Here is a 47,488-nt window from a genome sequence, read left to right as displayed (position 1 = left end):
TGACCTCCTCGGTTGCCATAAATTATGGCTCGAAGATGTCTACGAAAGGCTGGCCGGTCCAGCAACGGATGAAAAAACACCCCCTCAAGGAGGGGGTGATATAGCTTCTTGGTCTGTTGTAGCGGTTCAGCCCCAAACTATGCATGCAAGATTGGGGGTAAGACCTCGCGGCTGGCTTTTTTACATCCACGACAGGCATCGCCGCGCCGAGGTGGGCAGAGGTGCGCCGAAATGCGCCGACGCTCTGACGTCAGATCGTCAGCACAGGACCACCGTCGCCGTTGGCCGAGCGAAGCTGCTTGACCCACCGCTTGGCCGGCAGGCCCGTGGCGGCTTCCACCACCTTCGCGCGGGCTTCCACATCCTTCCACTCCACCGAGAGCAGCGGACCGTTGAAGGCCAGCACGATCACGTTGCCGTCGTGCACTTCAGGGAATTCGATCACGCGATTATCGAAAGCTTGACGCAGGCGACGGATGTTCTTCGGATAGCTGTCGTGATCGCCGAACAGATTCGTCGTCAGCATGCCGGGTGCGCTCAGCGTGGCGCGGCAGGCCTTGTAGAACGCGGGCGTGTCATGCACCGGGCCACGTGCGGTCGCGTCGTAGAGATCGACTTGCAACACGTCGACCGTGCCATGCCTCGCCGGGTCGGTGACGAAATCCCAGGCATCCGCTTCCAGCACCTTCAATCGGCGCGAGTCATCCGGCAGGCTGAACATGGTGCGCGCCGCCACGACCACGGCCGGGTTCAACTCCACGGCGGTGACCTGTGTACGCGGGAACTGGCGATGCGAGAACTTGGTGAGCGACCCAGTGCCGAGACCCAGTTGCACCACGTGCTTGGGCGCACGCATGAACAGCAGCCACGCCATCATCTGTTGCGCGTATTCCAGCTCGATCCGGTCAGGCTTGGACAGACGCATTGCCCCTTGCACCCACGGGGTGCCAAAGTGCAGGTAACGCACGCCCCCCATTTCGGAAAACGTCACCGGCGCGAAACGCGGCTTGTACGCGGGACGGGAGGAACGGACGGTGCGCTCGTCGCTGACGAATGCTTCGGCTTCGATGGATTTGCGTTTGATGAGGGTCATGTGTCCTTCAATGAAACTCGGGAGATTCCGATGGGAACGCATTGTACCGGGTTCGCTTCCCGCCCCGTCGAGACGCCGCAACGCACGCGTCGCGATGACGCATCCGGCACAAGATCAGTGCCCCGGGCAGGATCCGCCGCACCATTTCGCTGCGCCCCGACGCCCAGGGCCGCTGCAATGAGCGATGGCATGGATATTGCAAAAGACACGCACAGGCCAACGGCGGCCTGAAAACAAACTGGCAAGTCGCGATGACATGCTCCGAAAAGGAGCGTCCCGGGCAATGGCGCCCCGAAGCGAGATGACCACGCACCGGGCAACCGGTTCGCAGGCATCTCGCTTCGGGGCGCTTTTGCTTTGCCGCTCAGCACGGCGCGCCTCTGCGTCGACACTCTCTGTAAGGCATGGCATGAACGCTTTTTCTACGCAATCAACCGAGGCCGAAGTGTCCGCCGAAACCCTCGGCACATTGATCAACCTCTCCGGCAGGCAGCGCATGCTGTCGCAACGGATCATCCTTCAGTTGTTGCTCGCTTCGCGTGGGGACACGGCCGCGCTCGATATCGCACGCCAGTGTCTGTCGATGTTCGAGTCGGCGCATTCGGATCTCGCGACGGGCAATGAGCGTTTCCCTGGCGCGTTCTCCAGCGCCTTGCAGCAGCTTTATTTCGGCAGTCCGCGCGCCGACGCTCGTATCCGTGATTTCATCGCCCAGGTCAGCGCCGTGATAGACGCCCCTTTGGCGGACACCCATCGGCAAGCGTCATCCCTCGATGCCCTGGTCGCACAGGCCACCCCGCTACTTGACCTGCTACAGACCGTCACCCAGGCCTATCAGGAGGAAATGCACCGTTGCGAAGTTGCCGTGCGCAAACGCCAGACCGACCTCGTGGAGCGCCTCAGCGGTATTTCGATGCAAGCCAACATCGTTGCGCTCAATGCGCGCATCTCGGCGGCTCGGGCGGGGGAGCATGGCAGGGAGTTTGCGGTGATCACGCAGGTGCTTGCAGACATCATCAAGGAGATGGATCAGTTGATCCGCAACGTCGTCGGCTCGAACGACAAGTCCAAAGGTTCAGCCAGGGTTTGATGCGCCGACACCCGTGGATCGCTACGAATCGCGCCTCGCACAGTTGCGTGCAGCCACGCGCGGGCATGACCGAGCTACCCCGGACGCGCCGCTCGACAGGCCGTCACGCGGTCAATGCCTGCCACATGCGCAGCTTTTCTGCGTAGGCCAATGTGTAGGCCGGGCTGCTGGAGGGCAGCATCACGATCCGGTACCGATCCGCGTGGTGTGCGAGCGCTTTCATGCCCAGCCGGGCCGCCGTGCCGCCATTGAATGCGATCACCTCGAGATCCGGCAGCGTCTCGATGAGCCCGATCAGGTCGTTGCCCGTATGGTCGCGGATATTGCTGTCGAGGCTGCCGTTGCGCCGGGCCTCGGCGACTACGTCCCACAACCCGATGCGATGGGCGAGCAGCGCCTGCAGCTTCGCATCGTAGGCGAGCGACGGCAGGTCGACGCGGATCGTATCTCCCACCAGATGCCAGAAGCGATTCTGTGGATGCGCGTAATACTGCTGATGCGCGAGCGAGACGTCGCCGGGCAGGCTGCCGAGAATCAGCACGCGCGTTTGCGCGTCCACCACCGGCGGAAAGTTGCGTTTGCGCTCAGGGATGAGGTCCGTCGTCATGACACGCATCCGTCGTGAGCCAGCGCACCGTGCGTCGCTTCCAAACGCCGCCAGAAACGCGGCAGAAACGCTTCGGTGACAAGCAACGGCGCGCCACGGCGTACGAAGACCGACCGACGCGCCCACAACCGCGCACGTGGGTTCGCACCGACGAGCGGGTCGCGCGCATCATGACGCGCACGGCCGTGCAACAGATGACGCGGCGCAAGCGGGCACGACACCAGCATGGACCGCGTGACGGTGGGATCGTGATAGAGCAGATCGGCCAGCGGTCGCGTACGCAAGCGACGCATAGCCTGCCAGATCGAGCGGCTATAGGCGAGCGGCGTGACGCTGTGCGCCACGACCACTGGCTCGCCGTCGACCAGCAGGATGACATCGCGGGCCCACATCGGCGTGCGCAATGGCACACCGATGGCGCGGCACTGGTCCGCGTCGGCGGGCATCACTCGCTCCGCCACGACGCGCACGCTCACGCGCCCCAGGGTCGACAGATGGCGCGTGAGCGCGCCGCCCCGGGTAAGCCAATCTTTATGACGACGCGAAAGCGCCGGCGCCGGGACAGCCTGCCAGCGCCGCCCCCCCACATCAAATCGGAAAGTCATGGCTCGGCATTATAAAGGCGCAAGGCGACGGCGCACCGCCCACACGTCACGCAGCGGCGGCATTGGAGCCGGTCGGCGGACACCGGCCCGCCACCCTTGATCCGCCGCCCCGTAACGCTCGCACCCAAAAACAAAAAGGCCCCCGCGACATATCGACGCGGGGGCCCATCGGCAACGCCATGGTCAGCGCTGCGCGGTCTGCACTGGCGCGCTCACTGCGCGGCGAGCAGCAACGCGTTCGTACGCTTCACATACGCCGCCGGGTCTTCCAGGCTGCCGCCTTCGGCCAGCAGCGCCTGATCGAACAGCAGTTGCGCCCAGTCCGCCAGATCGGCACGCTCTGCCGTCAGACGCTGGATCAACGCATGCTCCGGGTTGATTTCGAGAATCGGACGGAATTCCGGCATCTTCTGCCCCGCCGCCTTCATCAAGCGCTGGAGCGTGCCGCTCATGTCGTTCTCATCCGACACCAGGCACGACGGCGAATCGGTCAGACGGAACGTCACACGCACGTCCTTAGCCTTGTCGCCGAGCACTTCCTTCATTTTCTCGATGAGCGGCTTGAGGTCGCCGCTGGTCTTCTCCTGGGCGGCCTTTTCCCCCGCATCTTCCAGCGCGCCCAGATCCAGGTCGCCACGCGCCACGCTCACGAGCGCCTTGCCGTCGAAGTCGTGCACGTACGAGAGCATCCACTCGTCGACGCGATCGGTCAGCAGCAATACTTCCACGCCCTTCTTGCGGAACACTTCCAGGTGCGGACTATGGCTTGCCGCCACCCAGCTCTCGGCCGTGACGTAGTAAATCTTGTCCTGACCGTCCTTCATACGGCTGACGTAGTCGGCCAGAGACACGTTCTGCTCGGCCGAGTCGTTGTGCGTGCTCGCGAAGCGTAGCAGCTTGGCAATGCGCTCGCGGTTCGCCTGATCCTCGCCCGTGCCTTCCTTGAGCACCTGCCCGAACGCGCCCCAGAACTGCGTGTACTTGTCCTTCTGGTTCTCGGCCAGATCTTCCAGCAGTCCCAACACACGCTTTGCGCAGCCTTCGCGGATCGCCTTCACATCGCGGCTTTCCTGCAGGATTTCACGCGACACATTGAGCGGCAGATCGGCGGAGTCGACCACCCCGCGCACGAAGCGCAGGTAGTTCGGCAGCAGTTGTTCCGCGTCGTCCATGATGAACACGCGCTTGACGTACAACTTCAGCCCGCCCTGCGAATTGCGATCCCAGAGATCGTACGGCGCATGGCCCGGCACGTACAGCAGTTGCGTATATTCACTGCGCCCTTCGACGCGGTTGTGCGTCCATGCCAGCGGCGCCTGCATATCGTGCGCGATGTGCTGATAGAACTGCGTGTACTGCTCGTCCGTGATCTCGCTCTTGCTGCGGGTCCACAGCGCGCTCGCCTGGTTGACGGTCTCGTCGGACTCGGCGGGCACCATCGCCTGCTTTTCTTCGTCCCATGTTTCGCCGCGCATGACGATCGGCAGCGAGATGTGATCCGAATACTTGCGAATGATCGACTGAAGTTGCCACGACGAGAGCAGTTCGTCTTCGCCGTCGCGCAGATGCAGCGTGATGGCGGTGCCGCGCGGGGCGCGCTCGATGGTCTCGACCGTGAAGTCGCCCTCGCCCGCCGACGACCAGCGCACGCCCTCCGAAGCCGGCAGCCCGGCTCGGCGAGACTCGACCGTCATGCGATCGGCCACGATGAAGCCCGAGTAGAAGCCCACGCCGAACTGGCCGATGAGCGCGGCGTCCTTCTGCTGATCGCCCGACAGGCGCGAGAAGAACTCCTTGGTGCCGGACTTGGCGATCGTGCCGAGATGCGCGATGGCTTCCTCGCGGCTCATGCCGATGCCGTTGTCCTCGATGGTGACGGTGCGGGCGTCCTTGTCGAACGACACGCGAATCTTGAGTTCCGGATCCTGCTCGTACAGCGCGGCGTCGTTGATCGCCTCGAAGCGCAGCTTGTCGGCGGCATCCGAAGCGTTGGAGATCAGTTCGCGCAGGAAGATTTCCTTGTTGCTGTACAGCGAATGAATCATCAGTTGCAGAAGCTGTTTGACTTCTGCCTGAAAGCTCATGGTGTCTTGCGCCATGGTCGGGAATCCTCGTGAATCGGTGAGATGGATGGAATATCGACACTGACCGCCGGCCGGCGCACTTGCGCGCGCGCTGCCGGAGCGGCGGTACCCGATGAAAATAGGGACGGCGGGCCGGCATTTCAAGGCCGGCAGAAGGGTTATTTCGCGGCAGCTTGCGCGACGATACGGGAAATTGCGGCAAAACCTGGCGAAGCGCCGTGCCGGCGAGACGGTCGAACCGCCACCATCGGGCTCGCGCCCACGCCCGCTCAGGCGGCCAGTTCGAGCTGCCGCGAGAGGAAGGTCAGCATGGCGGGATCGCTGGAACAGGCGATATTCATGCGCATCCAGGTACTCGGTGCCTGACGCGGCGAGAACAACGCCCCCGGCGCAAACAGGAAGCCCGCTTCGTGCCCCGCGGCGGCGACCGCGCTGGTATCGACGCCGGTGTCGACCCAGAAAAACATGCCCGACGTCGGTTCACCGAACATGCGCAGGCCGATGCGCTCCAGGCGCCGGCGCGTGGTGTCGCGCACCTCGTCGAGACGCGTACGCAAGCGCTCTACGTGACGGCGGTAATGCCCCTCGGTCAGCGCCTTGTAGACGATCCGCTCGTTGATCTCCGGCGTCGTCGAGCCCGACAGCATCTTGTGATCGACGAAGGTCTTCGCCAGCGCCGGCGAACACGCCACGAACGCCACCCGCAGGTTCGCGGCGAGCGTCTTCGAGAAGCTGCCCATGTAGATCACGCGCTTGAGCTGATCGAGACTCGCCAGTCGCGCCACCGGCTGGTGCGACGGGCACAGGTCGCAGTAGATGTCGTCTTCGAGCACCATGAAGTCGTACTGCTCGGCCAGACGCAGGATCTGGAAGGCGCGCGCCGCCGTCAGCGACGTTCCGGTCGGATTCTGCAGGATCGAATTGAGGATCAGCAACTTGGGCCGATGCTGCTGCACCAGGCGCTCCAGCGCCGGCATGTCGAGTCCGTCCGGGGTGTACGGTACGCCAATGGTGTGGGCGCCTTGCGACGCGATGCGGCCGAACATGACAAACCACGCCGGGTCCCCCACCAGCACCGTATCGCCCGCGCGCACGTACAGACGCAGCAGGAAGTCCACCGCCTGCGTAATGCCCGATGTCAACACGATTTGCTCGGGGCGCGCGCCGATTTCGAGTTCCGCGAGTTGCGTCTGAAGTTGCACGCGCAGTGGCAGGAAGCCATGCGGGTTACCGCTTTGGAGCAGATGCGCGCTCGACTGACGGCTCATCGAGCGCATGGCCGACGTCATCATGTCGGCATCGAGCCAGCTCGGCGGAAGATAGCCCATGCCCGGACCGCGCTCCGGCGCGACCGAGTGAAGCATGCTGCGCACGAGCCAGGCCACGTCGATCGGCCCCTGCGCGACCATCGGCGCCGCCGCGTTCTGCGCGGGCATCACAGGCCGCTCGCGCACGTAAAAGCCCGAGCCGCGCCGCGCCTCGAGATAGCCCTGCGCGACCAGCCGCTCGTACGCCTCGACGACGGAAAAGCGCGACACACGCTTGTCTTCCGCCAGCGAGCGAATCGACGGCATGCGCATGCCGGGCAGGAAGACTCGCTCCTCGATGCGCAGGCTCGCCCAATGCACGAGCTGATCGACAAGCGTCATGCGCGACGTGTCGAGCGCGGCGTTGTCGGCCAGCACCAGCGGAGAAATGGGGGTCGTTGTCGTCATCGTCTATCCACCTGGGCAAATCTGACCGCCGCTTCGCGGTCAAAGTGTCTGCTGCGCGTCGGCCCGGTATTGCGGGGATTGTCCATCGGTCGCCACTCTACGCGCGCCAAATTCTCTGTCAATCCTTAACTGTACCGAAGATTACTTTGCTATCTGTACCGGTACTGTACCGGAGTTAACCGATAAAGTGTCTTCTCAACTGGAGACCGCCATGCGTGAAATCCGACTCTTCGAATTGGACCGGGAACAGACCGTCTTCTGGCAGGCCCCGGCTGCCGACCTGCCGCAATCGCTTCAGGTGCTGCAAGGTGTCCTGTGGCTGACCGTGGAAGGTGAGCCCGCCGACCATTGGCTGCACGCCGGCGAGAGTTTTGAGATTCGGGCCGGTCAGCGCGTGTGGCTGGGCACATGGCAAGACGGCGTGCGTCTGCGCGTGAGCCATCCCGCGGCCACACTCACCGCGTCTGCCGGCAAGCGCCTCGTGCGCGCCGGGTGGCGACTGGCGTGGCGCGATCTCGCCGTGCGCATGGCCAATCGGACGATGACGCGACTCTCGCGTGGATGACCCGAGGAAGGAGCGAGGCGGAGTAAGCTATCGATTTTGCCGCCCGAACCCGCCATGACCGCACCCCAAGCCCTGAAACTGGATCATCTCGTCGTTGCCGCGCAAACGCTTGAGGCGGGCGAAGCCCATGTCATCGAGCAGCTCGGCCTCACCGAGGTCGTACCGCAGCGCGGCGGCAAGCACGCCCGCATGGGCACGCACAACAGTTTGCTGGGACTCTGGGGTGGCGCTTACCTAGAGATCATCGCCATCGACCCGGAAGCCCCGCCGCCAGACCGGCCGCGCTGGTTCGGCCTCGACGACGAGGCCGTTCAGGCGCGCCTCGAGCGCGGCCCCTACCTCGCGCACTGGGTGGCGCGCGTGGAGCGGCCGCGCTCGCTGCCACGCTGGCAGGCGCAGTATCCGCAGCGGTTGGCGCCAGTCATGGCGATGCAGCGCGGCGCGCTGTCGTGGCGGATCGGCGTGCCCGACGACGGCAGTCTGCCCGCTTGGCAAGGCGCCGGACAAGGTCTGCTGCCGACGCTGATCCAATGGGATTCGGCGCAGCACCCGAGCGATGCGCTGCCGAGCGCCGATTGTGCCGTTACCGCGTTGCGCGGCTTCCATCCGCAGGCGGCGGCGATCCAGGCGCAATTGCAGTGGCTTGGGGCCGACGCACTCGTCAACGTCGAAGCCACGCTGGTCGAGCCGTCGCTCACCGCCGAAATCGAAACCCCCGACGGGCCGCGCACGTTGCGCTAGGCCCGCCGCACCGAACGCCCGGCACACCGCATGACGGGCGGATGACGCAGAACCAGACATACGAGGCGACACCATGAATTCGCGTGAATCCCGGGGCATGCTGATCGGACTGATCGGTGTGCTGATCTTCAGCCTGACGTTGCCGATGACACGCATTGTCGTCGCGGAAGTCAACCCGTTGCTCAATGGGCTGGGGCGCGCGCTGGTCGCCTCCGTGTTTGCGGGCGCCCTGCTCTGGTGGCGTCGCGAGGCGTGGCCCACGCCACGCCAGATCAAGAGTCTCGCCATCACCTCGTTGGGCGTGATCATTGCGTTCCCGGTGTTTTCCGCATGGGCGATGAAGACGATTCCGGCGTCGCACGGCGCGGTCGTCAACGGCTTGCAGCCGTTCTGTGTCGCGATCTACGCCTATTGGCTCGGCGGCGAGCGTCCGTCGCGCGGGTTCTGGGGCTGTGCCCTCGCCGGCAGCGTGCTGGTGATGGCCTTCGCGCTGCGCGCCGGGGGCGGCAGTCTGCATGCGGCCGATGGGCTGATGCTGCTGGCGGTGGTCATCGGTGCGCTCGGCTATGCCGAGGGCGGCAAGCTCGCCCGCGAGATGGGCGGGTGGCAGGTGATCTGTTGGGCGCTCGTGGTGTCGGCGCCAGTGCTGGTGCTGCCGGTGGGCTGGCTGGCGTGGCATCAGCCGTGGCCGGTCAGCGGCAAGGCATGGGGTGCGTTCGCCTACGTGACGCTCTTCTCACAGTTCATCGGCTTCTTCGCGTGGTATGCGGGTCTGGCCATGGGCGGCATCGCACGCGTGGGCCAAGTACAATTGCTTCAGATTTTCTTTACGATTGCGCTGTCCGCCCTCTTTTTCGGCGAACACGTCGACACGGCAACGTGGCTCTTCGCCGCGGGCGTCGTCCTGACTATCGCACTCGGCAAGCACATGAAGATCGGCGCCTCGCGACTCACGGGCAAACCGGTCTGAAGGCACGTCGCGGCGCATGCGATCCCTGCCCCGCGACGCGTCTCCCCCCAGGCGTTTGCGCCAGCCCCCACGCGCTCGGCACGCGCAACGCCCGATATCAGCGGCCGGTCGATCCGGCCGCCCTCTCAAAGCGAGACCCTCATGCATGATTGGCAATATTCCGAACGTGCCCGCCATCTGACCAGCTCGGCGATTCGCGAAATCCTCAAGGTCACGGAGCACCCGGACGTCATTTCGTTCGCCGGCGGCCTGCCGTCGCCCGCGACCTTCCCCATCGAGCGCATGCGCGCAGCCGCCGAGCGCGTACTGACCGACTCGCCGCAGGCCGCACTGCAATACAGCGCCACCGAAGGTTTCGCTCCGCTGCGCGAATGGATCGCGAAGCGCTACTCGCGCGACGGCCTGACGCTCGCGCCCGAGAACGTGCTGATCACCACCGGGTCGCAGCAGGGCCTGGACCTGATCGGCAAGATCTTCATCGACGAAGGCAGCCGCGTGCTGGTCGAAGCGCCGAGCTATCTGGGCGCGCTGCAATCGTTCTCGCTGTTCGCTCCGACGTATGTGCCGGTGCCGACCGACGACCACGGTCTGCTGCCCGAGGCGCTCACGCCCGAGCAAACGAAGGGTGCGCGCTTCCTGTATGCCATGCCGAACTTCCAGAACCCGACCGGACGCCGCCTGCCGATGGCGCGCCGCGAAGCGCTGGCCGCCGTTGCCAAGCGCGACGGCCTGGCGATCATCGAAGACGATCCGTATGGCGAACTCGACTATGAAGGCCAGCGCCTGCCGAGCCTCATGTCGCTCGCCCCGGCGCATGTGCTTTACATGGGATCGTTCTCGAAGGTGCTCGCGCCGGGGCTGCGCCTCGGCTTCATCATCGGCCCACAGGCAGTGATCGCCAAGCTGGTGCAGGCCAAACAGGCCGCCGACCTGCACACACCGAGTCTCACGCAGCGCATTGCCTACGAGGTCGTGAAAGACGGCTTCCTGGACACGCACATCCCGTCGATCCGCACGCTCTACGCCGCGCAGGCGAAGGCGATGCTCGCGTCACTGGCTAAGCACATGCCGACGGGCACCACCTGGACCCCACCGGCCGGCGGCATGTTCATTTGGTTGACATTGCCCGCCGGCATCGACACCATGCAGTTGCTGGATAAAGCGATTGCGCAGAATGTCGCCTTCGTGCCCGGCGCGCCGTTCTATGTCGGCACGCCGCCCTCGAATACGCTGCGGCTGTCGTTCGTCACCGTGCCGCCCGAGAAAATCGAGGTAGGCGTTGCGCGCCTCGGGGCGCTCGTCGCCGAAGCGCTCGCGCGGCGCGCGGCCTGATCCGTTTGTCGCCCCTGCCGGCCTGAAGCGATTCAGGCCGGTCGCCGACGGACGCGGTCATCGGCCCACTTTCAACCCACCTGTCGGGCCGATGTCTCGGTCCGGCCCAACGTATCTGCAAGGAAGCCGTACATGTCCGTCTACGACAAACTGAAGCAACTGGGTATTGAACTGCCGACCGCTGGCGCGCCCGCCGCCGCCTACGTGATGAGTGCGCAGACCGGCAACACCGTGTTCCTCTCGGGCCACCTGCCCAAGAAAGACGGCAAGATCTGGACGGGCAAGCTCGGCCAGGACGTGAGCGTCGACGAAGGCAAAGCCGCGGCACGCGCCGTGGCCATCGAGTTGATCGCCACGCTGCACGCGCACACGGGTGACCTGAACAAGGTCAAGCGTGTCGTGAAACTAATGAGCCTCGTCAACTCGACGCTGGACTTCACCGATCAGCACCTGGTGACGAACGGCGCGTCGGAACTGATCGCGGAAGTCTTCGGCGATGCCGGCAAGCACGCGCGTTCGGCTTTCGGCGTCGCACAGATCCCGCTGGGCGCCTGCGTCGAGATCGAGCTGATCGCCGAACTCGCCTGACCCTCGTTCGATGACCGCCTGACGCTCGACGCATGGCGTTGTGATGGGAGGCGTGCCGCCTTACGGCCGTCTCCCTCCTCTAACTACAACCACCCCCGTCGCCCCTTCATCGAGCCAGCACTGGGCAGCGCCGGCCCAACGCTCGTGTGGGTCTAGAAGGCGCTCTTGATCACGCCCCCATCGGCTCGCAACGCGGCGCCTGTCGTCGCCGACGACAGCGGACTGGCGACGTATGCGACGAGGGACGCAATTTCCTGCGGCGAACCGAATCGCTTGATGAGCGATGTGGGACGTACGGTTTCGAAGAATTCCTTTTCGAACGCTTCGAACGATTTGCCGTCGGCCTTTGCGAGCGTCTCCACGAATTCCCCCACGCCCCGCGATTTAGTCGGCCCCGGCAGCACGCTATTGACGGTAATGCCCGTGCCGGCAACCGCTTCCGCGAGCCCACGCGAGACCGCAAGCTGCGCGGTCTTCGTCATCCCGTAGTGGATCATTTCAGCGGGAATCTGTACGGCGCTTTCGCTCGAAATGAAAATAATGCGCCCCCAGTTTGCCTGCCGCATCGCCGGCAGGAACAGACGCGCCAAACGCACTCCACTCAGCACGTTGACGTCGAAGAAACGCCGCCAGTCCTCGTCGGGAATGGCTTCAAACGGCTTGGGCTCGAAGATGCCCAGGTTATTGACCAGAATCTCCACGTTCGGAAAGCGCCGCGCGAGTTCGTCCGCTGACGCAGCCGTACTGAGATCCCCCGCAAATCCGTACACCTCGCCGCCGGTGTCCGCTTTGAGTTGCGCAACGACGTCGTCAACCGATGACTGGGCGCGACCATTGACGATCACACGCGCGCCTTCCTGCGCCAGTGTGCTGGCAATGGCGAGACCGATGCCGGCCGTGCTTCCGCTGACCAGCGCGAGTTTGCCCTTCAATTGCAGGTCCATGAGAGATTTCCTTTTCAGTGAATGCATTGAGATGGCGACGCGTCGGTGTCGTTCATGTCGCGATACATCTCCGTGTCCACGGCGCCGGGCAACACGGCGTTGACGCGCACACCCTGCGCACCGTACTCGGCGGCAAGCGCCTGCGTCAACCCGATCAGCCCCGCCTTGCTCACCGCGTAGGCTGCCGTGCCGGGAAACGCGAACGAGTAACCCACGAACGTCGACGTGAAGATGATCGACCGCGACGGACATCCAACCGTGCCGGCGGACCTGATCACGCATCGCTGTATCGGGTACACGTATGCGGCCACCGGCGACGAGTGGCAACTGATCGACGGTGGCGGCAAGACCCACGCCGTGCGGGTCGACTGCCACATGCATACCAATAACGGCGATACCGCGCGCGCGGCGGCGTTGGCCGGACGAGGCATCATCTGGCAACCCACGTTCCTGATCGGCAACGATCTGCGTGCGGGCAAGCTCGTTCAGGTGCTGCCCGACTATCGTCTGCCTGAAATCGACATACTCGCCATGTACCCGAGCCGCCGACACCTCAGCGCGCGCGTGCGCGTCATGATCGACTTCCTGGTCGGTGCGTTCGGCGGTGTGCCCCCATGGGATCGGGGTGACGGAAACGAGGTGGGCATCGCGCCGGCGACGCGCTGATCGCGCGTCACGCGCCTATGTTCGGCGTGCTCGGACGTTCCGGCTCAGGGACCGGGGAATCGTTCTGCGCGTTGGCGCGCGTTGCCGGTGACGATCAGCGCGGCTTGCCGCTGCCGTATGCGCGCCGCATGGCTATCGCGACAGCGAGCGACAGCACGACCGCCACCGCCAGCAGGGCAATCACGCCGTGCCAGCCGTGCGCCTTGAGCATGACACCCGAGTAGCTGCCGAGCAGGCTGGAGCCCATGTAGTAGAAAAACAGGTACAGCGCCGAGGCGATCGCCCGCCCTTCGGTCGCGCGGCGCCCCACCCAACTGCTGGCGACGGTATGCGCCCCAAAGAAGCCGAACGTAAAAATCGCGAGACCGATCACCACGCCCAGCACTTGCGACGCCAGCAGGGTCACCAGTCCCACGAACGCCAACGCCACCAGCACCCACAGCAGTCGAGGACGTCCCACGCGATCCGACAGCGGTCCCGCGATGAACGAGCCAATCACGCCGATCAGATACATCGCAAAGATCGCCCCAATGGCGGCGTGCGGCAGATGGAACGGCGGCGCCGACAGGTGAAAGCCCAGATAGTTGTAGACGCTCACGAAGCTGCCCATCATCAGGCCGGCGAACAGGTACAGGCCGAGCAGCGCCGGATCACCGAGGTGCCGCCGCGCATGTCCGATCGCTTCGCGAACCGTCATGTCGCGCGGCGAAAAACGACGCGAATGCGGCAGGCTGCGGGCGAACTCCAGCCCCATCGCCAGACAGACCAGCCCGATCACCGCCACCGACACGCGCCACGAGAACAGGTCGGCAATCAACGCAGACAGCACGCGTCCGGCCATGCCACCGAGAATGTTCCCGCCAATGTAGAGCCCCATCGACATTCCGAGCGAGCGCTGATCGATTTCCTCGCTCAGGTATGCCATTGCGATGGCGGGCAGTCCGGAGAGCGCCAAGCCCTTGAGGGCGCCAAGGATGACGATCGTCTCGAAGTTGGTAGAGAACGCACTCGCAAGCGTGAGCACCGACGAACTGAGCAGCGCAATGGTCATCATGCGCTTGCGGCTCACACGATCTGCGGCGACACAGGTCACGAGCAGACCCAGCGCCATCATCATCGTGGCTGCCGAGACCGACCAACTCGCCTGTGCCGGCGTGATGCCGAACGTCGTGGTCAGCAGCGGCAACAGCGACTGCATGCAGTACAGCTGGGCAAACGTCGAGAACCCGCCGAAAAAGAGGGCTCGGCTGATGACGGCATATTCACGAGTGCCGCGCGCGACACCCGCCGGAAGCTTGGATGCCGGCGTGCCGACGCCTGCGGCGGCGCCATTGGGAAGAGAAAGGGAGTTCGTTGATGCCATGACGCTGGAGCGACTCACGCGAGACTTGGGGGGAAATGTATACGTCGAATCATAGGTTTGCCGTTACCCCACGTCCAATATATATTTACGCGATATTTCCATATATAAAACAGATCAATCGAGGACTGAAGCATGGAACTGCGTCATCTGCGCTACTTCGTGGCCGTCGCTGAAGCGTTGCATTTCAGCCGTGCGGCGCAGAAGCTCAATATCGGCCAGCCGCCGCTCTCGATGCAGATCCGTGCGTTGGAGGACGAATTGGGCGTGGCGCTCTTCGAGCGCGCACAGCGACGCGTTTTCCTGACCACCGCCGGGCGGGCGTTCCTCGTGCGGGCGCGTCAGATCCTCGCCGACGCGGAAGCCGCCCGTCAGGAAGTGCAACAGATTGCGGGACTCGACGCCGGGGAATTGCGCATCGCGTTCACGACGTCCGCACCGATGACGAACCTGATGAAACGGGTCCTCACCGGCTATCGCCTGCGATATCCGCGCGTGACGCTGACGTTGATCGAATCGCCTTCGGAGCGGCAACGGGACGCGCTCACCGAGCGCACGCTGGACATTGGCCTGGTGCGTCAGGCGGACGACGCGCCGCCAATCGCGGGGCTCAGTTTCGAGACATTGATCGACGAAGCGCTGGTCGTGGTCTTGCACCAGGGTCATGCGCTGTCAGGGCGCGCAAGCTTGTCCATGGCCGACCTCGCCCATGAGGCGTTCATCATGCATCCGCACGATGTGGGCACGGCGATCGATGGAAAAATACGGCGGATGTGCGAGCGGGCTGGTTTTTCGCCGCGCGTCGTACAGGAAGCACGCGAGTCGACCACCATCGTGGCACTCGCGGCGAGCGGGCTGGGCGTGGCGATACTCCCGGCCGCCGTGCGATGCATCCAGATCGAGGGCGCATGCTTCATTGACCTTAGCGAGCCCGACGCGCACACGCCCCTGCTGCTGGCCAAGCGTCGCGACGACGCGAGCCCATTGGTGCAGGCGTTCGTCGCGATTTGCCGCGAAGTGGCGGGCCGCCTTCATGAGACGACGCCGCCTGGCGCATGAGGTCCCGCGAGGCCCGCACAATCAGCCGCGCAGCGACGCTGCCAGACCGATGACGACGACGCCCAATACTAGATTCAGGATCACGAGCCGCCGGATCCCATTGACCGCGGCAGCGCCGTCCGGCCACGACTGCGCCTGCACCGCGCGTTGCAGACGCGGAAACAGCGCAAAGCGAATGTGACCGAAGACGAGCATCATCACCACGCCAATGCCGGCCATCGCATGCACGGGCCAACGGGCGTGCATGCCGCCCATCCCGAGCATCATGTGTCCGCCCGACAGCAGGATCAGAACGATGGCCACGCCGACCCAGGTGAAAAAGCGCGAGAGCGCCGCCTCCCATAACGGCAGACGTTGCTGCGGCGACAATTCGGAGGACGCCGGACGCAGGCAGGCGAGCGCAAAGAACATCCCCCCGATCCAGACCGCCACACTCACCAGATGCAAGAACAAACTCAAGGCATAAACGTTCATGCGTGACTCCCGTCAGGATGCCGAAGGGGCGGCCGGCAGTACCGGCTCGAGCGAACGCGGCTTGAACGTCGCGAACTTGACTGCGGGCGCACGTCCCTTGCGGGCGCGCTTGCCGATGTTCGGGGCGAGCGACGGCCCAGAGAGCGTCTCGGCCTGAAGCTTGCCTCCGCGCACTTCGCCATACACGGTAACGCCCGCTTCGCCGATCGGCACGACCGACACCAGCGTCTGCTTGTCATCGAGACCGATCAGCGTGACACCGCGTCCGCCGCCCGTGAGCGACTTCATTTCGTCCATGCCGAACACGAGCAGACGACCGTCGCTCGACAGGCACGCCACCGCGCTGGCACCCTGCCAAATCGGCGTGGGGGCCAGCGGTGCCGCACCTTCGTCGATGGTCATGAACGACTTGCCGGCCTTCACTCGACTGACCATATCGCCCAGCTTCGTCGTGAAACCGAAGCCCGTCGACGTTGCCAGCAGCAGCGGTTGCTCGCCCGACGCCGCGTAGTAATGCAGCAAGCGCGAGCCCGACTCCAGTTCGATCAACGACGTGAGCGGTACGCCGTCGCCCCGCCCGCCCGGCAATAGCGCCACGGCCACCGAATAGACGCGGCCATTACTGCCCCACGCGATCAGCGGATCCACGGTGCGGCATTCGAACGCGCCATACAGCGCGTCGCCCTGCTTGAATGAGAAGCCTTGTGCATCGAGGCCATGGCCCTTGAGCGCGCGCACCCACCCCTTGGCGGACACCACGACCGTTACCGGCTCGTCGACCACACGCGCTTCGGCCACGGCTCGCTTCTCTTCCTGAATCAGCGTGCGGCGATCGTCACCGAACTGCTTCGCGTCGGTTTCGATTTCCTTGATGATCAAACGCTTCATCGTGCTGTCGTTGGCGAGCAATTCTTCGAGCTTCGCCTTCTCGTCGCGCAACGACGCCAGCTCCTGCTCGATCTTGATCGCTTCCAGACGCGCCAGCTGACGCAGACGGATTTCCAGAATGTCTTCCGCCTGACGCTCGCTCAACCCGAACGCGCTCATCAGCGCGGCTTTCGGCTCGTCGGACTCGCGAATGATGCGGATGACTTCGTCGATATTCAGGAAGACGATCATCCGGCCTTCGAGGATGTGAATCCGGTCGTCGACCTTGCCCAGACGGTGGCGCGAACGACGTGTGACCGTCTCGAAGCGGAATCCAATCCACTCGGACAGAATGTCGCGCAGCGACTTCTGCGTCGGGCGGCCGTCGGCGCCGACCATCACGAGGTTGACCGACGCGCTCGACTCAAGGCTCGTGTGCGCGAGCAGCATCGTGATGAATTCCTGCTGGTCGATGCGACTCGACTTCGGCTCGAACACCAGTCGCACGGGGGCGTCCTTGCCCGATTCGTCGCGAACCGCATCGAGCATGCCGAGCATCGACTGCTTGAGATTCTGCTGCTCGGGCGTGAGCGTCTTCTTGCCGAGCTTGACCTTTGGGTTGGTGATTTCCTCGATTTCCTCGAGCACCTTCTGACCCGACGTGTTCGGCGGCAGCTCATAGACCACCGCCTGCCACTGACCTCGCGCCATCTCCTCAATCTTCCAGCGCGCGCGCATCTTGAGGCTGCCACGGCCGCTTTCGTAGGCCGCGCGAATTTCCGCCGCACTCGAAATCAACTGGCCTCCGCCGGGGAAGTCCGGTCCCTGCACGAGCGTCATCAATTCGGCGTCGTCGAGCTTCGGGTTACGAATCAGGGCAACCGCCGCCGACGCAACTTCGCGCAGATTGTGCGACGGAATTTCCGTCGCGAGCCCCACCGCAATCCCCGACGCTCCGTTGAGCAGCACGAACGGCAGCCGCGCCGGCAATAGTCTCGGCTCCTGCGTCGAGCCGTCGTAGTTCGGCACGAAGTCCACGGTGCCCGCGTCGATCTCGTCTAGCAACAGCTTCGCGATCGGCGTCAGACGCGCTTCGGTGTAACGCATGGCCGCCGCGCCGTCACCGTCGCGCGAGCCGAAATTACCCTGGCCGTCGATGAGCGGATAGCGCATGGAGAAGTCCTGCGCGAGACGCACCAGCGCGTCATAGGCGGACTGGTCGCCGTGCGGGTGAAACTTGCCGAGCACATCGCCGACCACGCGCGCCGACTTCACCGGCTTGGCGTCGGCCGCGAGGCCCATTTCATTCATTGCAAACAGAATCCGGCGCTGCACCGGCTTCTGGCCGTCGCACACATCCGGCAGTGCACGGCCTTTGACAACACTGATCGCATAGTCCAGATAGGCACGCTCGGCATATGCGCCAAGCGTCAGCGTGTCGTCATCCGACGGTTGCGTAAAGAGATCTTCTACTTGTTCCATAAAACCTATGGGTTTGCTGCGAACGTTTGACGAGAGTTCGGGGAGACGTTGACCGCGAGATCATACCAAGCTCGTCGGCACATTTCGGCAAAAACACGTCCGATTGGCAAAGCGAGACGTGTTTTCGGATCGGAGGACGCGGGAATCGGCGGGATTGCGCACGCATTTCGGACAAATCCGAGCGTCAGACCGTGGGGATCGACAGGCGACAGCGCCGCTGGCGCCTTCGTGACGCCGCCCCTGGCGGCGTTGCTGGGGTGCCTCAATCGATCGTTGGCGAAGACGACAGCGCCCCTTGCGCCGATGCTCGTACCGACGCATTCGGCATAGCAGCCGGCACGACGGGCAGTCCGGCCGGCGCACCCAGAATGACGTGGATGCGACCGTCGCGCGAGCCGCTCACGCGCGCACCGCCAACGCGCCCCACGTGAGCGCCGCCCGGGCTCGCCCCGCTCATACGTATCGCCCCGCCGCCCTGCCCCAGCGCGGGCGCATCGGGATCGAAGCGTCGATAAAGGGCGAGCACGGTCGCCACGTAGTCGCGCGTTTCGGCATACGGCGGGATCTGGTCGGCGTGACGCGCCACCGCCCCCTCGCCCGCGTTGTACGACGCGAGCACCAGTTCGAGACGGTCGGGATAACGCGTTTGCAGATCACGCAGATAGCGGGCTCCGGTCAGCACATTCGTCCGCGGATCGGCGAGCTTGTCGGCGACCGTGCGTCGCGCGTCTGCGCGCACGCCGTAGCGCTCGCCCGTTGACGGAAGCACTTGCATCAAGCCAACGGCGCCTTTGGGTGACACTGCGGCGCTATCAAATCCCGACTCCGCCGCAATGACCGCTTTGAGCAACGCCACATCGACGTGATAACGCTGCGCAGCCTGCGCGATCACGGGCGCCAGCGTCTTCAGATTGGGATGTCGGGCGAGGGCATCGTACAGGCGCGAGCGATCCACGCCACTGGCCGTATCGCCGTGCGACGCACGCAGGTCGACGTTGCCGCCCGCCCCGACGACCGGACGATAACGCGCGTCGAGCTTGCGTGCCGCGAGATGGGCGACGCCGTTCTCATCGACATAACCATAGAGTTCGGCGTGTGCGAATGGCGTCGCGACAAGCAGCGCGGCGGCCAGCGCGGGCCCGACGAAACGTCGCGGCGCGCAATGTCGGCTGATCGCTCGAATGCGGCGCGCCATCGAAACGGTGAAGTTACCGACCTTTGACATGCACCTTGATGGTCTGGCTCATGGCGGGACCGTACGATTGGTGAGCACCGTTGGCGAACTGCAACGTCAACGTGTGATCGCCGGGCGTCAGATTGACGCTCGTTTCGGTCTGGCCTTTACCAAAATGCAGGTGCGTGTCGTCCGTGGGGACAACCTGACCTGCGGGAATGGAATCGCCGTCGATGATGAGATGGTGATGACCGGTGTTGGGCGTCATGTCGCCTGCCGGTTTGATCGCCATGCCCTCGACGCCGAAATGGACCGCGACCGGGTTCGACACCGTTGCGCCGTCCGCCGGCGCCACAAAGAAGACGCGCGGCTGAGCCGACTGTGCCAGCGCGGTGGCGCTTGCGCCGGCAACCAACAGCGACACAAAAAGGCAACGCATGGAACGCAACATAACGCGACTCCCGGAAGGGTGAAGGGTGGATTATCCCACGATGTGAGCGCTCACGCTGGCCTGCCGGCGCGTGAGGCACCCGCCACTGCACCGATGCCGGGAATCCGCTCAGATGTCGGCTTCCACCTCATTGCCCTTGGCTTCGAGCCAGCTGCGACGCTGCGCCGCCTCGCCCTTGCCCATGAGCATGTTCATGCGCGCCACGGTCGCATCGAAATCGAGGCCGCCAAGCGCCACGGGGCTCAACCGGCGGGTGTCGGGATTCATGGTGGTTTCCCACAACTGCGCGGCACTCATTTCGCCCAGCCCCTTGAAACGACTGATCGACCATGCGGTGTCACGTACGCCATCCTTGCGCAGCTTGTCGAGGATCGCTTCCAGTTCGCCTTCGTCGAGTGCGTAGAGCTTCTGTGCGGGCTTCTTGCCACGGGCCGGCGCATCCACGCGATAGAGCGGCGGGCGGGCCACATACACATGACCCTTCGCAATCAGTTGCGGGAAATGGCGGAAGAACAGCGTGAGCAGCAGCACCTGAATATGCGAGCCGTCGACGTCGGCATCCGAGAGAATGCAGATCTTGCCGTAGCGCAGATTCGACAGGTCAGGCGTGTCGTTCGCGCCATGCGGGTCGACACCGACGGCCACGGCGATGTCGTGCACTTCGTTGTTCGCGAAGAGTCGGTCGCGCTCGGTCTCCCACGTGTTGAGGACCTTGCCGCGCAGCGGCAGAATCGCCTGAAACTCCTTGTCCCGCCCCATCTTCGCCGAGCCGCCCGCCGAGTCGCCCTCGACCAGGAACAGTTCGTTGCGCGTGATGTCTTCGGTCTCGCAATCCGTCAGCTTGCCCGGAAGCACCGCTACGCCGGAACTCTTCTTCTTCTCGATCTTCTGGCCCGCGCGCGTGCGCGCCTGCGCCTGACGAATCACGAGTTCGGCCAGTTTCTTGCCATGCTCGACATGATGGTTGAGCCACAACTCGAGCGCTGGACGCGTGAAGGACGACACCAGACGCACGGCGTCGCGGCTGTTCAGGCGCTCCTTGATCTGCCCCTGAAACTGCGGATCGAGCACCTTCGCGGACAACACGAACGACACGCGCGAAAAGACGTCTTCCGGCAGCAGCTTCACGCCCTTGGGCTGCAGATTGTGCAGTTCGATGAAACCACGCACCGCCTGGAACAGCCCCTCGCGCAGACCCGATTCGTGGGTGCCGCCAGCCGGTGTCGGAATCAGGTTGACATACGACTCACGCACCGGCGCGCCGTCTTCGGTCCATGCCACGACCCAGGCCGCGCCCTCGCCTTCGGCGAAGCTGTCCTCGTTGCCATCGGCAAAGCGCTCGTCCTCGAACAGCGGAATCAGCGGCTCGGCGCCGCCCAGCGATTCGACAAGATAGCCGCGCAAGCCATGCTCATAGCACCACGTCTGCTCGTCGCCGGTCTTCTCCTGACGCAACGTGACGCGCACGCCCGGCAGCAGCACCGCCTTCGAGCGCAGCAACCGTTGCAGCTCGCTCAGCGGCAGCGTGGGATTATCGAAGTACTTCAAATCGGGCCAGACGGTGACGCGCGTGCCGCTCTTCTTCTCGCCGCGTTGTGCGGCGCGCGAGTGCAATGCCACGTCGACGTTGCCGCCATCGGCGAATTCCAGCTCGGAGACCTGGCCGTCGCGCCAGACCGTGACGGCCAGTCGCGTGGCCAGGGCGTTCGTCACCGACACGCCAACCCCATGCAAGCCGCCCGAAAAGGTGTAGGCGCCACCGGCCGCCTTGTCGAACTTGCCGCCCGCATGCAATCGCGTAAAGACGATCTCGACGACCGGCACACCCTCTTCCGGGTGGATGCCGACGGGAATACCCCGGCCGTCGTCCTCGACGCTCACCGAACCATCCTTGTTCAGCGTGACGAGGATCTGCTTGCCGTAACCGCCAAGCGCTTCGTCAGAGGCGTTGTCGATGACTTCCTGAATGATGTGCAGCGGATTTTCGGTGCGGGTGTACATGCCCGGGCGCTGCTTGACCGGTTCAAGGCCCTTCAGGACCTTGATGGACGCTTCGCTGTATTGGGCAGGCGTATTTTTTTTCGACATAGCGTGACTGAATTAGGGTACGACGCCCGGCGATTATCCACAGTTCCTGTGGACAACCACGGGGAAAACCCATGAACACATGACAAAAGTGACGCCGTATCAAAGACTTGAGTTGCGGCGCCCACAGAATGGGCACGCTGAGCGCGCCCAGCGCCCGGCCGGTGTTGTCCGGAGGCGAGCCGCGCCCGATGCATCGCGACCTATTGTACTGTCACTCGCGACGTGATCGGGTGACAACGCCAACGGCACCATGCAACGCGGCCGGGCCACGGCCACGGCCGCTCGCCGCTCGCTGACCGGATGCCGACGCTTACGCGCCATCGCCGCGCTGCTTGGCTTCGAGCAGTTCCCAGCGTTCGAGCGCATCGAGCAACGCCAGTTCAATCGCTTCGAAACGTTCGGACAACGCCGCACCGGCAGCCGGATCTTTCGCATAGATCGAACCGTCTTCGAGCTTTGCCCCCACTTCCTGTTGCTCGGTTTCCAACGCGGCGATGCGCGCCGGCAGGCCGTCGAGTTCGCGCTGCTCCTTGTAGCTGAGTTTGGCGGTGCGGCTCGTAGGGCGCTTTGATGCGGTTGCCGTGTCCTTCGCGGCGACTTCGACGGGGGCGCGTTGCGCGGCGAGCGCAGCGGACCGATGGCTCTGTACCTGCCAATCGGTAAACCCGCCAACGTACTCGCGCCAGTTGCCGTCGCCTTCGGCCGCGATGACCGAGGTCACGACGTTGTCCAGGAACGTGCGATCGTGGCTCACGAGGAACACCGTGCCGCTGTATTCCTCGAGCAGCTCTTCGAGCAGTTCGAGCGTCGGGATGTCCAGATCGTTGGTCGGTTCGTCGAGCACGAGCACGTTGGCCGGGCGCGCGAACAGGCGCGCGAGCAGCAGACGATTGCGCTCGCCGCCCGAGAGCGACTTCACCGGTGAGCGCGCGCGCTCCGGCGAGAACAGGAAGTCGCCGAGATAGCTCATGACGTGCTTGCGCGCGCCATTGATCTCGATCCAGTCGCTGCCCGGGCTGATCGTATCGAGCAGACTCTTCTCGGGATCGAGTTGCGCACGCATCTGGTCGAAGTACGCCACCTGAAGATTGGTACCGACACGAATCTGTCCGCTGTCCGGCGCGATCTCGCCGAGAATGAGCTTGAGCATCGTCGTCTTGCCCACGCCATTCGGGCCCACCAGACCGACCTTGTCGCCGCGCATGAGCGTCGCCGTAAAGTCGCGCACGATGACACGCTCGCCGTAAGCCTTCGTGACATGGGTCAGCTCGGCCACGATCTTGCCGGACTTCTCGGTCTGCGCCACATCCATGCGCACATTGCCCTGAATCTCGCGGCGATCGGCACGTTCGCTACGCATCGTCTTCAGGCGCTCGATGCGCGACACGCTGCGCGTACGGCGTGCTTCAACACCTTTGCGAATCCACACTTCTTCCTGCGCGAGCAGCTTGTCGAACTTCTCGTTCTCCACGCGCTCGATCTCGAGCTGCGCAGCCTTGCGCTCTTGAAACTGGGTGAAGTTGCCCGGATAGGAGAGCAGACGCCCACGATCCAGTTCGACGATACGCGTGGCCACACGATCCAGGAAACTACGGTCGTGAGTGATGAACAATAGCGCGCCACGATAGCCGATGAGCAAATCCTCCAACCAGCGAATCGCTTCGAAATCGAGGTGATTGGTCGGTTCGTCGAGCAGCAGCACGTCGGGTTTGGCCACCCAGGCCTGCCCGAGCGAGACACGCTTTTGCATACCGCCGGAGAGCGACCCGACGCGCGCGTGTCCATCGAGCCCGAGTTGCGCAACCGTCGTTTCCACCCGTGTCTTGAATTGCCACGCATCCGCGTTGTCGAGCGACGCCTGCAACGTATTCAACCGCGCGAGCAGCGCGTCGTGCTCGGCGCCCTCAGGGGCATCGGCAAGCGCGTCCACCGTGCGTTCGTAGTCGGAGAGCAGCCCATGCAATTCGCCGAGGCCAAGCGCGACGGCGTCGAAGACCGTCAGTTCGGGATCGAACTCAGGCTCCTGCGGCACGTAGACGGTATTGAGTGAGGCCTGCCGTGCCACAAGGCCGTCGTCGGGAACCATCTGGCCCGCCACGATCTTGAGCAGCGACGACTTACCGGCGCCGTTGCGGCCGATAAGTCCAACGCGCTCACCGGCTTCGAGCGAAAAATCGGCATTGTCGAGCAATGCCACGTGACCGAACGCCAATTGGGCGCCCGAAATGGAATACAAGGCCATGTGTCGGGGGAACGGGAGAACTACGATGGGAGATATTGTAGTGCCGGGCGCGAGGGCCCGGCCGATAATGCACGGCTACGGCTTGGCTATGGCTTTAGGGTTGTGCTGTTGGACGCCGCCGGCGGACGCAGCATTTCGATATGCAGAATGCCGTCTTCGTCATACGGCTCACTGGCCCTGACGAAACCGAAGGCGCCATAGAACGCTTCGAGATGCGCCTGAGCCCCGATGCGCAGCGACGCCAACGGCCATGCCTCATCGGCGATCGCCACGGCCCGCGTCAGCAATTCGCGCCCGAGCCCGGTGCCTCGATGCGACGCCGCCGTGATCACACGCCCGATCGACGCTTCGTCGTAGGCCACTCCGGGCGGCAACAGCCGCAAATACGCCGCAATCTGCAGCGCATCCGCCGCATCGCGCACTTGCGCGACGAGATGCAGGCTGTGAGGGTCGCGTCCGTCGATGTCCTGATACGGGCATTGCTGCTCGACCACGAACACGGCATTTCGCGCGGCCAGAATACGGTAAAGCAGGGAACTGCCCAGCGCATCGAACGACTCGCACATCCATTCCATTCCCGACTCTCCGGCCATACGTTGCGAAAGGCGGGACTATAGCACCGTCGCCACACAACGATGCCGGCATCGCGCACAGGGAATGAATGGGGAAATCGACTTACTGGAAGTAGACGATGCCCTGCTCGATGTCGGCACGGGCATTACGCTCGGCGTCGTCGAGGGCGTTGCCTTGCGTGGCAAAGCCGTAGGCGGTCTGGACCTGATAGGCCCCGACTTTTTCCAACCCGCCATGGGTCGGGCGGTGAATCTCGTAGAACGCGTCCCAACGAGCGTTGTCGCGCTCGACGGCACGCACGCTGTACTGAAATTCTTGAAATTGTGTTGTTTTCATTTTTGAATCCTTCTTACTGCAAAAAATATGACTGATAACTATCCCTCTCGAATCGGCTTACGGTGATGAGAGTGCAAATCTGCACAAATGTTTCCGTGAAGTGCACGCAGCCTATCTGCTCAACATGACAAACACACGACATTCGCGTGACTGACATACGACAGGCGGTGCAGGTGAACGCGTCACGTAGCGCAAGGCCACATGCGCACCGGCATTGCGCAATGCGGGCGCAATGAGGGCGTTCTGTACGACTTCCAGTTTCGGGGAACGATGCGCTGTCGCCCAGTCGAGGGCGACGGCAAGAACGTTGGACGCGTGAATTCACGCCAAGCGTTCAGCGTGGCACGCGGTAGCAAAGTCGTGCGGCACATTTGTAGTGATAATCGTGCCACACGCGGGCCACCTCGGGACAGGCACTCAGCCGGCCCCGCTATGCATGCCTCGCTTGACTGCTATCCGCTCAATTCGAAATTGACGAAAAAAACGGTGCAGATAGCGAATGATAACAGAAAATTGCTATCTCGACACCAAAGCAGACCGGCGCCGAAGTCAGGTCAAGGCGTGGCGGCGCGGTCGTCAATTTGGGCGAGCACCCAATACATATAGCCCGCGAACGCGCCGAAGATCACGTGTCCCGCCACCATCGTCCAGCCGCGCGAGGCGACGAACCATGGGAACCACTGCGTCATGACGTAAAAATTGACGGCGTACACGGCCAGCCCGAAGATCGCCCCCGCCACCGACACCGTCACCACATCCGAATCCAGCCGGAAGGGGGCGACGATCGCACCAAGCACCACACCCAGAACGACACCGATGACCGCGTGGACAATGAGCGCCATGGCCACAATGGACAGGTCGAACGTAGCAGGCTGCGTCAGGATGCCAGGCCCCAGCGCGATGGCGGCGACCATGCGGGGTGGCACCCATGGGCTCTGGCCGGAGACCAGCAGCACCATCAGCATTTCCACCGCCGAGAAGAAGGCGCAGGCGACAAAACCGGAAACGGCGGCCGCGGCCCAGTCGGGCGAGCGGTGCGTGTAGCGATGCGAGTGGAGGTGCAGTTCCATGATGTTCTCCCTTGAGGGTGACTCTTGGAGCCGCCGGCAGGACCGGCAGTGCTTTCAGGATAGAACAATCCAGGCGCGGCGACGGCGTATCCGCGCGATATACTTGGATCTGGCGCCACGTCCCGCCGCCGGCGGGACTATCGGGAGATAACGTATGTCCAGTCTCATTGGCTTGCTCGTCGCTATCGTGCTCGTGGGTGTTCCCGTCTGGCGGATTCTGACCCGCCTCGGCCTATCCCCCTGGTTCACGGTGCTGGCCTTCATCCCGGTCGTCAACATCATCTCCCTCTGGTTGTTGTCCTACGCCGCTTGGCCGGGCCAGCGGACATCGGTCCAAGCGTCCAACGGGTAACGCCTGCGGGCCGAGATCACTTGCCTTTGTCGACAGGGCGTGTCGACGCCTGCCCGTGGTGCAGTGCGGTACGGTAGAATATTCGCCAAACTCCGAACACTGGACTGGCATGAGCACAGAGCTGAACGCGGCATCCAATTTCATCCGCAACATCATTGACGAAGACAATCGCTCGGGCAAATGGGGCCAACGCGTCGAAACGCGTTTCCCGCCGGAGCCGAACGGTTATCTGCACATCGGCCACGCCAAGGCCATCTGCCTGAACTTCGGCGTGGCGCGCGACTACGATGGCGTGTGCCATCTGCGCTTTGACGACACCAACCCCGAGAAGGAAGAGACCGAATACGTCGATTCGATCATCGACATGGTCAAGTGGCTCGGCTTCAGCTACCAGACGCCGCAAAAGGAACACCTTTACTTTGCGAGCGACTACTTCGAACAGCTTTATCAGGGCGCCGAGATCCTGATCCAGCGCGGCAAGGCGTACGTTGACAGCCAGAGCGCCGACGACATGCGCGCCAGCCGCGGCAATCTCACCGAGCCGGGCAAGGATTCGCCGTTCCGCAACCGCTCGGTTGAGGAGAACCTCGATCTGTTCCGTCGCATGCGCGCGGGCGAGTTCGCCGACGGCACGCATGTGCTTCGCGCCAAGATCGACATGGCTTCGCCGAACATCAATCTGCGCGACCCGGCGATCTATCGGATCCGTCATGCGCACCACCACCGAACCGGCGACGCGTGGTGCCTCTACCCGATGTACACCTATGCGCATCCGCTGGAGGATGCCATCGAGAACATCACGCATAGCCTGTGCACGCTGGAATTCGAAGATCAGCGTCCGTTCTACGACTGGGTACTCGGCGAGCTGGCCGACGCGGGCATGTTCAAGCGGCCGATGCCGCAGCAGATCGAATTTGCGCGCCTGCAACTGACTTACGCCATTACGAGCAAGCGCAAGCTGCGCCAGCTGGTCGACGAAAAGCACGTCGACGGTTGGGATGACCCGCGCATGCCCACGCTCGTCGGCCTGCGCCGTCGCGGCTTCTCGCCGGAGAGCCTGCAGTTGTTCTGCGAGCGCATCGGCGTAGCCAAGTCGGCATCGTGGATCGACATGAGCGTTCTCGAGCAAGCCCTGCGCGACGACCTCGACCCGAAGGCACCGCGTGCGACGGCGGTGCTCGACCCGCTCAAGCTGATCATCGACAACTATCCGGAAGGCAAGCAGGAAGACTGCCAGGCGCCGGTGCATCCTCACGCGCCGGAGCGAGGCATGCGCACGTTCCCGATCTCGCGCGAGCTTTGGATCGAGCGCGAAGACTTCCAGGCCGAGCCGGTCAAGGGCTTCTTCCGCCTGTTCCCCGGCAACAAGGTGCGACTGCGCTACGGTTACGTGGTGGAGTGCACGGGCTTCGATACCGATGCCGATGGCAACGTCACTGCCGTGCATTGCCAGTATTTCGAGGACAGCCGATCAGGTACGCCGGGCGCCGACAACTACAAGGTCAAGGGCAACATCCACTGGGTGAGCGCGCCGCACGCGCTCGCGGCGGAGGTGCGCATTTACGACCGTCTGTTCGTCGACCCGAATCCGGATACGGGAGACAAAAATTTCCTCGACGCCATCAATCCGAACGCCAAGCGCGTCACGCAGGCCTACGTCGAACCGGGCCTGATGAGTGTTGCGCCGGAAGATCGCGTGCAGTTCGAGCGCCACGGCTACTTCGTAGCCGACCGTCAGGACTCGGCACCGGGCAAGCCGGTGTTCAATCGCATCGTCTCGCTTAAGGACAGTTGGGCGGTCAAGCCGGCCAAGGGCGGTGGCAAGTAAACGCTTTGCGGCAATTCTCCGCGTAGCACTCAACCCGCGCCCTCGTGCGCGGGTTTTGTTTTTTGGGGCGCCAGTCAGACACAGCCCCGCCGCCATACCTGTGCGCTGTCGGAGCACTACCGACCCAATGCCAACGCTATACCTAATATAAGGCGCCGACGCGCCCGAAACCGCCAGTTCGGCGTAAGCTCGCGCCCATTGCTCGCCCACCGCTCAGCCGCTGTGCACCGGATGCCGCGAGCCCCCCCCCGATTCGCCCGATTCGCGCGATTCTCCACGATTGCCCATGTCAATCCCTCACCTTTCGCCGCCCCCTGCTTCGCCCGCGACCTTGGCCCTGCCGCGTGCCGCTGCCAAGCGCCGAGGGTGGATCGATGCGTTGCCCGGCATGGCGGCGAATTTTGCGCAGATTTATTTTGTCCCTTCGGCAAGGGTCGGATTGTTGCTGTTCGTCCTACTCGCCCTCGCCAACCTCTCGGCTGCGATCACAGGACTGGCGGCGAGTATCGCCGCGTCGTGCCTCGCGGTCGCGCTGCGACTGCCACACGCACTGCTTCGTAACGGGCGATTGGGATACAACGCGACCCTCACCGGTATTGCATTCGGCGCGTTATGGCAACCCGACGCCACGTTCGTCGCATGGCTGGCGGTCTGTGTCTGCCTGACCGTGATCGCAACCGCGACCCTCTCGCGTTATGCACTACCTGCCCTCACCGGCCCATTCGTGGGTGTGATGGCACTCACCTGGGCGATGCAGCGGTGGCTGCATTGGTTGCCGCAGGCCAGGGCACTCGCCTGCGACACCGGCACGCCGGGTTTCGTCTTCTGCTCGGTCGGTCAGGTCGTTTTCGTCGCCCCACTGGTGCTGGGCCTGCTGACCTGGTACGTCCTGGCCCTCTGGAACCCCCGCGCCACGCTGTGGGCGCTCGCGGCGGGCGTCACTGTCTGGTTGGGCCTCGCCGCACTGGCGACACTTTGGCCGCCAATGGCCACGCAGGCAGGGGGCATTGGCATCAACGCGTTTCTCGCTGCACTCGGCCTAGGAATGTTCGGACATCGCCCAACCGTACGCTTCGCGGGCGCCTTTCTGGCCTGCATCATTTGCGTTGCGCTCGGCACCGTGTTCGGTCCGTTCGGCTGGCCGTACTTTACGTTGCCGTTCAATCTGGCGGTATGGACCATGCTTCGCGCGACGGCCCGGCCAAGGCCACCGATCTCCGCATAAAAAAATGCCCGAAACGCTAACGTTCCGGGCACTCGCTCATCGTTCACCCCGTATTGCGAGACTGCCGTCTGCGCGGCGAAGCATCCGCTCGCTGTCCCGTGTGGTTTTGGCTTGCCCTTGCTCGTTCCCGAGCCGTGCGGTCGTTATTTATTGTGTGGCTTCTCCCCCGACACCCGCAAACGCCCCCCGACGTTCCTGATGCACCACCGAAGCCCGGCCCTCTCGCGTGCCTTACCTCTATCAACGGTGAGACGCGTGAAAAGTTGACGGGGGTATACACCGATCGTTGCTCAGTCCGCATCCAAGCCGTCATCGCGCTTGCCGGAAACCGCCGGCGTCTTCACGACCGCATATCGTGCCAGCGTTTCCTTGCGCGCCACGTCGTGCGCCACCCGCGGCGGCGGATAGTCGCGTCCCAGCGCCACGTGGGCATCGAGCAGCGTCTGCGCGTCGGCCCGCCAGGGAGCATGCAGCGCCTTGTCGGGCAGATTGGCCAGCTCCGGCACGTACTTCCGAATGAAGCGCCCTTGCGGATCGAACTTCTCAGACTGCGTCACCGGATTGAAGATGCGGAAATACGGTTGCGCGTCGCATCCGGTCGACGCCGCCCACTGCCAGCCGCCGTTGTTCGCCGCGAGGTCGAAGTCGTTGAGCGCGTGCGCAAAGTAGGCTTCCCCGCGCCGCCAATCGATACCGAGATCCTTGACCAGGAAGCTCGCCGTCACCATGCGCAGGCGGTTGTGCATATAGCCAGTCTGGTTGATCTGGCGCATGGCGGCATCGACGAGCGGATACCCCGTGCGTCCCTCGCACCAGGCCTGAAAATCGGCATCGGCCGCTTGGCCGGCAGCCCATTCGATGGCATCGTAGGCAGGTTTGAACGCCTGTGCCACGACGCGCGGATGATGGTGCAGGATCATGAAATAGAACTCGCGCCAGATAAGCTCGCTGAGCCATGTTTGCGCGCCGCGACCGTCGTCCCCCCCTCGCAACATGGCGGCGTGCGCCTCGCGGGCGAGCGTGCGTATCGAAATCGTGCCGAAACGCAGATGTACCGACAGATAGCTCGGCCCGCGTATGGCAGGGTAGTCGCGTCGCTCATGGTAATGCGCCATGCGCGGCAGAAAATCGTCCAGCAATTGACGGGCGCCAGACTCCCCGGCAGGGATGGCCATACGGCGCGCGTCGGACACCTCGAAACCCAACGACGCCAGTGACGGGAGTGCACCGCTGCCCGTCGGTGGCACAGCCAATCGCCGCCGATCGGCGTCGCGGCCGTGCGGCGCCAAATCCACCGGTCTCACCTGCTTCAACCAAGCGCGCTGATACGGGGTGAACACGCTGTACGGCTCGCCCTGCGCCGTGAGAATCTCACTCGCCTCGAAAATCACCTGATCCTTGACGACCTCGAAGGCAATGCCGCGTTCGTCGAGCGAGCGAGCCACCGAGCGATCGCGTGCCACGGCGGCGGGCTCGTAATCGCGCCCGGCAAACACGGCCTGTACGCCGAGCGACTTCGCCAGCGACGGAATCTCCGCCACCGGATCCCCGTGGCGCACAATCAATGCCCCGCCGGCATGCGTCAGCGTGGTGGCCAATTCGCTCACGCTGTCGTGGATGAATGCGACACGACGATCGTCGCGCGGCAAGACGTCGAGAATCGTTGTGTCGAACACAAACACGACATACACCGCTTGGCACGTGGCAAGCGCGTGCGCGAGCGTTGCGTTGTCCGTGCAGCGCAAGTCGCGCCGGATCCAAACCAACCCCTTATGGAAATCGCTCATGTCAGATTGGCGCCACACGTGCGCGCCATTGTAGGTTCCGCCCAATCCCGTACCATAGCGATATCGCGGACTTTATGCCATCGGCCTCGATTACCTTATGACTCAGAAGCTTCCGACTTTGGCTCACATGCGCGGGGTGGTGCCGGCCGTGTTCTGCCTCGCTGCCGCGTTGCTCATGACCGGCTGCGCCACCTCGACAGCGCCGCGCGGCGCATTGACTTCGGCACGTTCTGGCGCGCCCGATGCCGCCCAGTTGCGCGAGCATCATCTGGCGGCCGCCGACACCGCTGCCGACCAGTACCGCACATGCCTGTACGGCCACGTTGCCCGCTATGTCGATCTCGTGCCGGACCCGATCCGGCTGGCAGACGAAGCCGCCGCCGAGTGCGCCCCGATCACCGGGCGTTTCAGACGTGAGCGACAGGCCGCGGTTGTGACGTACACCTCAGCAACCGACGCCTCGCAGCAAGCCGATGCCGCCACACTCGCGCTTCAAGCCGACGGCCTGCGGGTGGCGCGCGCACGTGCCAGGGAGTTGCGCGCGCTGCGGTGAGCGTCTCGCCGGTCTCACGTCGAACCGACAAAGTCTCATGCGCGTGCTTTCCCTAATCGGGCAAGCCCCGATTGGCGAACGACCGGCCGCTGACCAAAATGCAATCGCCCTCTTACGTCCTTTTGGGGGTACTGCGACAACGTCATTTGCCCGCCTCGGCGGGCATTTTCTTTGGTATCCGCAAGATCTTCCGGTGACGTCCACCGGGGAGCGACTTCGACGTGCCGCGTCCCCGTTGCGCCGGATGGCACTTACTTGTCGTCGGGCTCGCGCGGCGCCGGCGTGTCCGTGCCGGACGGCAGCCCCGGCAGCTCGTCGTGTCCCAGCCATCGATGCGCGATGTCTTCGATACGCCCGCCGATCGCCAATACGACGAGCAGCAGGACCATCGCGGCCAGCGCGATATGCCAACGGCCCAAGCCGCAGATAATGCCGATCCCCGTGGTACTCCAGAGCGCCGCCGCCGTGGTGAATCCGTGCACCGACGCGCTACGGTTCGGCCGAACGATACAGCCCGCGCCCAGAAAACCGATCCCGGCCACAATGCCCTGCACCACCCGGCTGACCGACGACGTGTCATAGACCAGCGCCGACCCGGGAAACGGCACGACCGCCAGCACGAACAACGCCGAGCCGAACGACACGATCGCCAGTGTGCGCAAGCCGACAGATTTGTGATGGAGATTTCGATTGAGCCCGACGAGTCCGCCCAGCACCAGCGCTGCCATCAGCCGCAATGTGACTTCGATGATCTCCGCCATCCCTCACCTCGCTCGTTTCTCGCGTCTCGCTCGCCCGGCTGCTCCGAGCGATCTATGTCTGTGGCGATGCATTATCGCCCGTCCCGGGCAGAGTGAGTCGGGTCGACCTCGTCGTCGAACAAGCGCAACTGGCGCGCGGCCTGGGCTTCGAGCAGTCGCACCCCCACGCCCATCAGGCGCACCGGTCGGCGTTTCCGGCCGACGGCGTCGGCCAGCAATTCACGACATTGCGCGGCATCGACACTCAGCGCGCCGGCTTCTGCCGTCGTCCGTGAAAAGTCGGCGAAACGAATCTTGACGAACACCTTGGCGATCGCCAGCGGCTCGCTGCGGCGCGCCCGCTCGATCCGCTCGGATAACTGACGAAGCAGCGGCTCAAGCGCCGCCTCGCAGTCAGCCAGCGTGCGCAGATCGCGCGTGTAGGTGGTCTCGACACTGATCGACTTGCGTTCCCGGTCCGGGCTGACGTCGCGCGTGTCGATGCCGCGGCAGCGCTCATACAATCGCTGACCGAACACGCCGAAACGCTCGGCAAGATCGGCCATCGAATGGCTGCGCAGATCGCCGCAGGACTGCACTCCCAGCGCCCGGAGCTTCTCCGCCGTGACCTTCCCCACGCCGAACAGGCGCTCGACGGGGAGCGCGGCCACGAAGGCGTCGATTTCTGCCGGTCTCACGACGAACATGCCGTCGGGCTTGCGCCAGTCGCTGGCAATCTTGGCGATGAACTTGTTGGGGGCGACGCCGGCCGAGACGGTAAGCCCGACCTCCTCGGCGACCCGTGCGCGAATCTCGCGGGCGATCAATGTGGCCGAGCCGTCGCAACGATCGCTGTGCGTGACATCGAGATACGCCTCGTCGAGTGAAAGCGGTTCGACGAGATCCGTGTAATCGCGGTAAATCGCCATGATGCGCTGCGATGCCTCCTGATACCGGCGCATCGTCGGCGCAATGATGCGCAACTCGGGACAGAGCTTGAGCGCCTGTGCCGAGGGCATGGCCGAGCGCACCCCGAAGGCGCGCGCCTCGTAGTTGCACGTTGCGACCACACCTCGCTGATCGGGCTGGCCCCCGACGGCCAGCGGAATTCCCCGCAACGACGGGTCATCGCGCATCTCGACAGAGGCGTAGAAGCAATCGGCGTCGCAGTGAATGATCTTGCGCGTAGAGGAGGACATGGCTCGCAATGAAAACACTGTGCAAATATACAGCATTCACACCACATTTGCGCCCGACGCGTGACATTGCGTCAGCGCCTCATCGCACAGGCAGGAACTGGAGGAACTGTGCGCCGAGCACATTCTGGACGTACCCGATGCCGGCGCGCCGATACTTCTCGTCGAGCATCTCGGCGAGCAGATCGAGCCGACCGATGATCTTGCCAAACTCCCGTTCGAAGCTCACGTTGCGCACGTCGGTGAGTTCGTTCGCCAGCAGCAGCGGCTTGCCTGTCATGTCGTGACGACTCGACAGCAGCCACGCCGCGATCTCGACGTTGCGCGCCGCATTGTAGATTCGCTGTGCGTCGAGGCCATCGCTCAGATAGAAGACCGTCGTCCCGCCATGCGCCGCGACAATCGTGTCAGAAAGACTGTAGACGAACGCGGCCACGCGATCGCCACTGAAGGCCGGGTCGAGCGAGAGGGATAATGCCTTCACGTCGCGCAAATTCCGCAGCGCCGGCAGGCTTCGTCGCCCTTCGATGGCCGCGCGCAATTGCGTCATCGCCTGCGTCTGTGTCGCTGCCCCGCCCTTGCGCCATTCGCGCGGGTTGCGCTTGTAGAGCTTGTCGGCCAGCCGGTACAAGCCCTCGAGGTTGGCCCGCATGCCCAGCGTCGCCATGCGATTGATGTCCGTCTGTGCGAGATCGGCGGTCGTCATTGCCGTCGAGCGCACTTTGCCATGATCGGTGGGCGCGTCTTGGTAGGAGACGCATCCCGTACACATCGCCGCCATCACTACCGCAACCATGACAGCCACCGCCGTCAGTCGCCCTCCCGCGGCATGGGCTATCCCGTTTCGTGCTTGGCGCAAGGCGAGCCGTCGTGTCATGGCGGTATCAGGGTGGGCAAGCGATGACTCTACGCGAACAAAGGCCACACTTCGTGTCGTTATCTCCTGAAAAGTTGTGACATTCGGTAACGCACTCTCGCCCGGCGTCAGGGCGTCAGGGTGTCAACGCCTCGCGCGCCTGCGCGAAGAGCGCGTGCGTCACGGCCTCCTCCAGGCGAAGCACTGGCGTCACGCAGCAGTCGGCATCGGCAAAACGCAACGTCCAGTCGGCCTGCGACGCGCTAGCGAATACCGCCGCCAGTTCAGCCTGAAGCGCACGTGCGTCGTCGCCGCCAATCGCCTGTCCGAGCGACCAATGCCGCGCTTTCCATTCGCTGCGCCCCAGCACGTCACACAACGTTTGCCAGAATTTGAGTTCGAGCGCGCCCACGGCCATGTAACGTCCATCCCGCGTGCGATAGACCTGATAACAAGGCACGCCGCCGTTGAGCAAGTCCGCGCCCGCCCGCGGCGCATGCCCTTGCCGATGCAGAGCGACGGCCGGAATGAGATTCGCGCGGAACACCTCGTGGGTCATCGAGACGTCCAGCCACCGGCCGCGGCCGGTGCGCTGCGCCGCGACCAGCGCCGCCAGCACGGCTTGTACCGCCGCCTGCCCGCCGCCGTACAGGTCGCCAATCTGGAAATTCGGCACGATCGGCGCGTCGTTTGAATCACCCAGTTGGTCGAGCACGCCCGCGTAGCCGATGTAATTGATGTCGTGTCCGGCGGCCTGCGCCATCGGCCCATGCTGTCCGTACCCGGTGATCGATGCCATCACCAACGACGGCCTGAGGCGCGCCAGCGTCTCGTAATCGAAACCGAGCCGCGCCATCACCCCTGGGCGAAATCCCTCCAGCAACACGTCGGCGCGAACGACCCAGTCGAGGAACGCCACGCGGTCGCTATCGCGTTTGAGATCGAGTCGCTCGACCGATTTGCCGCGATTGAGCAAACGCCAGAATGCACTTGGCGGCGCCTCGCCATCGTTGAGCATCATCTCGCGGGCGTAGTCGCCGGCCCCGGTGTCTTCGATCTTGACGACATGCGCCCCCAGTTCCGCGAGGCGCAGTCCCGCGAGCGGACCGGGCAGCAAGCGCGTGAGATCCAGCACCGTGACGCCGGCCAGCGGTGCGTCGGCGACGACAGACGATTCACGGGCTTCGGGGCTTTCAGGCAAATCGAGCGATTCGGTCATGGCGAGCGAGCAAGGGATGAGGGTGGATGTCCACACCGTACCGCGCCGCACTGTCCGCGGGCAAGCGGACGACACGCCTTCTTTACTCAGACACTTCCGAAATCAGCCTCGATCCGTGCCGTCTTCCCGTAAAACGGGACCGGTGGCGTCACCGCGCCTCGGTGTCTCGCCCGCCGAACCATCGCCCAGCGGACCGGCCACCACCGCGTCCGTCAGCAGCCGCGCGATCTGGCCGTCGAGATACCCCAGATCCCGCAAGATTTCATACGTATGCTCGCCCGCCGCGGGCAACGGCCGGCGCGCGGGCAAGCGCTGCCCCGCCATCGCGATCGGCAGCAGCGGCACCTGCGTGTGCTCGCCTTGCTCGGTCACCAGATCGCCCAGTCCGCCGCTCGCGCGCAAATGCGGGTCGTCGAACAGCGCCTGGGGTGTGACGATCGGCGCGAACGGCAGACCGTGCCGCTCAAACGCGGCCGCGAGATAACTCGCATCGAACCCCAACATCATCTCGCGCAGCAAAGGCAGCAGCCAGTCACGGGCAAGCACCCGATCGTTGTTCGTCGCGAGTCGCGCGTCGTCGGCCAGATCCTGCCGGCCGAACACGTCGCAGAAGATGCGCCACTGGGTGTCGCTCACCACCGCGAGGAAGATTTGCACGCCGTCGCGCGCCGTAAACACATCGTAAATCCCCCAGGCCGACAAGCGGGCGGGCATCGGGTCGGGCGCCACGCCCGTCACCGCGAACTGCTGCATGTGTTGCGCCGCCAGCAGCACGCAGTTCTCGAACAGCGCCCCCTGCACCTCCTGTCCGCGCCCGGTGCTCTTGCGCTCGTATAGCGCGGCCAGCGCGGCGAGCGCGCCGAACACGCCACCCATGATGTCGTTGACCGAGGCCCCCGCACGCAGCGGCTGACCGGGCGGTCCCGTCATATACGCGAGCCCCGCCATCATTTGCACGACTTCGTCGAGCGCGGTGCGTGCGGCGTACGGACCGGGCAGGAACCCCTTGAGCGAGACGTAGACAAGCGCCGGATTCAAGCGTGATAGCGTTGCATAATCCAGGCCGAACTGGCGCATGCGCCCGGGCTTGAAGTTCTCGGTCAGCACGTCCGCCGTGCTCACCAGGCGCAGAATCAGCTCACGCCCCTCCGGCCGTGTGACATCCACGGCAAGACTGCGCTTGTTGCGATTGAACGCGCGGAAGAAGCCCGCGCCCGTGCCCAGCAGGCACCGCGTGGGGTCGCCGCCGACCGGTTCCACCTTGATGACGTCGGCACCGAGATCGCCTAGCACCATGCCGCAGGTGGGGCCCATGACCATATGGGAAAACTCCACAACCCGAATGCCTTTCAACGGCATTGGCGTTGCGGCGGACACGTCCGGCATCGGCTATTCTCCTCAGCTCGCGCGCAACGCGTCGCCACGCCGCCGATCCGGCAGGCGCGCGGCAGGCGCCGCGAAGCCGTTGCGTCGTAATTGATCGAAGCCGACGATGTACCCCGCCAAGGCACTCGCGGCCACGGTGGCCGGGCTGCCCAGCCACATCTGCCCGGGTCCCGAACGGCCCGGGAAATTTCGGTTCTGCGCGCTGATGACCACCTCGTCGGGCGCACGCGATACGCCCGGCCCAGCGTTCACACACGCCCCGCACCCCGGCGCGAGCACCTTGACGCCGGCCGCCGCGAACACGTCCGCGTAGCCCTGCGCCTCGCACCACGCACGGACATCTTCGCTACCGTACTGCAGGTAGAAGCGCACGCCATCGGCGACCTTGTGCCCTTGCGACAGGCCCCATGCGAGCACTTCGTGGCATGCGCGCAGGTCCTCGCGCTTGCTGCCCGTACACGATCCCCCGTACGCGATATCGATCGGCACCTCCGCCGACAACTGGGTGAGCGCCACGCCGTTGCCCGGATCACCGGGACTCGCCACCATCGCGCCGAGTCGGGCGCAATCGATCTCGATGACGTGGGCGTAAGCGGCCTGCGCATCGCTTGTCATCCACGGCGCCAACGCCGCGTCGACGCCGCGCCGTTCACGCAGGTATCTCACGGTCTCGGCATCGGGCACGATGAGCCCGGTCAGTCCACCGATTTCCGCCACCATGTTGGTCAGCGTCGCCCGCTCGTCGGTCGACAGGTGGGCCACCGCCTCGCCGGAAAATTCGATGATCTGACCGATGGCACGGCCGTCGCGGATGTACGGGAGATGCAGCAGGTGCAGCGCGAGATCCTTCGCCCCCACGCCCGCCGGCAAGCGCGAGCGCAGATGCACGAGACAGGTGCCCGGCACCGCCAGTCGCGCGTCGCCCGTCAACCAGGCGTTCGCCATCTCCGTGGCGCCCACGCCGAACGCAAACGCACCGACCGCGCCGCAATGCGGCGTATGCGAATCGGTGCCAACGATGACCTGCCCCGGCAGCGCGTAGCGCTCGAGCATCAAGGCATGGCAGATGCCTTCCGAGCCACCGCCCGCCGCGCGTCCATGCAGACGCAGATCGTGCTGCGCGCAGAACTCGCGCTGGGCCGAACCCAGACGCAGCGCCGCATCCACCAGCGGCGGCGGCCCGCCACTGCCGACGGACACCGTATCGAGATGGGTCAGGTGATCCTCAAAGCACAGCATCGACGCCGGGTCGTGCAGCGCCGGCACCGCGTCGCCGAAGGCGTGACGCAGGAAGCTCACGGCCATCGGCGTCACGTATTCGTGGGAAAAACGCCAGTCGGCGGGGACGAACACGGCGTCGCCTGCGCGCACACGAGGCACGCCGAGCGCCCTGGCAATGATCTTCTCGCCGTAGGTCATCGGTCCCGGCGCATGGGCGGGCCGCGGCGCCACGACGTCTCCCGCCAGCCGGCGCCGCGTGTAACCGAACAATCCCCCGCTGCGCACGATCTCCTCGCCCAATGGATCGCAGTCTTCGAGAAAGGCGTCGATGGCGACCGTCTCCCCCGCTTGCAGCCGCTCCGCGAGCGCCAAGTCGGTCGACATCAACAGCCCGAGGTTCTGGCAGTTCTGCGCATAAATGCGCTCGAAACTCTCGGCGATTACGATCCGGATGCCCGCGCACCATTCGGCGAACGGACTCGCCTCGCGCGACGACCCCTTGCCACGGCGCATTCCGGCGACCGACAACGCGAAGCCGCCTTCGCGCACCGCCTTCTGCCTAACGGGAAACACGCCGGCCGGATTCGTTGCGTCCGCACTGCATCGCAATCCGACATAGACGTAGTCGCCGAGCGTCTCATCGAACGCCAGACACGCCCATGCGGGCGTCATCTCGTCGGTGGAAATCTGGTCGCGCAACGGCCCGGCTTCGGTGCGCGTCAACGATTCGCCCGCCAGTTGCCGGGCCATGACATCGGCCCGGTCGCTCAACCACAGCACACGTCCGTGGAGTTGCACAGTGGCTTGCATGAGATCGCTCCTCGAATGTTCCCCAAGGGGTTCACCCGTTTTGATCGCACGTTCCGTACCGAGTCCGCGGGCGGCCGCGGGACGAAACGTGAGGTCACGACATCCAGGCGCGCGTTCGTCTGGACACCCTCAGGGATACTGTCGATTGGCCTGTGTCGCAAAAACGTTGGTCCACGTATCGCCGAGCCGGATCTGCGACGGCTTGACCTCGGGCGTGAACGACGCGAGCGCCTTGAGCGCCGTGGCCGGACCGCCGGCGGGCATCATGCCGTCTGGCGAGAACGCCTCGCGGCAGTTGGCGAACGCTTCCAGGTAAAGTGCCTTGTTGCCCAGCAGATAGGACTCCGGCACGGTCTTGATCAATTCTGCAGCGGTGGCGTGCTGAAGCCATTTGTCTGCCCGCACGATGGCGTTCGCGACGGCCTGCACGGTGCGCGGATTCTTCTCGATGAAGCTCTGCGGCGCGTACATCACGGCCGCCGGCATCGGCCCGCCAAACATGGCGCGGGTGCCCGCCTGCGTACGCGTGTCGACGAGTACCTTGATGTCGCCCGACGACTGCAGCAGCGTCATCATCGGATCGACGTTGGAGACGGCGTCGACCTGCCCGCCACGTGCGGCGGCGACGACCGTCGCATTGCTGCCGACGCCCACGATGGACACGTCGCTCGGTTTGAGCCCGGCTTTCGCGAGCGCCACGTTGACCAGCATATGCGTGCTCGACCCCGGCGCGCTCACGCCGATGCGCATTCCCTTCAGGTCCTTGACCGATTTCACCTCCGCGGCCTTGGCCTTGACCACGCCGAGCACCAGTTGGGGGGCCGCGCCGAGCACCACGAACGCTTGATAGGTCAATCCCTTGGTCTGCATGAGCAAGGTATGCTCGAAAGCCCCGGCGCCCACGTCGGCGCTACCGCCGACGACCGCCTGCAAGGCTTTGGAGCCGCCGGCGAAGTCGTCGATGGTGACGTCGAGCCCTTCGTCCTTGAAGTACCCGAGTTGTTCAGCGATGGTCAACGGCAGATAGTAGAGGCCGGGCTTGCCGCCCACGGCGATCGTGAGCTTCGGCTTTTCGAGCGCCTGTGCGGGCGCGGCGCAGGCCCCAGTGCTCAGCCCCAATGCTGCGAGGCCTGACGCCACCAGCGAGAAGACGAGAGCCCAACGTCCTACGGCAACGCGCACGCGGCGCGCTTCGGTATATGTCATCGCGTGTCTCCTCCCGCCCTATGCGGGAAATCGGCGCGCTCCGGCTCGTCGGCCGGAATCGCTATCGGCTCTGAGAGCATCCGCTGCCCCCGAAGCGCCGACAAGTTGTGTTTCGGCATGCCAGACATCGCCGTTCGCGACGCTTGCCGCCCTGGGCCGAACCTTTGGCGTTCCTATGCTTTACGCAATGTTGCGAGCGCACAGGTGATCGACGAGCATGCGCGAGGCGACGGGCAAGGCGTCGTAGCGTCGCACGCACACGATCAGCCGGCGCAGCGCCCACGGATCGGTCAGCGGCACGATGCGCAGCGCCTCCCCGTCAGTCGCTTGCGAGTAACTGCCGACGGCCTCGCGCGGCACCACGGCCAGCCCGAGGTTGGCGCGCACCATGCGGCACACCGCCTCGAACGTCGACACATGGATGCGGAATTTGACCGTCTTGCCCTGCTCGGCCGCCACGCGCCGCAGCACGGTGTACATGGCGCTGTCCGGATGCACGCCGATGTGGTCGAAATCGAGCGTGTCGACGAAGGCGACCTGTTCGCGGCCGGCCAGCGCGTGGTCGCGGTGCAGTACGGTCACGATCTGGTCGTTGCGATAGGGGAAGACCTCGACATCGCGGGTATCCACGGCGTCCCAGCAAATGCCGATGTCGGTGGCCCCGTCCGCCACCCCGCGCACGACCTGTGCGCTGGTGTGATCTTCCAGGTCGACCTTCACGCCGTCGTGGCGACGCAGGAACGCGCCGAGTTCATCGGGAAGGGTTTCGACGATCGAGGAAACGTTGGCGAAGATGCGAATATGGCCGCGCACACCGCTGGTGTACTCGGACAGATCGCCCTGCATCTTCTCGAGGCTGCGCAACACATTGCGCGCATGGTGCAGGAGGGCCTCGCCTGCCGGGGTCGCCCGCACACCCCACTTATGACGTTGGAGCAACGCCGAACCGACCAGGGACTCCAGGTCGTTGATCCGTTTGCTGACGGCAGAGGGCGCGATGAATTCGCGCTCGGCCGCCCGTGCAATGCTGCTTTCTTCGCAAACGGCGACGAACAGTCGCAACGAGACTAGATCGATCCGCCATAGCGTCATGCCTGGTCTCCCAAAGGCACTGCATTGACAGCGATTTTGCGGCGCATGTGGCGAAAACGCCACTGTCGACCGCCCCCGACGACACAGCAAAGCACCCGAAGCGCCAACGTGCGACAGGCCCCCTGCTGAACGACGGCAAACGACTACGACATTCGGGGAAGCGGCGAGTCGACTCAGGGGGAAGCGACTCGTCAAGCGCGGGAGGCGGCGAACCCGACGTCAAGCCCCGGGAATACACGTTCCCATCGGACGTCGCGCATCCGTCTCGAAGTGTCGGTGCCGGTCCCTCCCGGGACACCCGCTAGCGCATCGCTCCCGCCAGCAGCACGGCGCTCCAGCCGCCGTCTGCCGTGTTCAGCGGTGCCTCAGGTGGCGGTACCGACGCCAAGGCCATGAACAGCCAACATTTGCAAATGACGATCGCAATCATTTTGTTGACGCTCGATCATCCCGGCATCGTTGCCGGGCCTGCTTTGACTATAGTGCGGCGCTATCGGCGCGGCAACCAGGAAACGTTTCAAACGGGAATTCGATCGGGGTTCCCGCCACAAGTCGCGCGCGGCCTCGATGCCGCCACCCCATCCATTCAGGCGCGCTTCGCGATGGCGCGCGCCAGCACCAGCACCGGCAACAGGCCCACCAGCACAAGCGTCAATGCCGGCACGGCCGCCTCGGCGAGGCGTTCGTCGGCGGCCAGATGACTGGCAACGACCGCCAGCGTGTCCATGTTGAACGGCCGCAGCGCGAGCGTGGCGGGGAGCTCCTTCATCACGTCGACGAACACCAGCAGCGCGGCCGTCAACACGCTGCCGCGCAGCAGCGGCAGATGCACCCGGCGTAGCATCGCCCAGCCGCCCACGCCGAGGCTGCGGGCGCTGGCATCAAGATTTGGCGGGATGCGGGCGAAGCCGGCGTCCACGCTCTGCAGCGCCGCCGGCAGGAATCGCACGAGATAGGCATAGATCAACACGCCGCTCGTGCCTGCAAGCACCAGTCCGTCGGCGCCGAACACATGCCCCAGCCACGTGTCGAGTCGGAGCACCGGCGTGAGAATGCCCAGCGCGATGACCGCGCCCGGGATGGCGTAACCCACGCCCACGAGCCGGATGGCGATACGCGTAACGCGTCCCGGGGCCAGTCGCTGTGCGTACCCGAGCACCACGGCGAAGACGCTGGCAACGAGCGCCGCCAGCGCCGCGAGGCGCACCGTATTGAAGACCCACTCGCCGTACCGATGCCAAGGCACCTGATCGAGCTCGGCGACCGCCAGCCGCAGCATGATGAGCACGGGCAGCACGAAGCCGATGATGAGCGGCAGTGCGCACGCGAGGGTTGCCAGGGCGGCGCGCGCCCCTGACAAGCGCGCACGCCGCGACGTCGACGGCGCCCGCCCCGGCGCCCCATAGAACCGAAGGCGCGTCCGGCTGCGCGCTTCCGCGATCAGCAGGACGAGGACGGCGAACAGCAGACAGGCGGAGAGTTGCGCGGCCGCCACCCGATCGCCCATCGACAACCACGCGCGATAGATGCCGGTCGTGAGCGTCGGCACGCCGAAGTAGGCCACCGCGCCGTAATCGGCGAGTGTCTCCATCAGCACCAGCGCCAGCCCCGCGACCAAGGCCGGTCGCGCCAGCGGTAACGCCACGCGCCAAAACCCCTGCGCAGGCGTACACCCCAACGTGCGTGCGGCTTCGAGGTACCGTTGGCTGTGTTCCAGAAAGGCCGCTCGCGCCAGCAGATAGACATAGGGATAGAAGGCGCCCGCGAAGACCCAGGCAGCGCCGTACCAGCTGCGAACTTCAGGGAAGCCGGCGAGACGTTCGACCGCGAGCAGCGTGCGCAACGCGCTCTGCACCGGCCCGGCGAACTGCAGGAAATCGGTATAGGCGTAAGCGGTAACGTAAGCGGGCATCGCCAGCGGCAGAATCAGTGCCCACTCCAGCACACGGCGCCCGGGAAAGGCGCAGTGCACGACCAGCCATGCGCTGGCCACGCCCATCACCAGCACGCCGGCGCTCACGGCCACCGAGATACGAAGCGAGTTGAGCAGGTACTCGGGCAGCACCGTATCGAGCATATGCGCCAGCACGGCATGCGTATCCGCGTCGCCCGCGCCAAGCGCCGCCACGATGCCGAACATCGGCACGAGCACAACCAGTGCGGGAACCGATGCGACCAGCCGCCACGCCCAGGCGCCGGAAAGACGGCCAGCGCGCCTGCGGCGGGCGACGGGAGGCGAACGCTCGGCCAAAACGGGATCGATGACGGCAGAATCGGCGGCGGCGCGGGACGGGGGCGTCGATGACATCGGCAAATGGTAACGGGTAGCGGAAATGGGGCGGACGAGCGAGCGGCGGGAAAACCCCCGGGCGACGGCGCACAGCCGTTGCCCGTCGCGTGACTTCGGGGAACCGGTAGGCACTTGCCGGTCTAAAGCGTTGTAAATTATACGCATTCGCGATTGCGACTCTGACGCGCACGGCCGCAGAAAGTGCCCGGCCTCCCGCGAAAATGCCACCTTGCGGGCATTCGTGTCGATTCGCGTCGGCTCGTTTCCATGACTACGCTTCGTTGACGTGCTTGCGTCGACTCACACTTATCCACGCCGATGCCCCTGCCCTACCTGCTGCTCGACCATCTCTGTGTAAATTACGAGACTGCCGGCCACGTCCACACCGCGGTATGCGACTTGTCGCTGTCGCTGGCGCGTGGCGAGATCGGCTGTCTGCTCGGCCCGTCCGGCTGCGGCAAGACGACGGTGCTGCGCGCCGTGTGCGGGTTCGAGCCGTTGGCGGGCGGGCGCATCGTGCTCGATGGTCACGAAGTCGCCAACGCGCAGTTCAGCGAGCCGCCGGAGCGTCGCCACGTCGGTGTTGTGTTCCAGGACTACGCGCTGTTCCCCCATCTGGACGTTGCGCGCAACATCGGCTTCGGCATCGGGCGCATGGCGCGGGGCGAGCGTCAGGCGCGGGTGGAGGGGCTCGCCGAGCGCGTGGGGCTGGCGGGGGCGTTGAAGAAGTACCCTCACGAACTCTCTGGCGGACAGCAGCAACGCGTAGCGCTCGCGCGCGCCCTGGCCCCCGCCCCGGCACTGCTGTTGCTCGACGAACCGTTCTCGAACCTCGATCTCGATTTGCGCGAGCGTCTGGCGGTCGAGGTGCGGGAGATCATCCAGGCGAGCGGCGCGACGGCGATCCTTGTCACCCACGACCAGCATGAAGCGTTCGCAATGGCCGATCGCATCGGGGTCATGCATGCGGGGGCCATCGCTCAGTGGTCGCCCGCGCACGAGTTGTGGCGCATGCCCGCCAATCGCGTGGTGGCGGATTTCATCGGACGCGGCGCGTTGATACCCGGCACCTTCCGGGGCAATGCCAACGGTGGCGGCATCTCGCTCGAACTTGGGGAACTGGCCGTCTCGCCCATGCTGGCCGACAAGCTGCTGCGCAGCGCCGCCAGGGACACGTATCCCGTGAGCGTCGACGTTTTGCTGCGCGCAGATGACATTGCCCACGACCCGGCGAGCCCATTCGAAGCGACGCTGGTACGGCGTGCGTTTCGCGGGGCCGATCAGCTTTACACGCTTCGTCTGGCGTCGGGTCGCGAAGTGATCGCTCGCGTGGATAGCGAACTGGCCCACGAGGCGGGCGAGCGCGTGGGCGTACGCCTGACGGTCGAGCATCCGGTGGTTTTCGCGGCGAGTGTCGCCGACGTCTGACCCTCGCGCAGCACGGCGTTCCCCGGAGGCTGGTAAAATCCGGCAAAACGGATGGGCCTATGAAACAGTACCTAGACTTCATGCGCCATGTACTTGAACATGGCACAGACAAGACCGACCGAACCGGCACGGGCACGCGCTCGGTGTTCGGCTACCAGATGCGCTTCGACCTGCAGGAAGGTTTCCCGCTCGTCACCACCAAGAAAGTGCACATCAAGTCCATCGTGCACGAACTCCTGTGGTTCCTGCAGGGCAGCACCAACGTGCGCTATCTGCAGGAAAACGGCGTGTCCATCTGGAACGAATGGGCCGATGCCGAGGGTGAGCTCGGCCCTGTCTACGGCGCACAGTGGCGCTCGTGGCCGACGCCCGATGGCGGCCATATCGACCAGATCACACAGCTCGTCGAGCAAATCCGCACGACGCCCGACTCGCGCCGTCTGATCGTGTCCGCCTGGAATGTCGGAGAGATTCCGCGCATGGCGCTGCCGCCGTGTCATGCGTTCTTCCAGTTCTATGTGGCCGACGGCAAGTTATCGTGCCAGCTCTACCAGCGCAGCGCGGATATTTTCCTGGGTGTGCCGTTCAACATCGCGAGCTACGCGATGCTCACGCACATGATGGCGCAGCAGACCGGGCTCGAGGTGGGGGATTTCGTCTGGACGGGCGGCGACTGCCATCTGTACAACAACCATCTCGAGCAGGTTCGCACGCAGCTTGCGCGCGAGCCGTTGGCGCTGCCGACGCTCGAGATCTCGCGCAAGCCCGATTCGATCTTCGATTACCGTTTCGAAGACTTCCATATCACGGGATACGAAGCGCATCCGCATATCAAGGCGCCGGTGGCCGTATGACGATACTGACGCTGGTGGTCGCACGCGCCGAGAATGGCGTGATCGGGCGGGACAATCAATTGCCGTGGCGTCTGCCGGAAGATCTTGCTCATTTCAAGCGCGCGACGCTGGGCAAGCCAATCGTGATGGGACGCAAGACGTTCGATTCGATCGGTCGTCCGTTGCCGGGTCGGCGCAATATTGTGGTGTCACGCAATCCCGATTTGAAGATCGATGGCTGCGACGTGGCCGGGTCGCTCGTCGACGCGATGCGGCTGTGCGTGGGTGTCGAGGAAATCTGCCTGATTGGCGGGGCGCAGTTGTACGCGGAGGCGCTGGCAAGCGCGGACAAGGTGATCGTCACGGAGATCGCCAAGGCGTTCGAAGGCGACGCGCATTTCCCGGATCTGCCTGCCGCCCAATGGCGCGAAGCCGCACGCGAGACCCATCACTCGCCCGCGCCCAATGACTTCGACTACGCGTTTGTGACGTACGAACGGATTTGATGTGATGGGGCGCGTGCGGACGTCGTCCTTGAACTTTGCCTCCGACTCACGCGCTCAGGTTTTCGCGCGGCGCCTGCGCGAGCGCGCCGGGTCGCTCGCCGCCATTTATCGGCGCGCCCTCCGAGACATGTACACGGTCACGACCAAGGCGCTTGGCAGCGTATAACGCGTCGTCCGCCAATGCGATCAGCCCCTCCGGCGTATCGCTCGCGACGCCCTGCTGCGGCACATGCGTTGCGCAGCCGACGCTGACCGTCACGTAACCCTGTCCGCCAGGCCCCGGTTTCGCCAGCGCCCGAACGCATTCCGTCACGCGCGACGCGACGAACCAGGCGCCGTTCGCGTCGGTCTCCGGCAGGACGACCACGAATTCCTCGCCGCCGTATCGCGCCACGAGATCCGTCGGTCGATGCGTCGCGCGCATGATGGCGAGCGCCACATGTGCCAGGCATTCGTCGCCAAGCGGATGCCCATAGGCGTCGTTGTAGCGCTTGAAGTGATCGACGTCGACCATCAGCAACGATAACGGATGGCCCGAGCGGCGGACCTGATCGAAGTCGCTCGGGAACCGATCGTTGAAGTAGCGGCGGTTGAAGATGCCGGTGAGCGCATCGCGGTTGGAGTATTCGATCAGACGCAGATGCGCGCGCGACAGCTCGCGGTATAGCCGCGTGATTTCCCACACCAGCACGCAGACAAGCAACCCCGGCGCCGACATGCTGAACAGCCGCGCCAGGTACCACCCCAGCGTGAATCGTACGGTGCTTATCAGACTAAGCACCGT

The 47,488-nt window shown here is 64.6% G+C and carries 42 protein-coding genes and 2 pseudogenes (1 of these 44 running past the window's edge); 15 read left to right on the top strand and 29 right to left on the bottom strand.

The window, feature by feature from the left end:
* Nucleotides 1–250: 250 nt before the first annotated feature.
* Nucleotides 251–1,093, bottom strand: a complete 843-nt coding sequence (locus BGP02_RS14590; protein ID WP_017234923.1) for a class I SAM-dependent methyltransferase — start codon at nucleotides 1,091–1,093, stop codon at nucleotides 251–253.
* 409 nt (nucleotides 1,094–1,502) lie between these two features.
* Between BGP02_RS14590 and BGP02_RS14585 the strand changes: the two genes are divergently transcribed.
* Nucleotides 1,503–2,183, top strand: coding sequence for a methyl-accepting chemotaxis protein (locus tag BGP02_RS14585; protein ID WP_017234922.1), 681 nt, complete (start codon nucleotides 1,503–1,505; stop codon nucleotides 2,181–2,183).
* A gap of 103 nt (nucleotides 2,184–2,286) precedes the next feature.
* Here BGP02_RS14585 and BGP02_RS14580 read toward each other — a convergent pair whose 3' ends face one another.
* The 4 genes from BGP02_RS14580 to BGP02_RS14565 all read right to left on the bottom strand — a co-directional run bounded on the left by BGP02_RS14580 (nucleotide 2,287) and on the right by BGP02_RS14565 (nucleotide 7,194).
* Nucleotides 2,287–2,799 (bottom strand): DNA-deoxyinosine glycosylase, encoded by a 513-nt coding sequence (locus tag BGP02_RS14580; RefSeq protein ID WP_017234921.1) that lies wholly within the window; start codon nucleotides 2,797–2,799, stop codon nucleotides 2,287–2,289.
* Nucleotides 2,787–3,395 (bottom strand): chorismate--pyruvate lyase family protein, encoded by a 609-nt coding sequence (locus BGP02_RS14575; protein ID WP_017234920.1) that lies wholly within the window; start codon nucleotides 3,393–3,395, stop codon nucleotides 2,787–2,789. Before BGP02_RS14575 ends, BGP02_RS14580 begins: the two co-directional genes overlap by 13 nt.
* A 212-nt stretch (nucleotides 3,396–3,607) precedes the next feature.
* On the bottom strand, nucleotides 3,608–5,494 hold the full coding sequence (gene htpG, locus BGP02_RS14570) for a molecular chaperone HtpG (RefSeq protein ID WP_150563074.1): 1,887 nt from the start codon (nucleotides 5,492–5,494) through the stop codon (nucleotides 3,608–3,610).
* A gap of 254 nt (nucleotides 5,495–5,748) precedes the next feature.
* The gene (locus BGP02_RS14565; protein WP_130025537.1) at nucleotides 5,749–7,194 is read right to left on the bottom strand and encodes an aminotransferase-like domain-containing protein; all 1,446 of its coding nucleotides are present in this window, start codon (nucleotides 7,192–7,194) and stop codon (nucleotides 5,749–5,751) included.
* A 211-nt stretch (nucleotides 7,195–7,405) separates the two neighbouring features.
* Between BGP02_RS14565 and BGP02_RS14560 the strand changes: the two genes are divergently transcribed.
* From BGP02_RS14560 to BGP02_RS14540, 5 genes are all read left to right on the top strand, one after another.
* Nucleotides 7,406–7,759 (top strand): DUF2917 domain-containing protein, encoded by a 354-nt coding sequence (locus BGP02_RS14560; RefSeq protein ID WP_017234917.1) that lies wholly within the window; start codon nucleotides 7,406–7,408, stop codon nucleotides 7,757–7,759.
* Nucleotides 7,760–7,813: 54 nt separating this feature from the next.
* Nucleotides 7,814–8,500, top strand: coding sequence for a VOC family protein (locus tag BGP02_RS14555; RefSeq protein ID WP_017234916.1), 687 nt, complete (start codon nucleotides 7,814–7,816; stop codon nucleotides 8,498–8,500).
* Between the two features lie 73 nt (nucleotides 8,501–8,573).
* A complete protein-coding gene (locus BGP02_RS14550; RefSeq protein ID WP_150563076.1) occupies nucleotides 8,574–9,470 on the top strand; it encodes a DMT family transporter in 897 nt (298 codons plus the stop codon).
* Nucleotides 9,471–9,611: 141 nt separating this feature from the next.
* A complete protein-coding gene (locus BGP02_RS14545) occupies nucleotides 9,612–10,802 on the top strand; it encodes an aminotransferase-like domain-containing protein (RefSeq protein ID WP_286798779.1) in 1,191 nt (396 codons plus the stop codon).
* Nucleotides 10,803–10,934: 132 nt separating this feature from the next.
* A complete protein-coding gene (locus BGP02_RS14540) occupies nucleotides 10,935–11,390 on the top strand; it encodes a RidA family protein (RefSeq protein WP_261938799.1) in 456 nt (151 codons plus the stop codon).
* Between the two features lie 152 nt (nucleotides 11,391–11,542).
* Here the strand turns inward: BGP02_RS14540 and BGP02_RS14535 are convergent, their stop codons facing one another.
* Together BGP02_RS14535 and BGP02_RS14530 are read right to left on the bottom strand one after the other, a co-directional pair.
* Complete coding sequence (locus BGP02_RS14535) at nucleotides 11,543–12,334, bottom strand: SDR family NAD(P)-dependent oxidoreductase (RefSeq protein ID WP_261938800.1); 792 nt, start codon at nucleotides 12,332–12,334, stop codon at nucleotides 11,543–11,545.
* Nucleotides 12,335–12,369: 35 nt separating this feature from the next.
* A pseudogene (locus BGP02_RS14530) lies at nucleotides 12,370–12,573 on the bottom strand (SDR family oxidoreductase); the annotation flags it as partial.
* A gap of 1 nt (nucleotide 12,574) precedes the next feature.
* On the opposite strand from BGP02_RS14530, the pseudogene BGP02_RS14525 reads away from it, so the two are divergent.
* Nucleotides 12,575–13,000 (top strand): annotated as a pseudogene (locus BGP02_RS14525) (LysR substrate-binding domain-containing protein); the annotation flags it as partial.
* Nucleotides 13,001–13,094: 94 nt separating this feature from the next.
* Here the strand turns inward: BGP02_RS14525 and BGP02_RS14520 are convergent.
* The gene (locus BGP02_RS14520) at nucleotides 13,095–14,363 is read right to left on the bottom strand and encodes an MFS transporter (protein ID WP_017234910.1); all 1,269 of its coding nucleotides are present in this window, start codon (nucleotides 14,361–14,363) and stop codon (nucleotides 13,095–13,097) included.
* Between the two features lie 132 nt (nucleotides 14,364–14,495).
* On the opposite strand from BGP02_RS14520, the gene BGP02_RS14515 reads away from it, so the two are divergent.
* Nucleotides 14,496–15,419, top strand: coding sequence for a LysR substrate-binding domain-containing protein (locus tag BGP02_RS14515; protein ID WP_286798778.1), 924 nt, complete (start codon nucleotides 14,496–14,498; stop codon nucleotides 15,417–15,419).
* Between the two features lie 21 nt (nucleotides 15,420–15,440).
* Here the strand turns inward: BGP02_RS14515 and BGP02_RS14510 are convergent, their stop codons facing one another.
* The 9 genes from BGP02_RS14510 to BGP02_RS14470 all read right to left on the bottom strand — a co-directional run bounded on the left by BGP02_RS14510 (nucleotide 15,441) and on the right by BGP02_RS14470 (nucleotide 26,176).
* The gene (locus tag BGP02_RS14510; protein ID WP_017234908.1) at nucleotides 15,441–15,893 is read right to left on the bottom strand and encodes a CopD family protein; all 453 of its coding nucleotides are present in this window, start codon (nucleotides 15,891–15,893) and stop codon (nucleotides 15,441–15,443) included.
* A gap of 12 nt (nucleotides 15,894–15,905) precedes the next feature.
* Entirely contained in the window at nucleotides 15,906–18,242 is a 2,337-nt protein-coding gene (gene parC, locus BGP02_RS14505; RefSeq protein WP_017234907.1) for a DNA topoisomerase IV subunit A, read from the bottom strand.
* A 262-nt stretch (nucleotides 18,243–18,504) separates the two neighbouring features.
* Nucleotides 18,505–19,467 carry a lytic transglycosylase domain-containing protein gene (locus BGP02_RS14500; protein WP_017234906.1) on the bottom strand — a complete coding sequence of 321 codons (963 nt, stop codon included), beginning with the start codon at nucleotides 19,465–19,467 and terminating at the stop codon, nucleotides 18,505–18,507.
* Nucleotides 19,451–19,867 (bottom strand): DUF4399 domain-containing protein, encoded by a 417-nt coding sequence (locus BGP02_RS14495; RefSeq protein ID WP_017234905.1) that lies wholly within the window; start codon nucleotides 19,865–19,867, stop codon nucleotides 19,451–19,453. The genes BGP02_RS14500 and BGP02_RS14495 overlap by 17 nt, the downstream gene beginning before the upstream one ends.
* A gap of 108 nt (nucleotides 19,868–19,975) precedes the next feature.
* The gene (locus BGP02_RS14490) at nucleotides 19,976–21,955 is read right to left on the bottom strand and encodes a DNA topoisomerase IV subunit B (RefSeq protein WP_017234904.1); all 1,980 of its coding nucleotides are present in this window, start codon (nucleotides 21,953–21,955) and stop codon (nucleotides 19,976–19,978) included.
* A 310-nt stretch (nucleotides 21,956–22,265) separates the two neighbouring features.
* Nucleotides 22,266–24,197 (bottom strand): ATP-binding cassette domain-containing protein, encoded by a 1,932-nt coding sequence (locus tag BGP02_RS14485; RefSeq protein ID WP_286798777.1) that lies wholly within the window; start codon nucleotides 24,195–24,197, stop codon nucleotides 22,266–22,268.
* 86 nt (nucleotides 24,198–24,283) lie between these two features.
* Entirely contained in the window at nucleotides 24,284–24,772 is a 489-nt protein-coding gene (locus tag BGP02_RS14480) for a GNAT family N-acetyltransferase (RefSeq protein ID WP_286798776.1), read from the bottom strand.
* Nucleotides 24,773–24,872: 100 nt separating this feature from the next.
* A complete protein-coding gene (locus BGP02_RS14475) occupies nucleotides 24,873–25,106 on the bottom strand; it encodes a hypothetical protein (protein WP_017234901.1) in 234 nt (77 codons plus the stop codon).
* 554 nt (nucleotides 25,107–25,660) lie between these two features.
* On the bottom strand, nucleotides 25,661–26,176 hold the full coding sequence (locus BGP02_RS14470; protein ID WP_150563082.1) for a hypothetical protein: 516 nt from the start codon (nucleotides 26,174–26,176) through the stop codon (nucleotides 25,661–25,663).
* A gap of 154 nt (nucleotides 26,177–26,330) precedes the next feature.
* Between BGP02_RS14470 and BGP02_RS14465 the strand changes: the two genes are divergently transcribed.
* The 3 genes from BGP02_RS14465 (at nucleotide 26,331) to BGP02_RS14455 (ending at nucleotide 29,581) form a co-directional block, all read left to right on the top strand.
* Nucleotides 26,331–26,528, top strand: coding sequence for a hypothetical protein (locus BGP02_RS14465; RefSeq protein ID WP_017234899.1), 198 nt, complete (start codon nucleotides 26,331–26,333; stop codon nucleotides 26,526–26,528).
* Between the two features lie 109 nt (nucleotides 26,529–26,637).
* Complete coding sequence (locus BGP02_RS14460; protein WP_268567569.1) at nucleotides 26,638–28,356, top strand: glutamine--tRNA ligase/YqeY domain fusion protein; 1,719 nt, start codon at nucleotides 26,638–26,640, stop codon at nucleotides 28,354–28,356.
* A 286-nt stretch (nucleotides 28,357–28,642) separates the two neighbouring features.
* Nucleotides 28,643–29,581, top strand: coding sequence for an urea transporter (locus BGP02_RS14455; protein WP_268567568.1), 939 nt, complete (start codon nucleotides 28,643–28,645; stop codon nucleotides 29,579–29,581).
* Between the two features lie 290 nt (nucleotides 29,582–29,871).
* Here BGP02_RS14455 and BGP02_RS14450 read toward each other — a convergent pair whose 3' ends face one another.
* On the bottom strand, nucleotides 29,872–31,368 hold the full coding sequence (locus BGP02_RS14450; RefSeq protein WP_017234896.1) for a cryptochrome/photolyase family protein: 1,497 nt from the start codon (nucleotides 31,366–31,368) through the stop codon (nucleotides 29,872–29,874).
* Between the two features lie 97 nt (nucleotides 31,369–31,465).
* On the opposite strand from BGP02_RS14450, the gene BGP02_RS14445 reads away from it, so the two are divergent.
* The gene (locus BGP02_RS14445; RefSeq protein ID WP_286798775.1) at nucleotides 31,466–31,921 is read left to right on the top strand and encodes a hypothetical protein; all 456 of its coding nucleotides are present in this window, start codon (nucleotides 31,466–31,468) and stop codon (nucleotides 31,919–31,921) included.
* A gap of 251 nt (nucleotides 31,922–32,172) precedes the next feature.
* On the opposite strand, the gene BGP02_RS14440 is transcribed toward BGP02_RS14445, so the two are convergent.
* From BGP02_RS14440 to BGP02_RS14395, 10 genes are all read right to left on the bottom strand, one after another.
* Nucleotides 32,173–32,682, bottom strand: a complete 510-nt coding sequence (locus tag BGP02_RS14440; protein WP_261938806.1) for an MgtC/SapB family protein — start codon at nucleotides 32,680–32,682, stop codon at nucleotides 32,173–32,175.
* Nucleotides 32,683–32,753: 71 nt separating this feature from the next.
* Nucleotides 32,754–33,860, bottom strand: coding sequence for a DNA polymerase IV (gene dinB / locus BGP02_RS14435; RefSeq protein ID WP_261938807.1), 1,107 nt, complete (start codon nucleotides 33,858–33,860; stop codon nucleotides 32,754–32,756).
* Nucleotides 33,861–33,939: 79 nt separating this feature from the next.
* Nucleotides 33,940–34,653, bottom strand: a complete 714-nt coding sequence (locus BGP02_RS14430; protein WP_157211515.1) for a hypothetical protein — start codon at nucleotides 34,651–34,653, stop codon at nucleotides 33,940–33,942.
* Nucleotides 34,654–34,849: 196 nt separating this feature from the next.
* A complete protein-coding gene (locus BGP02_RS14425; RefSeq protein ID WP_286798782.1) occupies nucleotides 34,850–35,932 on the bottom strand; it encodes a CaiB/BaiF CoA transferase family protein in 1,083 nt (360 codons plus the stop codon).
* A gap of 102 nt (nucleotides 35,933–36,034) precedes the next feature.
* Nucleotides 36,035–37,318 carry a CaiB/BaiF CoA transferase family protein gene (locus BGP02_RS14420; RefSeq protein WP_150563089.1) on the bottom strand — a complete coding sequence of 428 codons (1,284 nt, stop codon included), beginning with the start codon at nucleotides 37,316–37,318 and terminating at the stop codon, nucleotides 36,035–36,037.
* A gap of 12 nt (nucleotides 37,319–37,330) precedes the next feature.
* Nucleotides 37,331–39,349 carry an aconitase family protein gene (locus BGP02_RS14415; protein ID WP_268567565.1) on the bottom strand — a complete coding sequence of 673 codons (2,019 nt, stop codon included), beginning with the start codon at nucleotides 39,347–39,349 and terminating at the stop codon, nucleotides 37,331–37,333.
* Between the two features lie 129 nt (nucleotides 39,350–39,478).
* Nucleotides 39,479–40,555: an ABC transporter substrate-binding protein gene (locus BGP02_RS14410; RefSeq protein WP_017234889.1), complete on the bottom strand. Its 1,077-nt coding sequence runs from the start codon at nucleotides 40,553–40,555 to the stop codon at nucleotides 39,479–39,481.
* 180 nt (nucleotides 40,556–40,735) lie between these two features.
* A complete protein-coding gene (locus BGP02_RS14405) occupies nucleotides 40,736–41,647 on the bottom strand; it encodes a LysR family transcriptional regulator (RefSeq protein ID WP_017234888.1) in 912 nt (303 codons plus the stop codon).
* A gap of 365 nt (nucleotides 41,648–42,012) precedes the next feature.
* On the bottom strand, nucleotides 42,013–42,168 hold the full coding sequence (locus BGP02_RS14400; protein ID WP_157211514.1) for a hypothetical protein: 156 nt from the start codon (nucleotides 42,166–42,168) through the stop codon (nucleotides 42,013–42,015).
* Nucleotides 42,169–42,233: 65 nt separating this feature from the next.
* A complete protein-coding gene (locus tag BGP02_RS14395; protein WP_261938809.1) occupies nucleotides 42,234–43,955 on the bottom strand; it encodes an ABC transporter permease in 1,722 nt (573 codons plus the stop codon).
* Nucleotides 43,956–44,255: 300 nt separating this feature from the next.
* Here BGP02_RS14395 and BGP02_RS14390 point away from each other — a divergent pair, with 300 nt between their 5' ends.
* Genes BGP02_RS14390 through BGP02_RS14380 form a run of 3 tightly spaced genes read left to right on the top strand, consistent with a single transcriptional unit; the run spans nucleotide 44,256 to nucleotide 46,704 of the window.
* Nucleotides 44,256–45,365, top strand: a complete 1,110-nt coding sequence (locus BGP02_RS14390; RefSeq protein WP_261938810.1) for an ABC transporter ATP-binding protein — start codon at nucleotides 44,256–44,258, stop codon at nucleotides 45,363–45,365.
* A gap of 59 nt (nucleotides 45,366–45,424) precedes the next feature.
* The gene (locus tag BGP02_RS14385) at nucleotides 45,425–46,219 is read left to right on the top strand and encodes a thymidylate synthase (RefSeq protein ID WP_017234884.1); all 795 of its coding nucleotides are present in this window, start codon (nucleotides 45,425–45,427) and stop codon (nucleotides 46,217–46,219) included.
* Nucleotides 46,216–46,704, top strand: a complete 489-nt coding sequence (locus BGP02_RS14380) for a dihydrofolate reductase (RefSeq protein ID WP_017234883.1) — start codon at nucleotides 46,216–46,218, stop codon at nucleotides 46,702–46,704. The genes BGP02_RS14385 and BGP02_RS14380 overlap by 4 nt, the downstream gene beginning before the upstream one ends.
* A 46-nt stretch (nucleotides 46,705–46,750) precedes the next feature.
* On the opposite strand, the gene BGP02_RS14375 is transcribed toward BGP02_RS14380, so the two are convergent.
* A protein-coding gene (locus BGP02_RS14375; RefSeq protein ID WP_017234882.1) for a sensor domain-containing diguanylate cyclase crosses the window boundary here: on the bottom strand, nucleotides 46,751–47,488 show its 3' portion. 702 nt of this gene lie beyond the right edge of the window; only the last 738 of its 1,440 coding nucleotides appear in the window; its start codon lies off the right edge, out of view; its stop codon occupies nucleotides 46,751–46,753.

Origin of the sequence: Pandoraea sp. 64-18 (genome assembly GCF_001899225.1) — a bacterium.
GTDB classification, from domain to species: Bacteria; Pseudomonadota; Gammaproteobacteria; order Burkholderiales; family Burkholderiaceae; genus Pandoraea; species Pandoraea cepalis.
The sequence above is the reverse complement of the archived record's forward strand: the minus strand, read 5'-3'. Positions and strand labels throughout refer to the sequence as shown.

Bases quoted from the DNA above. Each gene is read 5' to 3' on its own strand.
- BGP02_RS14590 (WP_017234923.1), bottom strand. From the start codon at position 1,093: ATGACCCTCATCAAACGCAAATCCATCGAAGCCGAAGCATTCGTCAGC.
- BGP02_RS14585 (WP_017234922.1), top strand. From the start codon at position 1,503: ATGAACGCTTTTTCTACGCAATCAACCGAGGCCGAAGTGTCCGCCGAA.
- BGP02_RS14580 (WP_017234921.1), bottom strand. From the start codon at position 2,799: ATGCGTGTCATGACGACGGACCTCATCCCTGAGCGCAAACGCAACTTT.
- BGP02_RS14575 (WP_017234920.1), bottom strand. From the start codon at position 3,395: ATGACTTTCCGATTTGATGTGGGGGGGCGGCGCTGGCAGGCTGTCCCG.
- htpG (WP_150563074.1), bottom strand. From the start codon at position 5,494: ATGGCGCAAGACACCATGAGCTTTCAGGCAGAAGTCAAACAGCTTCTG.
- BGP02_RS14565 (WP_130025537.1), bottom strand. From the start codon at position 7,194: ATGACGACAACGACCCCCATTTCTCCGCTGGTGCTGGCCGACAACGCC.
- BGP02_RS14560 (WP_017234917.1), top strand. From the start codon at position 7,406: ATGCGTGAAATCCGACTCTTCGAATTGGACCGGGAACAGACCGTCTTC.
- BGP02_RS14555 (WP_017234916.1), top strand. From the start codon at position 7,814: ATGACCGCACCCCAAGCCCTGAAACTGGATCATCTCGTCGTTGCCGCG.
- BGP02_RS14550 (WP_150563076.1), top strand. From the start codon at position 8,574: ATGAATTCGCGTGAATCCCGGGGCATGCTGATCGGACTGATCGGTGTG.
- BGP02_RS14545 (WP_286798779.1), top strand. From the start codon at position 9,612: ATGCATGATTGGCAATATTCCGAACGTGCCCGCCATCTGACCAGCTCG.
- BGP02_RS14540 (WP_261938799.1), top strand. From the start codon at position 10,935: ATGTCCGTCTACGACAAACTGAAGCAACTGGGTATTGAACTGCCGACC.
- BGP02_RS14535 (WP_261938800.1), bottom strand. From the start codon at position 12,334: ATGGACCTGCAATTGAAGGGCAAACTCGCGCTGGTCAGCGGAAGCACG.
- BGP02_RS14520 (WP_017234910.1), bottom strand. From the start codon at position 14,363: ATGGCATCAACGAACTCCCTTTCTCTTCCCAATGGCGCCGCCGCAGGC.
- BGP02_RS14515 (WP_286798778.1), top strand. From the start codon at position 14,496: ATGGAACTGCGTCATCTGCGCTACTTCGTGGCCGTCGCTGAAGCGTTG.
- BGP02_RS14510 (WP_017234908.1), bottom strand. From the start codon at position 15,893: ATGAACGTTTATGCCTTGAGTTTGTTCTTGCATCTGGTGAGTGTGGCG.
- parC (WP_017234907.1), bottom strand. From the start codon at position 18,242: ATGGAACAAGTAGAAGATCTCTTTACGCAACCGTCGGATGACGACACG.
- BGP02_RS14500 (WP_017234906.1), bottom strand. From the start codon at position 19,467: ATGTCAAAGGTCGGTAACTTCACCGTTTCGATGGCGCGCCGCATTCGA.
- BGP02_RS14495 (WP_017234905.1), bottom strand. From the start codon at position 19,867: ATGTTGCGTTCCATGCGTTGCCTTTTTGTGTCGCTGTTGGTTGCCGGC.
- BGP02_RS14490 (WP_017234904.1), bottom strand. From the start codon at position 21,955: ATGTCGAAAAAAAATACGCCTGCCCAATACAGCGAAGCGTCCATCAAG.
- BGP02_RS14485 (WP_286798777.1), bottom strand. From the start codon at position 24,197: ATGGCCTTGTATTCCATTTCGGGCGCCCAATTGGCGTTCGGTCACGTG.
- BGP02_RS14480 (WP_286798776.1), bottom strand. From the start codon at position 24,772: ATGGAATGGATGTGCGAGTCGTTCGATGCGCTGGGCAGTTCCCTGCTT.
- BGP02_RS14475 (WP_017234901.1), bottom strand. From the start codon at position 25,106: ATGAAAACAACACAATTTCAAGAATTTCAGTACAGCGTGCGTGCCGTC.
- BGP02_RS14470 (WP_150563082.1), bottom strand. From the start codon at position 26,176: ATGGAACTGCACCTCCACTCGCATCGCTACACGCACCGCTCGCCCGAC.
- BGP02_RS14465 (WP_017234899.1), top strand. From the start codon at position 26,331: ATGTCCAGTCTCATTGGCTTGCTCGTCGCTATCGTGCTCGTGGGTGTT.
- BGP02_RS14460 (WP_268567569.1), top strand. From the start codon at position 26,638: ATGAGCACAGAGCTGAACGCGGCATCCAATTTCATCCGCAACATCATT.
- BGP02_RS14455 (WP_268567568.1), top strand. From the start codon at position 28,643: ATGTCAATCCCTCACCTTTCGCCGCCCCCTGCTTCGCCCGCGACCTTG.
- BGP02_RS14450 (WP_017234896.1), bottom strand. From the start codon at position 31,368: ATGAGCGATTTCCATAAGGGGTTGGTTTGGATCCGGCGCGACTTGCGC.
- BGP02_RS14445 (WP_286798775.1), top strand. From the start codon at position 31,466: ATGACTCAGAAGCTTCCGACTTTGGCTCACATGCGCGGGGTGGTGCCG.
- BGP02_RS14440 (WP_261938806.1), bottom strand. From the start codon at position 32,682: ATGGCGGAGATCATCGAAGTCACATTGCGGCTGATGGCAGCGCTGGTG.
- dinB (WP_261938807.1), bottom strand. From the start codon at position 33,860: ATGTCCTCCTCTACGCGCAAGATCATTCACTGCGACGCCGATTGCTTC.
- BGP02_RS14430 (WP_157211515.1), bottom strand. From the start codon at position 34,653: ATGGTTGCGGTAGTGATGGCGGCGATGTGTACGGGATGCGTCTCCTAC.
- BGP02_RS14425 (WP_286798782.1), bottom strand. From the start codon at position 35,932: ATGACCGAATCGCTCGATTTGCCTGAAAGCCCCGAAGCCCGTGAATCG.
- BGP02_RS14420 (WP_150563089.1), bottom strand. From the start codon at position 37,318: ATGCCGGACGTGTCCGCCGCAACGCCAATGCCGTTGAAAGGCATTCGG.
- BGP02_RS14415 (WP_268567565.1), bottom strand. From the start codon at position 39,349: ATGCAAGCCACTGTGCAACTCCACGGACGTGTGCTGTGGTTGAGCGAC.
- BGP02_RS14410 (WP_017234889.1), bottom strand. From the start codon at position 40,555: ATGACATATACCGAAGCGCGCCGCGTGCGCGTTGCCGTAGGACGTTGG.
- BGP02_RS14405 (WP_017234888.1), bottom strand. From the start codon at position 41,647: ATGACGCTATGGCGGATCGATCTAGTCTCGTTGCGACTGTTCGTCGCC.
- BGP02_RS14395 (WP_261938809.1), bottom strand. From the start codon at position 43,955: ATGTCATCGACGCCCCCGTCCCGCGCCGCCGCCGATTCTGCCGTCATC.
- BGP02_RS14390 (WP_261938810.1), top strand. From the start codon at position 44,256: ATGCCCCTGCCCTACCTGCTGCTCGACCATCTCTGTGTAAATTACGAG.
- BGP02_RS14385 (WP_017234884.1), top strand. From the start codon at position 45,425: ATGAAACAGTACCTAGACTTCATGCGCCATGTACTTGAACATGGCACA.
- BGP02_RS14380 (WP_017234883.1), top strand. From the start codon at position 46,216: ATGACGATACTGACGCTGGTGGTCGCACGCGCCGAGAATGGCGTGATC.